The organism is Geodermatophilus sp. SYSU D00079, assembly GCF_054050635.1.
Window position 1 is genome coordinate 1 of the sequence record NZ_JBJGZS010000025.1, and the last position, 56,286, is coordinate 56,286.

Here is a 56,286-nt window from a genome sequence, read left to right on the forward strand (position 1 = left end):
GGTAAAAAATTTACCCAACCACCCCCATGGTCGGAGGGGGGGCCCCCGTTGGGCCCCCCCGCCGTCCGCCGTGCAGATCCGGTCAGCCGGTGAAGAGCGTGAGCGCCGTCTTCACCGTCTGGAAGAGCCCGTAGGCCAGCGGGACGCCGACCAGCGTCCAGGCGAAGGCGATGAACCCCACCGGGGTGTGGGTCTGCTGCTGCTCTCGGGCGGGCGAGCTCATCGGGTGGCGCTCCGTTCGGGGGTCGGGGTGGTGGCGGCCCGGCCGTCGCGGTGCGGCTCGTGCCACTTGCTGGCGACCGGGCGGACCAGCAGGTTGGCGACGAACCCGACCGCGAGCAGGCCGACCATGATGAACAGGGCCGGCCGGTAGTTGGCCGCGACCAGCGAGCCGGGCTCGCCCTGGGTGTCGAGCACGCTGTTGACGATCAGCGGCCCGGCGACGCCGGCGGCCGACCACGCGGTGAGCAGTCGGCCGTGGATGGCCCCGACCTGGTAGGTGCCGAAGAGGTCACGCAGGTAGGCCGGGACGGTGGCGAACCCGCCGCCGTAGAAGGAGATGATCACCGCGGCCAGCAGGACGAAGAGCCAGGTGGCGCTGCTGCCGACGGTGGCCAGCAGGACGTAGAGCACCAGGCCGACGCCGAGGTAGACCATGTAGATCGGCTTGCGGCCGATGAAGTCCGACGTCGAGGACCACACGAACCGGCCGGCCATGTTGAACAGCGACAGGACGCCGACGAAGCCGGCGGCCGCGGTGGCGGCGACAGCCGAGGTCTCCCCGTTGCGGAAGAAGTCCTGGATCATCGGGCTGGCCTGCTCGAGGATGCCGATCCCCGCGGTGACGTTGCAGAACAGGACCACCCACAGCAGCCAGAACTGCGGGGTCTTGACGGCGTTGTTGGCCGACACGCTCTCGGTGGTGACCAGCGCCTTCTGCTTGACCGTCGAGGGGTCGAAGCCGGCGGGCTTCCAGCCGTCGGCCGGCACCCGGACGATGAACGCGCCGAACATCATGAAGACCAGGTAGACCGCGGCGAAGGTGAAGAACAGCGCCGCGACGGCGCCGCCGTTGGGCACCGAGCCCGCGGTGCCGGGGTCGTAGGACGGGTCGTACCAGCTCATCAGCTGCCGGGAGAGCGGCGAGGCGATCAGCGCACCGCCGCCGAAGCCCATGATCGCCATGCCGGTGGCCAGGCCCGGCCGGTCGGGGAACCACTTGATCAGCGTGGAGACCGGCGAGATGTAGCCGATGCCCAGGCCGATGCCGCCGATCACGCCGTAGCCCAGGTACAGCAGCCACAGCTGTCGGGTCTCGATGCCGAGACCGCCCACGAGGAAGCCGGTCACCCAGAAGCAGGCCGACACGAACATCGCCGCGCGCGGGCCGTTCCGGTCGACCCAGGTGCCGAAGAGGGCGGCGGACAGGCCGAGCATCACGATGGCGATGGAGAAGACGATGCCGATCGCGGTCTGCGTGGTGCCGAAGTCCTCGACCAGGGCGGTCTTGTAGACGCTGGTCGCGTAGGCCTGGCCGATGCACAGGTGCACCGCGAGGGCGGCGGGCGGGATCAGCCACCGGTTGAACCCCGGTCGGGCCACGATGCGCTCGCGCGCCAGGAAACTGGGTACTGCCACGGACGGACCTCCGGTCGAGGGGTGCCCCGGGACGCCCCGGGTGCCTCGTGTGCACGGGCTCACGAAACCCTGGGAACGGTACGTCCGGCCCGGACGTACCGCAGTGCGACCGTGACCGTTCCGTTGCGAACTCAACCACCTGAGGGTGACTTCCGCATGCCGGGAGCGGCCGTGGAGGCATCCGCGGCCCGTTCTAGGCTGCCCGCATGGCCTATGAGGTGAAGGGCGTCGTCGCCCGCAGCAAGGGTGCTCCGGTCACCGTCGAGACGATCATCGTCCCCGACCCCGGTCCGGGTGAGGCGGTGGTCGACATCCAGGCGTGCGGCGTCTGCCACACCGACCTGCACTACCGCGAGGGCGGGATCAACGACGAGTTCCCGTTCCTGCTGGGCCACGAGGCCGCCGGTGTGGTCTCCGCCGTCGGTGAGGGCGTCACCAACGTCGCGGTCGGGGACTACGTGGTGCTCAACTGGCGCGCGGTGTGCGGGGAGTGCCGCGCCTGCCGCAAGGGCCAGCTGCAGTACTGCTTCAACACCCACAACGCCACGCAGAAGATGACGCTGGCCGACGGCACCGAGCTGTCCCCGGCGCTGGGCATCGGCGCGTTCGTGGAGAAGACGCTGGTCCACTCCGGCCAGTGCACCAAGGTCGACCCGGCCGCCCCGCCGACCGCCGCCGGCCTGCTCGGCTGCGGCGTGATGGCCGGCGTCGGTGCGGCGATCAACACCGGCGCGGTGCAGCGTGGCGAGTCGGTGGCGGTGTTCGGCTGCGGTGGCGTCGGTGACGCCGCGATCGCCGGGGCCAAGCTGGCCGGGGCGACGACGATCATCGCCGTCGACATCGACGACCGGAAGCTGGAGTGGGCCAAGAAGTTCGGCGCCACCCACACCGTCAACTCCAAGGACACCGACGCGGTCGAGGCCATCAAGGGCCACACCGGCGGGTTCGGCGTGGACGTCGCGATCGACGCGGTCGGCCACCCGGCGGTGTTCGAGCAGGCCTTCTACGCCCGCGACCTGGCCGGCCGCGTGGTGCTGGTCGGCGTCCCGACCCCCGACATGAAGATCGAGCTCCCGCTGATCGAGGTCTTCGGCCGGGGTGGCGCGACGAAGTCCTCCTGGTACGGCGACTGCCTGCCCAGCCGCGACTTCCCGATGCTGATCGACCTGTACCTGCAGGGCCGCTTCCCGCTGGACGACTTCGTGTCCGAGACCATCGGCATCGACGACGTCGACGCCGCCTTCGAGAAGATGCACCACGGCGAGGTGCTGCGTTCGGTGGTCGTCTTCAAGTGAGTGCCCGGATCGACAAGACCGTCGTCAGCGGGGTCTTCAGCCTCGACGGGCAGGACTTCGACGTCGACAACAACGTCTGGCTGGTGGGCGACGACAGCGAGGTGCTCGTCATCGACGCCCCGCACGACGCCGCACCGATCCTCGAGGCCGTCGGCGGCCGCACGGTGAAGGCGATCGTGCTCACCCACGGGCACAACGACCACATCACCGCCGCCGTGGCCCTGCGCGAGGCCACGGGGGCGCCGATCTGGTTCAACCCCGCCGACCGGATGCTGTGGGACGTCGTCCACCCCGACGCCGCCCCCGACGAGGAGCTGACCGAGGGGACGACGTTCACCGTCGCCGGGACGACGCTGACGGCGCTGCACACCCCCGGCCACTCGCCGGGCAGCACCTGCCTGCACGCCCCGGACCTGAACACGGTCTTCACCGGGGACACGCTGTTCTGCGGCGGGCCCGGCGCCACCGGGCGGTCCTACAGCGACAAGCCGACGATCCTGAACTCCATCCGGGCGCGGCTGCTGACCCTGCACGGCGACACGGTGGTCAAGACCGGCCACGGCGACGACACCACCGTCGCCGCCGAGACCGACAACATCCACTGAGCGCCCACTCCTCCCCGCCTCCCGCACGCGCGGGGCGGGGAGGAGGCGTCGGCTCAGGCGACCGGCACGCGCCGCCGGGCCGAGGCGAAGCCCAGCCACGTGTGCCGGTTGCCGGCCCAGCACCAGCCGACCTTCGGGGCGTGCCGCCGCTCGCGGCCGTCCCGGCCGGTCCCGTTGCTGATCCACAGCGCCGGGGTCCGCGCGTCGAGCCGCCCGTCGGCCCTCCGCCGCCGGGAGCCGATGGTCATGAAGCAGTGGTTGCGGTGGAGGACCTCCGGCACCTGCAGCACCCAGTGCAGGCCCTCGGTGAGGGTGAGCGGCGTCCGGCCGGCACCGGTGACCGCCGGCAGCGCCTCGTCGGGGCTCCAGTTGGCCATCGCGTCGCCCCGGTCGAGGTCCGCCACCAGGTAGACCGGCCCCGCGGGCACGTCGACCCCCTCGATCGGGCCGAACGCGTCCACGTCGGTCATGTCGGTCACCACGAACCCGCGCCTGCCCTGGAGCTCGAGCCGCGGGGCGAGGGCGGAGGCGGGGGCCAGGTCGGGGGAGAGGACGAGGAGTGCCGCCTCGTCCTGGACGCGGGCGGCACAGCCACGCAGCTCCCGGGCCGACAGCCCGGCCACCTCGTGCGCACCGAGGGCGATCAGCCGCTCGGCCTGGTCGACGGCGGACGGGAGAGCGTGCAGGACGGCGGTCACGGGCACCTCCGGGACGGGCGGACGCAGCCGGGGGTCAACGCCCCGGGCGCCGCCCCGGTTCCCGGGTCCGGGTGCCGGACGTGGGCACGGTCACCCCGTGGCTGGCGGGGAGCGGCGGCCACCCCGGTACCGTGGTCCCCGTGCCTCGCGGTGATGGACGGCTGACGCACGACCTCGACCCCCAGTCCCCCGGACCCCAGGACGCCTGTGGCGTCTTCGGTGTCTGGGCGCCGGGGGAGGAGGTCGCGAAGCTCACCTACTTCGGTCTCTACGCCCTCCAGCACCGCGGTCAGGAGGCGGCCGGGATCGCGGTCTCCGACGGCGCCTCGGTCGTCGTCTACAAGGACCTCGGGCTGGTCAGCCAGGTCTTCGACGAGGCCACCCTGGGCAGCCTGCACGGACACCTGGCCGTGGGGCACACCCGGTACTCCACGACCGGTGCGTCGACGTGGGAGAACGCGCAGCCCACCTTCCGCACCACCGACGCCGGCACCGGCCTGGCGCTGTGCCACAACGGCAACCTGGTCAACACCGCCGAGCTGGCCGCCAAGGCCGCCGACGCCGGGGTGCGGGGCGCGTTCAGCTCCACCACCGACTCCGACCTGGTGACGGCGCTCATCGCCGCCCGCCCCGACCTCTCGGTCGAGGCCGCCGCGATGGAGGTGCTGCCGCAGCTGCGTGGGGCCTTCAGCTTCACGTTCATGGACGAGAACACGCTGTACGCCGCCCGCGACCCGCAGGGCGTGCGGCCGCTGGTGCTCGGCCGGCTCGAGCGCGGCTGGGTGGTGGCCAGCGAGACCGCGGCCCTGGACATCGTGGGCGCCTCGATCGTGCGCGAGGTCGAGCCCGGTGAGCTGATCGCCATCGACGAGGACGGCCTGCGCAGCCAGCACTTCGCGGTCGCGGAGCCCAAGGGCTGCGTCTTCGAGTACGTCTACCTGGCCCGCCCCGACACGACGATCGGCGGCCGTGGGGTGCACGCCGCGCGCGTCGAGATCGGCCGCCGGCTGGCCAAGGAGCACCCGGTCGACGCCGACCTGGTCATCCCGGTCCCCGAGTCCGGCACGCCGGCCGCCGTCGGGTACGCCGAGGCCAGCGGCATCCCCTACGGCCTCGGCCTGGTCAAGAACTCCTACGTCGGGCGCACCTTCATCCAGCCGTCGCAGACGATCCGCCAGCTGGGCATCCGGCTCAAGCTCAACCCGCTGCGCGACGTCATCCGCGGCAAGCGACTGGTGGTCGTCGACGACTCGATCGTGCGCGGCAACACCCAGCGGGCGCTGATCCGCATGCTGCGCGAGGCCGGCGCGGTCGAGGTGCACGTGCGCATCTCCTCACCGCCGGTGAAGTGGCCGTGCTTCTACGGCATCGACTTCGCCAGCCGCGCCGAGCTGATCGCCAACGGTCTGGACGTCGACGGCGTGCGTGCCTCGATCAACGCCGACTCGCTGGCCTACGTCTCCGAGCAGGGTCTGATCTCCGCCACCGAGCAGCCGGCCACCCGGCTGTGCACGGCGTGCTTCACCGGCCAGTACCCGATCCCGCTGGGCGAGACCGAGGTCCTGGGCAAGCACCTCCTGGAGGGCATCGGCCGCCGGGTGGACGCCACCCGCGCGGTCAGCGGCTGGACCGGGCAGCAGGCCGGCAGCGCCACCGTGCCCGGTGGCGCCGACGACGCCCTCACCCGCCCGTGAGCGACGGGTTCACCTACGCCGCCTCCGGCGTCGACATCGACGCCGGGGAGCGCGCCGTCACGCTCATGCGGGCGGCGGTGGAGAGGACCAACCGGCCCGAGGTCGTGGGCGGCCTCGGCGGGTTCGCCGGCCTGTTCGCCCTCGACACGGCGAAGTACCGCCGGCCGCTGCTGGCGTCGTCCACCGACGGCGTGGGCACCAAGATCGCGCTGGCCCGTGCCCTGGACCGACACGACACGGTCGGGATCGACCTGGTGGCGATGGTCGTCGACGACCTGGTCGCCTGCGGTGCCGAGCCGCTGTTCCTGCAGGACTACGTCGCCTGCGGGCGGGTCGTGCCCGAGCGCATCGCCGCGATCGTGACCGGCATCGCCACCGGTGCCACGCTGGCCGGCGCCGCCCTGGTCGGCGGGGAGACCGCCGAGCACGGTGACCTCATGGGTGCCGACGACTACGACCTGGCCGCCACGGCCGTGGGTGTCGTGGAGGCCGACGCGGTGCTGGGCCCCGAGCGCGTCCGGGCCGGCGACGCCGTGGTCGCGATGGCGTCCTCCGGGTTCCACTCCAACGGCTACTCGCTGGTCCGACGCGTGGTCGCCGCCGCCGGGCTCGACCTGCACGCCACCCCTGCCGGCCTGGACCGGCCGCTGGGCGAGGAGCTGCTGGAGCCCACGCGCATCTACGCCCTGGACTGCCTGGCCCTCGTGGCGCGGTTCGGGGTCGACGGGGTGCACGCCTACGCGCACATCACCGGCGGCGGGCTCGCCGGCAACACCGCCCGCGTGGTCCCCGACGGCCTGGAGGCCGTCCTCGACCGGGGCACCTGGGCGCTGCCGGCGGCGGTGCGGCTGCTCGAGGAGCACGGGGTGCCGCGGACGGAGTCCGAACGGGCGTTCAACTGTGGCGTCGGCATGGTCGCCGCGGTGGCCCCGGACGTCGCCGGGGACGTGGTCGCGGAGCTGGCCGCGCGCGGGGTCCCGGCCTGGATCGCGGGCAGCGTGCAGGAGCGGACGGCCGAGACCGGCGCACGGCTGGTCGGCAGCTACCGCTGAGACCCGGCGCCGTCGGCCCCACGGGCCGGCGGCGACGGCGCGCAACGACACCGCCGCCCCCGAGGGAGCGGCGGTGTCGGTGCGGTCAGACCGAGGTGTGCGGGCGTGCCCGGGTCAACGGCTGGTGGCCCAGTCGTCGTCCGAGTCGTCGTCCGCCCAGCGGTCGGTGTACTCGTCGTCCTCGTCGTCGTCGGTCGCCCGGTGAGGAGCGCTGTACGACGACGACGGTGAACCGGCCAACTCGCGCTGGAGAGCGGAGAGGTCGGTGTTCGGTGAGCTGTACTTGAGCTCACGGGCCACGCGTGTCTGCTTGGCCTTCGCTCGGCCGCGCCCCATCGGCTCGACCCCCTCGTTACGGAGTACGGGAGCCCAGCTCCGGGCTGGACGGCCCGCGTGGCGACCCCGACTGAGTGACTGTGTCTCGCACGAGCTTACGACACGGATCCACGACGGGCACGGGTCTCCCCCCGCAGTCCCCCGGCCGGGGGCATGCGCAGCGGGGACCGGTCCGTCCGCGGCGCCTCAGCGCGGCAGGCGGATGGTGGCCAGCCGGCCGACGGCGGCCATGCGCTCCTCGGCCAGCCGGTCGGCCGCGACGGCGGGGGAGACCCCCTGCTCCTCGGCGCTGCGGAACACCCGCAGGGCGACGTCGAAGATGCCGGCGGCCTTGGCCTCGGCGCGGGCGAAGGAGAACCCGTGCCGCTCGTCCTCCACCTGGATCACCCCGCCGGCGTTGACCAGGTAGTCCGGCGCGTACAGGACGCCGCGGGCCAGCAGCTGCTCGGCGGTGCCGGCGTGGGCCAGCTGGTTGTTGGCCCCGCCGCAGACGATCTCGGCCTCCAGCACCGCGACCGTCTCGTCGTCCAGGGCGCCGCCGAGGGCGCAGGGGGCGTAGACGTCCGAGGGCGTGCGCACCAGCGTCGCGGTGTCGGCGACCGCGTCGACGGCGGGGTGGCGGGCCAGCACCCGCTCGACCGCGGCGGCGTCCACGTCGGTGACGACCACGTCGGCGCCGTCCTCCACCAGCCGGTCGACCAGCCAGCTGCCCACCTTGCCGACGCCGGCCACCGCGACCGTGCGCCCGGCGAGCGAGGGCTTGCCCCAGCGGTGCTGGGCGGCGGCCCGCATGCCCTGGAAGACGCCGTAGGCGGTGAGCACCGAGGAGTCGCCGCAGCCGCCGTAGGCCTCCGAGCGGCCGTGCGCGAAGCGGGTCTCCCGCGCGACGACGTCGAGGTCGGCGTTGTAGGTGCCGACGTCGCAGGCGGTCAGGTAGCGGCCGCCGAGGGACTCGACGAAGCGGCCGTAGGCGCGCAGCAGCGCCTCGGTCTTGTCGGTGGCCGGGTCCCCGATGATGACCGCCTTGCCGCCGCCGAGGTCCAGCCCGGCGAGGCTGTTCTTGTAGGCCATGGCCTTGGACAGGGCCAGGGCGTCGGCGACCGCGGCGTCCTCGCTGGGGTACGGGTAGAACCGCGTGCCGCCCAGCGCCGGGCCCAGCGCGGTGGAGTAGATGGCGATCACCGCGCGCAGCCCGGACCCCGGGTCGGAGCAGAAGACGACCTGTTCGTGCCCGGAGCCGAGAACGTCCACGCGGCGAGGGTAGAACGCGCCCGTCGCCCGACCGGGTGCCCGGGAGGCGGGTCTGCGCCGCGCCCGTGCCCGCGGACGGGCATGATCCTGGGTCGGACACCCCACCGACCCGGAGGACGACGGACCCATGGCTGCACCCAAGCGACTGCTCGCACTGGCCGTCGCGGCGCCGTTGCTGCTCGCCGCCTGCACCACCGAGGGCGGCAGCGGGGACGGCGGGGGTGGCGGTGGTGGTGGGGGCGCCGCCGACAGCGGTGGGGACCTCTCCTTCGCCGTCGTCACGCACGGCTCGGCCGGGGACGCCTTCTGGGACGTGGTGCAGAACGGCGCCGAGGCCGCGGGTGAGGACCTCGGCGTCTCCGTGGACTACCAGAGCGACGGTGACCCGCAGCGCCAGTCTCAGCTGATCGACGCCGCGGTCAACCAGGACGTCGACGGCCTCGTCGTCTCGATGGCCAACCCCGACGCCCTGCAGGACTCGATCGAGGCCGCCGTCGCCGCCGGGATCCCGGTCGTGACCATCAACTCCGGCGGGGAGCGCTCGGCGGAGTTCGGCGCCATCGGGCACGTCGGCCAGGACGAGGTGATCGCCGGTCGCGGCGCCGGCCAGCGCCTGGCCGCCGACGGCGCGCAGAACGTCCTGTGCGTCATCCACGAGGCCGGCAACATCGGCCACGAGCAGCGCTGCGCCGGCGCGGCGGAGGGCCTGGGGCGGCAGCTCACCCCGCTGCAGGTCGACATCAACGACCTGCAGGGCGCGCAGTCGACGATCACCTCGCAGCTGCAGAGCGACCCGAGCATCGACGGCGTCCTCACGCTGAACTCCGCGGTCGCCGCGGTGGCCGTCGCGGCGGTGTCCGACGCGGGCTCCGACGCCGGGATCGCCACCTTCGACCTCAACCAGGACGTGATCAGCGGCATCCAGGCCGGCGACATCTCCTTCGCCGTCGACCAGCAGCAGTACGAGCAGGGGTACCTGCCGATCGTGATGCTCAAGCTCTACGCGGAGAACCTGAACACCGTCGGCGGCGGGCAGCCGGTGCTCACCGGCCCCGGCATCGTCGACGCCGAGAACGTCGACGCGATCGCCGACCTGGCCACGGCCGGCACCCGCTGAGCGCCGCCACCGAGGCCGCCCCGCGGGCCGACGAGCGGATCGCCGCCGTCGGCCCGCTGCGGCGGTTGCTGGTCAAGCCCGAGCTCGGCGCCCTCATCGGCGCCGTGGTGATCTTCGCGTTCTTCGCGCTGCAGTCGTCGGTCTTCCGCTCGCTCAGCGGCGTGGCCAACTGGCTGGACCCGGCGTCCACGCTCGGGATCATGGCCGTCGCCGTCGCGCTGCTCATGATCGGCGGGCACTTCGACCTCTCCGCCGGGGTGATGACCGGGACGACGGCGCTGACCGTCGGGATCGTCGCGACGGAGCTCGGGCAGCACATCTGGGTGGCGATCGCCGTCGCGCTGGTCCTGGCGCTGGGGATCGGCTTCCTCAACGGCTGGCTGGTCACCCGCACGGGCCTGCCGAGCTTCATCATCACGCTGGGCACCTTCCTCATGCTGCAGGGGCTGAACCTGGGCCTGACCAAGCTGTTCACCGGCACGGTCAGCGCCGGCGGGATCGCCTCGGCCGGGGGCTACGGCAGCGCCGAGTGGGTGTTCGCCTCGCGGCTGGAGGTCGCCGGGGTGGAGTTCCGGGTGGCGATCCTGTGGTGGGTGCTGTTCACCGCGCTGGCCACCTGGGTCCTGCTGCGCACGCGCTTCGGCAACTGGGTGTTCGCCACGGGCGGGGACGAGGTCGCCGCGCGCAACGTGGGCGTGCCGGCCCGGCGCACCACCATCACGCTGTTCATGACCACGGCCGCCGCGGCGTGGTTCGTCGGCACCACCCTCGCGATCCGGCTGACCTCGGTGCAGGCCAACACCGGCATCGGCCAGGAGCTGATCTACATCGTGGCCGCGGTCATCGGGGGGTGCCTGCTCACCGGTGGCTTCGGCTCCGCGGTGGGTGCCTCGCTGGGGGCGCTCATCTTCGGCATGACCCAGCTGGGCATCGTCTACCTGCGCTGGGACGCCGACTGGTTCTACTTCTTCCTCGGCGTGATGCTGCTGCTCGCCGTCCTCGCCAACCGGCTGGTCCGCCGCTACGCCGAGGCGGCGCGGCGGTGACCGGGGCAGGTGGGGCGCCGGCCCTGCTGGAGCTGCGCGACGTCGGCAAGGACTTCGGCTCGGTCATCGCCCTCGACGGCATCAGCACCACGGTGCGGGCCGGTGAGGTCACCTGCGTGCTGGGCGACAACGGGGCGGGCAAGTCCACCCTCATCAAGGTCCTGGCCGGGGTGCACCGCCCCGACCGCGGCCAGGTGCTGCTCGACGGGGAGCCGGTGTCGTTCTCCGCACCGCGCGAGGCCCTCGACGCCGGGATCGCCACGGTCTACCAGGACCTCGCGATGATCCCGCTGATGGCGATCTGGCGGAACTTCTTCCTCGGCGCCGAGCCGACCCGCGGGCGCGGGCCGTTCCGCCGGTTCGACTCCGCCCGGGCCAAGGAGGTCACCCGCCGGGAGCTGCTCGCGATGGGCATCGACATCCGCGACCCGGACCAGCCGGTGGGCACGCTGTCCGGCGGCGAGCGGCAGTCGGTCGCCATCGCCCGCGCCGTCCACTTCGGGGCCCGGGTGCTGATCCTCGACGAGCCCACCTCCGCGCTCGGCGTCAAGCAGGCCGGCATCGTGCTGCGCTACATCGCCCAGGCGCGTGACCGTGGGGTCGGCGTGGTCTTCATCACCCACAACCCCCACCACGCGTACCCCGTGGGGGACCGTTTCCTCCTGCTCGGCCGGGGCCGCAGCCTCGGGGACTACGCGAAGGGCGAGGTCAGCGTCGAGGAGATCACCCGGCTCATGGCCGGCGGTGCCGAACTCGCGGAGCTGACGACGGAACTGGAACGGCCGCGGCCGGAGAAAGAGGGGAGCTAGGCCTCAAGGTCACCCCGACGGGTGACGAGAACAAGAGGGACCGGAGGGGAGCAGGCGCTCCGTGTGCACGGTGTGACGACTGAGCCGCGTGTTGGCTTCGTCACCTGTGGTGACGGTGCCACGCTGCGTCGGCCCCCCGCCCCTCTTCCCCAGGGAGCGTCATGCTGCACAGCCGTCCCCGTCGGCGCGCGTCCGTCCCCTCCGGGGCCGCGGCGCCCCGCTCGTGGACGCGTGCCGGGGCCGTGCGGGCCCTGCTCGCCGGCGCCGTGACCGGAGCGGTCCTGCTCGGCACCGCCGCGCCCGCCGGGGCCGTGCCCGCCCCGCCCCCCAACCCCACCGACACCGAGCTCGGCCAGGCGCAGTCGGCCCAGGACGCCGCCGCCGCCGAGGTGGGCCGGATCGCCGCCCTGGTCGCCGCGGCGGAGGGCGAGCTGGAGCGCTACGCCGTCCAGGCCGAGGCCGCCGGCGCCGCCTACCTCGCCGCCGAGGAGGCCCTCGCGCAGGCGCAGGCCGCCGCCGAGCGGACGGCGGCGGAGCTGCAGGCCGCCGCCGACGCCGTCGCCGCGGCCACCGCCCGCATCGCCGGCTTCTCCCGCGACAGCTACATGAACGGCAGCACCCTCTCCACCGCCTCGGTGCTGCTGGACGCCGAGGGGCCGGCCGAGCTGGTGCAGCGGGCCGCGATGATCGAGTACGTCTCCGACAACCAGCTCGACGTCCTCGGCCAGCTCGAGGTCGCCCGCGTCCAGCAGGCCAACGCCGACTCCGCCGCCCGGTCCGCGCGCGACCAGATGGCCGCCGCCGAGGCCGCGGCGGAGGAGGCCAAGGCCGCCGCCGACGGCCAGCTGGCCGCCCAGCAGGCCGCCTACCAGCAGGTGGCGGCGCAGAAGGCCGACTACGACCAGCAGCTGCAGGCCGCCCAGATCCGGCTGCTCGAGCTGCAGGGTGCCCGCGACGCCTACCAGCAGTGGCAGCAGCAGAAGGCCGCCGAGGAGGCCGCCGCCGCCGCGGCCGCCCGCCGCGCCGCCGAGGAGGCGGCCGCCGCCGCCGCGGCCGCCCGGTCCGCCGCGCCCTCCGGGGGGTCGGGCGGCTCCGGCCCGTACGTGAAGCCCACGGCCGGCCGCACCTCCAGCTGCTTCGGCTGGCGGTGGGGTGCCCTGCACGGCGGCGTGGACATCGCCGCGCCGATCGGCACGCCCATCTACGCGGCGCACTCCGGCGTGGTCCAGCGCGCGGGTACCGCGACCGGCTTCGGCTACGCGGTCTACATCCGCGGCGACGACGGCGCGGTCACCGTCTACGGCCACGTCAACCGCTACTTCGTCCAGGCCGGTGAGCGGGTGGTGGCCGGCGAGCAGATCGCCGAGGTCGGCAACCGCGGGCAGTCGACGGGGCCGCACCTGCACTTCGAGGTGCACCCGGGCGGGGCCATGTACGGCAGCCAGGTCGACCCCGTGCCGTGGATGCGCTCCCGCGGCGTGAGCATCAGCGGCTGCTGAGCGGCCCCTGCGGGGTTCTTCCACGGTGGGGGCAGGGGCCCTGCCTCAGCCGGTCGGGGCGGCGCTGCCGAGCCCGCAGTTGGCCGAGATGTAGCTCAGCAGGGTGGTCTGCGCCGGGCCCAGGCCCTCGGTGAGCTGCCGCTCGGCCTGCTCGAGCTGCTGCTGGCCCTCCGGCGTGCTGAGGTCCAGCGTCGCCGCGGTCGCCCCCAGCTGCCGCAGGCTGCCGACGAACGCCTCCCAGTCCCCGGCGATCTCCGCCGGCGGCTCCACCTGCTCCAGCGCGCCCACGATCTGCGGCAGGTTGGCGGCCAGCTCCGAGGGGGTGGCCGTCTGCAGGCCGCTGAAGGTCGCGAACGCCGTCGTCACCTGCGAGCAGAACTCCGCTGCCGCGGGGTCCGGGGCCGAGGTCGGCGCCGGCTCGCTGGGAGCCGGAGCCGAGGACGTCGCGGTGCTCGACGAGGCCGCCGGCTCGTCGTCCCCGCCCCCGCCGCAGGCGGTGAGCAGGACGACGGCCGCGGCACCGGCGACGGCCGATCGGAGGAGGGAGGCGGGCACGCGCATGGCCGAACGCTAACCGCTGCGCGCGCCCGCGGCGCCGGCCGCGGGCTACGGTGCCGGGCGTGCACACCCCGGCCGACCCGCGCACCAGCTGGGACCTCCCGGCGCCCGGCGAGCTGCCGCGCACGGCTGACCTCGAGCCCCTGGTCACCCGCGTGCTGGCGCCCAACCCCTCCCCGATGACCCTCGACGGCACCAACACCTACGTGGTGGGCGCCCCCGGCGCGGGCCAGGCCGTGCTCGTGGACCCCGGCCCCGACGACCCGGCCCACCTGGCGGCCGTGGAGGCGGCCCTGGTCGGCCGGGACGCCCGCTGCGTCGCCGTCCTGGTCACCCACCACCACGGCGACCACGCCGAGGCCGCGCTGCCCTGGGGCGCCCGGTTCGGCGTCCCGGTGGCCGCCGCCGACCCGCGCGTCGCCGGCCCGGACGGCCGGGTGCTGGCGCCGGGGGAGCGGCTGGCGCTGGCCGGCACGGCGCTGGACGTGGTGCCCACGCCCGGGCACACCGCCGACCACCTGGCCTTCCGGCTGGAGTCCGGGGCGGTGCTCGTCGGTGACCACGTCCTCGGCCGCGGGACGTCGGTCGTCACCCACCCCGAGGGCGACGTGCTCGCCTACCTGGAGTCGCTGCGCCGGGTGCACGACCTCGGTCCCAGCGCGCTGTACTGCGGGCACGGCCCGGAGCTGACGGAGGACCCGGGCGCGGTCCTGGACTTCTACCTGGCCCACCGGGCCTTCCGGGAGTCGCAGCTGCTGGCCGCCCTCGCCCGCGGCGCGGGGTCGGTCGACGAGTTGGTGGCCGACGTCTACGCCGAGGTGCCGCGGGCGGTGTGGCCGGCCGCGGCGCAGTCGACGCGGGCCACGCTGGCCAAGCTCGCCGCCGAGGGGCACGCGGTCGTCGACGGGGACCGGGTGCGCCTGCCGTGAGCGGAGCGTCGCGCGGGAGCCGACCGTGGCCACCGTGACCGGCGTCGCGGTGGTCCGGGCCGCGGACGCCGAGCGCGACCAGCGGCGCGCGGCGGCCGCGCTGCGGGCCGCCGGCCTGGCCGCGGGGGACCGGCTGCTGGTGTCGGCGTCCTCCTCGCCGGCGCTGCTGGCCGTGGTGCTCGGCGCGCTGCGCACCGGGGTGGTCCCGGTGGTGCTCGACCCCGCGCTGCCGGCCGCCGAGCGGGCCGAGCTGGCCGCCGACGCCGATCCGGGGCTGGACGTCGGCGGCGAGCCCGACCGCCTGCTCACCGGGACGGCGGAGGCCGGGCTGGCCGACGTCCCGCTGGCCCGGCCGATGCACTACACGTCGGGCACGACCGGCCGGCGCAAGGGCGTGTGGTCCGGCGTGCTGGCCGAGGACGACGCCCGCGCGCTGGCCGCCGAGGAGATCGACCTGTGGGGCTTCGGCCCCGGGGACCGGCACCTGGTCCTCTCCCCGCTGCACCACTCGGCGCCGCTGCGCTTCGCGGTGCACACCCTGCTCGCCGGTGGCGACGTGCTCCTGCCCGGCCCGTTCGACGCGGCCCGCGCGGCGGCGGCGATCGGCACGCTGCGGCCCACCACGGCCTTCTGCGTGCCCACGCACCTGCAGCGCCTGGCCGCCCGCGACGACGTCGACTGGTCCTCCTTCCGCCGGCTCGTGCACGCGGGCGCGCCCTGCCCCGAGCCGCTCAAGCGGGCGGTGCTGGCGGCCCTCCCCGAGGGCAGCGTGTGGGAGTTCTACGGCTCCACGGAGGCCCAGTTCACCGTCTGCTCCCCCGACGACTGGCTGGCGCACCCCGGCAGCGTGGGCCGGGCGCGTCCCGGGCGGCGGCTGGAGACCGACGAGCGCGGGCAGCTGTGGTGCGCGGTGCCGCCGTGGGCGCGGTTCGAGTACTGGCGGGCGCCGGAGAAGACGGCGGCGGCCTGGCGCGGCGACCGGGTGACCGTCGGCGACCTCGGCCGGGTGGACGACGACGGGGTGGTGTGGCTGGACGGCCGCCGGGAGGACCTGGTGATCTCCGGCGGGGTCAACGTCTACCCCGCCGAGGTGGAGGCGGTGCTCGACGCCCACCCCGGGGTCGTGGAGAGCGCGGTCGTGGGCGTGCCCGACGAGCAGTGGGGGCAGCGGGTGGTCGCCGCCTACGTCGGCCCCGTGGCGCCCGCCGAGCTGGCCGCCTGGGCGCGGGAGCGGCTGGGCCCGGCCAAACGCCCCAAGAGCCTGCACCCGGTGGCCGAGCTGCCCCGTACCTCGACCGGCAAGGTGCGCCGGCTGGACCTGCCGCGGGTCCTCGGCCTGTGACGACCCGCGAGTGGGACGTCGTGGTCGTGGGCGCGGGCACGTCCGGCGCGCCACTGGCCGCCCGGCTGGCCGACGCCGGCCGACGCGTGCTGGTGCTGGAGGCCGGCGCCGACCACGCCCGGCCCGCGGACTTCCCCGCCGTCCTGCGGCACGCCCCGACCATGGGCGCCGCCGTGCCCGGCCACCCGGCCAACTGGGACTACACGGGCGTGCTCACCGAGGAGGTCACCTTCCCGGTGCCGCGCGGGCGGGTGGTGGGCGGCTCGAGCGCGCTCAACGGCGGCTACTTCATCCGCGGCACCCGCGCGGACTTCGACGGCTGGGCGGCCGACGGCAACGACCTGTGGTCGGCCGACCGGGTGCTGCCGGCGTTCGTCCGCCTGGAGGCCGACCGGGAGTACGGCGACCGGCCGGGCCACGGCAGCGCGGGCCCGGTGCCGGTCCGGCGTCCGCGGGCCGGGCACCCCCTGGCCGACGCCTTCGCCGCCGCGGCGGCCGAGCTCGGCTTCCCGGCCGAGCCGGACAAGAACGCCGACGGCGCCCCCGGGTACGGGCCGGTGCCGCTGAACGTGGCCGACGGCGTGCGGACCAACACCGCGATGGCCTACCTCTCCCCGCGGCGGGGGCACCCGGGGCTGACGGTGCGGGGTGGGGTGCACGTGCGGCGGGTCGTCGTCGAGGGCGGCCGGGCCGTGGGGGTGGAGACCGACGAGGGCGTCGTGCGGGCCGGGGAGGTGGTGCTCAGCGCGGGGGCGGTCGGCTCGCCGCAGCTGCTCCTGCTCTCGGGCATCGGTCCGGCCGACGACCTGCGGGCGCTGGGCCTGGACGTGGTGGCCGACGTGCCCGGCGTGGGAGCCCGGTTCACCGACCACCCCGACCTCTACGTGACCTACCGGCCGGCCCGCCGGCTGCCGATGCCGCCGGGCCTCCACCCGCTGCACGGGGTCCTCCACACCACCTCCGACGGCGGCAGCACGCCCGGGGATCTCGAGGTGCTGCCCTGGCTCAAGCCGTTCAGCCGGGTGATGGTGGACCGGACCTCCGCGGGGGTCGCGGGCGCGCTGCGGCGTCCGCGGGCCACGCTGCGGGCGTTGCGCGGGGCCTCGCTGCACCGGCTGGTCGACACCGCCCGGCGCCGCGACGACCTGTTCGTCGGCGTCGCGCTGCAGGCCGAGGACAGCCGCGGGCGGCTGAGCCTGACCTCCCCCGATCCCCGCGTGCAGCCGCGGCTGGAGTACCGCTACCTCACCGAGGCGTCCGACCGGCGGCGGATGCGGGAGGTCGTCCGGTTGGCGGCCGAGCTGCTGCGGGCGCCGTCCCTGGCCCCGCTGGTGGCCGAGCGGACCGGGCTGCCCGACGACGTCCTGGCCGACGACCGCGAGCTGGACCGCTGGATCGGCCGGCACCTGGCCACCGCCGTCCACCTGGCCGGGACGGCGCGCATGGGCCCGGACGGCGACCCGGGTGCCGTGGTCGACCAGCACCTGCGCGTGCGCGGGGTCGAGGGGCTGCGGGTGGTCGACACCTCGGTCATGCCGCGGGTGACCTCGCGCGGGCCGGCCGCGACCGCGGTGATGATCGGCGAGCGGGCCGCGGAGCTGATGACCGGCGCGTGAGCGTCAGGGCGGCGGTGGCGGGGGCGGCGGCCCCAGCGGGAGGCCCGCCGGTGGGAAGAGGACGGGCGGGACGGCGGTGATGACCGGCCGCATCGCGTCGTGCCAGATCTGGGCACCCCGGCCGCCGCCGAAGCCGCCGACGTCCTGGTTCCGCTTGGGGTTGAGCACCATCACGCTGGCCGCGTGGGCCGGGGTGTAGCCGACGAAGGCCACCGAGAAGCGGTCCTGGCTGGTGCCGGTCTTGCCCGCGATCTGGTGGTCGGGGATGGCGGCGCGGGTGCCGGTGCCGATCGGCAGCGCGGTGTCGCCGACCAGGATCTGGTTCAGCGTGGTGGCGACCGCCGGCGGCACGGCCTCGGGGGTGCAGTCGTCCCCGGTGGGCACCGGCGACCCGTCGTCCCGGGTCAGGGGGCGGCCGTCCCGGTCCAGGATCTCGGTGACCGGGGTGGGCGCGCACCGGGTGCCGTTCGCGCCGAGGGTCGAGTAGGCGCTGGCCAGCGCCAGCGGGCTGGTGGCCTCGGCGCCGAGGGTGAACGACCCGCGGTTCTCGGCGACCACCTCGTCGGCCACCGGGTCGAGGGAGAACAGGCCCATCCGCTGCGCCATCCGCACCGGCCCCTCGACGCTGCCCAGCTGGTCCTCCAGGGCCACGAAGTAGGTGTTGGAGGAGCGCACCAGCGCCTCGGCCATGGTGAGGGTCGGCGGCATGTCCCCGACGTTCTCGACGGTGTAGGGGGCCGCGCCGTTGCGGTAGACGCTGGACACGTAGGGGCTCGAGGTCGTGATGACGTGGAAGGGTGCGAACCCGCGCTCCAGGGCCGCGGCGGCGACGAACACCTTGTAGGTGGAGCCGGCGCCCTGGCTGGCGACCACGTTGAGGTTCACCGACTCCTGCGCCGGGTCGTCGGCGTCGTAGCCGAAGACCCGGTTGACGCTCATGGCCTGCACGTGGCCGGTGCCCGGCTCGACGGCGGTGAAGATCGCGGCGAGCGGGTCGCCCATCGGCAGGCTGGCCAGCACCGCGGCGTCCCCGGAGCGCTGGAGGTCCGGCCGCAGGGTGGTGCGGATGGTCAGCCCGCCGTCCTCGAGCCGTTCCTGGGAGATGCCCAGGGTCCCGGTGAGGTGGCGCTGGAGGAAGTCGCAGAAGAAGCCGCCGAGGAACGCGCTGACGCAGCCGTTGGGCGGGGCCGGGGCGGGGGCGGTCTCCACGGGCCGGGCGGTGACGTCGGCCAGCTCCTGGTCGGTGATGTGGCCGAGTTCGTGCATGCGCTGGAGCACCTGGTCGCGCCGCTCGCGGCCACGCTCCGGATCGGCCAGCGGGCTGTCGTTCGCGGGGTTCTGCACCAGCCCGGCGAGCATGGCCGCCTGCGGGAGGGTGAGGTCGGCGGCGTCCACCCCGAAGTAGGCCTGGGCCGCGGCCTGCACCCCGTAGGCGCCCTCGCCGAAGTACACGATGTTCAGGTAGCGGGTGAGGATCTCCTCCTTGGAGTACGTCTCCTCCAGGGCCAGCGCCAGGCGGGCCTCCCGCAGCTTGCGGCCCAGCGTCTGCTCGATCGCGGCCTGCCGGTCCTCCGGGGTGACCGCGGTCTGCAGCAGGGTCTGCTTGACCAGCTGCTGGGTGATGGTCGACCCGCCCTCCTGCACCGACCCCGCGGTGGCGTTGCGGACCAGGGCGCGCAGCGTGCCCTCGACGTCGAGGCCCTTGTGCTCGTAGAAGCGCGAGTCCTCGATGTCGACCAGCGCCTGCTCCATGACGTCGGCGATCCGGTCGGCGGCCACGGGCGTCCGGTTGTTCCGGTAGAAGTACGTGACCACCGACCCGTCGGCGGCGAGGACGACGGTGTTGCCCGCCGGCGTGGCGTCGGTCAGCTCCACCGGGAGCGGCGCCAGGAGCTGGGCGGAGCTGCTGGCGAGCACGCCCGGGGCCACGATCCAGGGGGTCAGCAGGGCGGCGACGAGGGCCCCGGCCAGCGGGAGGGAGAGGAGCAGCAGACCGGCGGCGCGCAGCCGGCGGCGGGGGCGCCCCCGTGCCGCCTGAGCGGTGTGCGACCTGACCATGCGCGACCTCGCCGGCGCCGAGCCACCCGGAGTGAGCCTGTCGACGCCGTCCGATCATCGCGCACGGGGGCGTTCCGGGACAGTCGAACCGGAACGGCCGGAGCGTCCCGGCGGCGCGTTGCTCGCAGCCGCCGGGACGCCGGGTCAGGGGCCGGTCAGCGCGCCGCCGGGATCTCCGAGGTCGGCACGTGCTCGGACCACGCGTCGGGGTGGCGGCGGCCGGTGGCGGCGACCCAGCCGGGGCCCCCGGCGGACGGCGCGGAACCACGGCTGGCCGGGCGGGCGCTCAGGCTGACGATGAGCGCGAGGAGGACCACCAGTCCGACGAGGACCCCGCCGATCACCAAGAGCGTCGTGAACATGTCCCGAACGTAGGTGCCGGACCGCTCCGTGCCACAGGGCGAATGCCGACCGACGTGGGCCGACGGTTGCACAGGATCTGACGGACCACGACCCGTTCGTCACACCCGTCACTGGCGGACCACGACAGGTGCACGGGTGCCGGCCGGACGGGGTATGGGCCCAGGAGACGTCGTCGACAGGAGGACCCGTGCCCGACCTGCCCCGCACGGCCGGACGTGCCGTCGCCGTCCCCCTCGGCGCGCTGGCCCGCCGGCGCTCCGGCAAGCCGATGCACCCCCGCGGCGTCGTCGTCGACGCCGTCCTCGAGCGCACCGGCGGCGCGGAGGCCGACGCGGTGCCCTGGCTGGCCGGGCCGGGCAGCACGCCGGCCCTGGTGCGGCTGTCCCGGGGCGCGGGGCTGCCCGACCCGCTGCCGGACCTGCTGGGCCTGGCGGTGCGCGTCCCCGGCGACCCACCGGTCGACCTGCTGCTGTCCAGCACGGGGCGGGGCCGCCTGACCCGCTTCGTGCCGGCGTTCCGCCGGGACGCCGCGTCGAGCTACTCCTCGATCATGGGGTACCGGTCCGACGCGGGGACCGTGCACCTGGCGGCGTGGCCGGAGTCCCCGGCGTCCCTGCCGAGCGAGCCGGAGCCGCTGGCTGCCGCGATCGCCGCGCGCCGGCCGGTGTTCACCCTCGCGGCCGCCCGGGGGATCGGCGACTGGCACCCGTTCGGCCGGTTGCGGCTGCTCGCACCGGTGGCGGAGCTGGACCCCGACCTGCGCTTCGACGCCGTCCGCAACCCACCGCCCGGGATGGTGCCCGACGGTCCGATGGCCCGTTTCCGCGCTCCTGCCTACGCCGCCGCGCGAGCCGGCCGCGACTGACCCGCCGCGGGCCGGGCGCGACCGACCCGCCGCGTCAGCCGGTGGTCGCGAGGCCCTCGTCGAGCGCGGCCCACGGGTCCAGGCGGGCTCCCGCGGCCCGCTGCCGGCGGTCCTCGTCGGGGCCGAGGGCGGCGGTCACGGCGTCGTCGAGCTGCCGGGCGAGCGGCTGCATGGGCGGCCAGACGGCGATGCCGGTGCGGGCGCGGGTGGCCGCGGCGGCGCCGGTGAGCCGGGCGGCCAGCGGCGCGTCCCCCGAGGCCAGGGCCAGCCCGGCCAGGCCGTCGAGGCAGTAGGCCAGCCCCTCCAGGTCGTGGTCGCGCCGGTGCAGGGCCGCGGCCTCGCCGAGGGCCTCCCGCGCACCGGCCAGGTCGCCGGCCACCAGGGCGTCGAGGGCCAGCTGGTCGTCGAGCCAGGCCGCGAGGTGGTCGTCGCCGACGGCGCGGGCCACCTCCAGCGCCTCCCGGTGCACCCGCGCCGCCTCCGCGGCGTCCCCCGCGAGGACGGCCACCGCGCCGCGGAACAGCTGCGCGAAGGCCACCGACCAGGTGTCGCCGCTGTCCCGCAGCGCCGCCACCGCCGCGTCCAGGGTGGGGGCCAGCCGGGGGTCGTCCGGTGGCAGGGTCATCGCGAGGCTGTTGAGCCCGTGGCCGAGCTGCCAGGTGTCGCCGCGCTCCCGGGCGTCGGCGACCAGGCGGTCCACCAGGGGCCGGGCCTCCCGGACGCGGCCGAGCGCGATGCGGGTGGCCGCCCGCGCCCAGAGCAGCCGGCCGGCCGGCTCCGGGGGCAGGCGCCCGGCCGACGGCAGGGCCGCGGTGCGCTCGGCGAGCTCGGCCATGTCGGCGAGCAGCCCGCGCGCCCACCACCACCGGGCCAGGGGCGCGGTCAGCCGGACGGCGAGCTCGGCGTGGTCGCCGTCCACCGCCCAGCGCAGGGCGGCCTGCAGGTCGGCCGCCTCGGCCTCCAGCCGGGCCAGCCACAGCCGGTGCTCGGGGCCGGACAGCGCCGCGCCGGCCTCCCGGGCGAACTCCGCGAGGTGGACGGCCAGCCGGCCGCGGGTGGCCTCGGCCTCGCCCCGCTCGTGCAGGCGCTCGGCGGCGAAGGCCCGGACCAGGGCGAGCATCCGGAACCGCGGCTCGGCGCCGCCGGCGTCGGCGGGGGTGACCAGGCTGTGGCCCACCAGGGAGGACAGCGCGTCCAGGACGTCGAGGTCGTCGTCCACCGCCCCGACCGCCTCGGCGGTGTCCAGCGTGAAACCGCCGGCGCAGACCGAGAGCCGGGCGAGCAGCGTCCGTTCCGGCTCGGCGAGCAGGTCGTGGCTCCACGCGATCGTCTGCCGCAGCGTGCGGTGCCGGTCGGGTGCGTCGACGTCGGGCCCGCGGAGGTCGAGGGCGCGGTCCAGCCGCCGCAGCAGCGCCGCCGGCGGCAGGGTGCGCACCCGCGCGGCGGCCAGCTCCACCGCCAGCGGCAGCCCGTCGAGCCGGCGGACGACCTCGGCGACGGTGGCGGCGGTCGCGTCGGTGACGGCGAAGGACGGGTCGGCGCGCTGCGCCCGGGCGGCGAACAGCGCCACGGCGGGCGCGTCCCGCACCCGGTCGGGCCGCTCCTCCTCGGGCGGGGGGACGGCGAGCGGGCCGAGGGGAACGTCGTGCTCGCCGCGCAGGCCGAGCACCGCCCGGCTGGTCACGAGCAGCTGCGTGCGGGGGCAGCGGGCCAGCAGGGGCGCGGCCGCGGGGGCGGCGTCGAGGACCTGCTCGGCGTTGTCCACCACCAGCAGGGCGCGCAGTCCCCCCAGCCGCTCGCCGACCAGGTCCAGCAGCGGACGACGGCCCTCGGCGGTGACGCCCAGGGCGGCGGCGACCGCCACCGGCACCTCGTCGGGGTCCCGCAGCGGAGCGAGGTCGATCCACCAGACGGCGTCCCGGTCCGGCACCAGCCGCTCGGCGGCGGCCAGCGCCAGGCGGGTCTTGCCGGTGCCGCCCGGGCCGGTGAGGGTCACCAGCCGCACCGCGGGGTCGGCGAGCAGCCCGGTCACCAGCGCCAGCTCGGCCGACCGGTCGACCATCGGCGTGGGCGGGGTGGGCAGCCACCCGGCGGACAGCCCGGGCGGCCGCGGGCGGGGCGCGGCGAACCGCTCGGTGAGCAGCACCGCCAGGTCGTCGGCGACCAGCTCGCCCAGCTGCTCCGGATCGTCGTAGGGCGTGGTCGAGGCCCCGCTCTCGGCCTGGATGCGGGTGATGAGCCGGGTCAGCCGGGGATCGCGGGCGGGGGCGGTGCGGCGGACGTAGAGCAGCCGCGGCTTGCCCGCGGACAGGTCGTACTCGTCCTCCAGCCCGGAGACCGTCATCCCGGGGGCCACCCACCCGTAGCGCTCCCCGTAGACGCCGACGAAGACGTCGCTCTGGGTGAGGTAGGCGCGGTACAGGTCGCGCGGGGGGTGCGGCCGGGCGCCCAGCTCGAACAGCACGGGGGTCAGCCGCATCCGGGTCACCGCCGCGCGCACGGCGCGCCGCTCGGCGGCCAGCTCCTCCATCGTGGAGGAGACGAAGACGCGCAGCCGCTGGTCGGGGGTGGCGATCGGCGTCGGGGCGTCGTCGGTCGCCGGTACCGGTCCGGCCACGGACACCTCCCGCCGGGGGCCGACGGCGGCGCCGGGAGCCGGCGCTGTCCCCGCGAGTCTAGGGACGCCGGGTGCGGGCGGAAATGCCGTGACAGCGTCCCGGGGCGGTGGTGTGATGCCCCTGTCCGAGAGTGGGACACGGGGGCCGACAGTGCACGGGAGACCCAGTGGACTCGACTGCCACGCGCCCCGAGTCGCCGGCGGTCCCGGTCCGCCGGCTCCTGCCCGCCATGCGGGGCTTGCTCGTGGTGTTCGCGGTGCTCACCGCGCTGGCCGTGGGCGCGCTGTTCGTGCTCTCCGAGCAGACCGACGAGACCTTCGCCTGGACCATCCAGCCGCCGCTCACCGCGGCGTTCCTCGGCGCGGGGTACGCCGCCGGCTGCGTGCTGGTCGTGCTCTCGCTCCGGGACGGCGTCTGGGCGCGCACGCGGGTGCCGCTGCTGACGATCCTCGTCTTCGTCGTCCTGACCCTCGTGGCCACGCTCGTGCACGTGAACCGCATGCACTTCGACGACGACTTCGGTGGGCTGCCGCTGGTGCCGAAGATCGCCGCCTGGTTCTGGCTGGCCGTCTACGTCGTCGTCCCGGTGGGCATGGTGGCGCTGATCTGGTGGCAGGAGCGGGCACCCGGTCAGGACCCGCCGCCCCGCCACCCGGTGCCCGGCGTGCTGCGCGCCGCGCTGGCCGCCGAGTCGGCCGTCCTGCTCGTCGTCGGCGCCGCGCTGTCGGTGGTCCCGGCGACGGCCACGACGCTGTGGCCGTGGTCTCTGACCCCGTTCACCGCACGGGTCGTCGGCGCCTGGCTGCTCGCGTTCGGGGTGGCGACGGCGCTGGCGGCGGTCGCGGGGGACCTGCAGCGGCTGCGGACGGCGGCGATCGCCTACACCGTCTTCGGCGTCCTGGTCGTCGTCGCGGTGGCCCGCTACGCCGGCACGGTGGCGTGGTCGGACCCCGCCGCGTGGGTGTTCGCCGCCACCACGGCTGCCGTGGTGGCCACGGGCGCCGCCGGCTGGCGGCTCGCGGCGGCCGAGCCCGGGGCGCGGCGTGGTTGACGGCCACCCCCGGGGCGCGCTCGTCGTCGTGTGCCGGGACGAGACGCCGCGGCTGGAGACCGTCCGCGAGCTCAAGCGGCGCTACGGGGGCGACTACGTGGTGATCGCCTGCATCGAGCCCTCCGACGTGCCGCCCGCGCTGGCCGCCTGGGGGAACCCGCCGGTGACCGCCCTCCTCGGCGGGCTCGGCGCGGCCGACCCCGACGGGCTGGCGATCCTGCGCGGGCTGCACACCGAACACCCCGGCGCGCTGGCCGTCGCGCTGATCCGCTGGGGCGCCTGGGAGACCGCGCGCCCCATCTTCGAGGCGCTCGCCCTCGGCCAGCTCGACCGCTGGGTCTACGCGCCCGAGGAGCAGGCCGACGCGGAGTTCCACCGGGCGGTCAGCGAGATCATCGAGGAGTGGTCGGCCCGGCAGGGCGGCGGCTTCGAGGCGGTGCGGATGATCGGCGACCGCTGGGCGCCGCGGTCCCAGCACCTGCGCGACCAGATGACCCGCAACCGCATCCCGCTCGGCTTCTACGAGGCCGGGACGCCGGAGGGCCGCGCGCTCCTGGACGGCCTGGGCCTCGACGAGCCGCGGCTGCCGGTGCTCGTCCTGCGCTTCCACCCCGAGCACACCGTGCTGCAGGACCCCAGCGACCTGGAGCTGGCCGAGGCCTTCGGCCTGTTCGAGCCCCTGGACCCGGCGACGGTCTACGACGTGGTCGTGGTCGGCGGCGGGCCCGCGGGGCTGGGGGCCAGCGTCTACGGCGCCTCCGAGGGCCTGGCCACGCTGGTGCTGGAGTCCGAGGCGGTGGGCGGGCAGGCGGGCACCAGCTCGCTGATCCGCAACTACCCCGGCTTCCCGACCGGCATCAGCGGCAACCGGCTGGCGTTCAGCTCCTACCAACAGGCCTGGGCGTTCGGCAGCACGTTCCACTTCATGCGCTACGCGACCGGGCTGCACACCGAGGACGGCCTGCACTCCGTCGCGCTCAGCGACGGGACGACGGTGCGTGGGCGGACCGTCGTCCTCGCCGTGGGCGCGCGCTGGCGGCGGATCGGCGTCCCGTCGCTGGAGGCGCTCACCGGCCGGGGCGTCTTCTACGGGGCCGCGGTGAGCGAGGCCCCGGCGATGCGGGGCCGGCACGTCTTCGTCGTCGGGGGCGGCAACTCCGCGGGGCAGGCCGCGGTGCACCTGGCCCGCTACGCCGAGCGGGTGACCGTGCTCGTGCGGCGCGAGGGGCTGGCCGACACCATGTCGGACTACCTGGTCCGCGAGCTCGCGGCGCTGCCGAACGTGGAGGTCCGCACGCGGGTGCAGGTCGTGGGCGGGTGCGGCTCGGAGTTCCTGGAGTCCTTCGTGGTGCGCCACCTCGACAGCGGCGAGGAGACCCAGGAGACCGGCGTGCTGTTCCTGCTGATCGGCAGCGAGCCGCCCACCGACTGGCTGGCCGGCACGCTGGCCCGTGACCGGTGGGGGTTCGTGCTCACCGGACCCGCGCTCGCCTCCTCCGACGCCGATCCCGCCTGGCCCCTGGAACGGCCCCCCGCGCTGCTGGAGACGAGCACGCCGGGCGTCTTCGCCGCGGGCGACGTGCGAGCCGGCTCGGTGAAGCGGGTCGCCTCGGCCGTGGGGGAGGGCGCGCTGGCCATCACGCTGGTGCACGCCCACCTGGCGGCCGCGCGGGTGGCCGCGTCCCGCTGAGCACCCCGCCGGGGGCGGTAGGTGACCCCTTCGGGTGGTCACGCGCACCCAGGGTCACGTCACAGGTTCGCCGTCCGGATCATGGGTAGGCCTGTCCGAGCAGTTCGTCGAGGAGTACCGCCACCTGCCGTCGCAGTGCGCGGCCGCAGGAGGAGCACGACCGCGTGAGCACTGTCGAGGGCCGGGGGATCCGGGTGGTGACCGTCCCCCACACCGATCCCTACGTCGACGCCGTGCTGCCCGCCGGCGTGGTCCGGGTCGGCCCGGCGCACGCGCCGAGCCCCTGGCTGGACCCCGCCTATCTCGCCGCGCACGCCGACGGGGTCGACGTCGTCCACGTGCACTCCGGCTACGGGCACCTGCCCGAGGACGAGATGGTCAGCTGGACCGAGACGGTGCGCCGCACCGGCGTGCCGCTCGTCACCACCGTGCACCAGCTGCGCGACCCCGCGCAGCCCTCGCCGCGGCGCCACGACGCCCACCTGGCGGCGTTGCTGGCGACGGCGGAGGTGGTGCTCACCCTCACCCCCGGCGCGGCCGACGAGATCGCCGAGCGCCACGGGCGGACGGCGATCGTCGTCGCGCACCCCTCGGTGGCCTGCCCGGTGCCCGAGCTGGGGGCCGAGCGCGGCCTCGTCGGCCTGGCCCTGCGCGCCCCCGGGCCCGCGGTGCCCGACCCGGCCGGCCTGGTCCGGGCGGCGCTGTCGGGGGCGGTGAACGGCGGCGGACGGCTGCGGGTGTTCCTGGACGACGGCGTCGAGCCGCCGCCGGTGCCCGCGGCCGGTGACACCCTGGAGTACCTGCCGCGCAAGGCCGACGGCTGGGTCCAGCAGCTGCAGGAGCTGCACGTCGCCGTCCTGCCGGAGAGCTGCGGCACGCACTCGTCGGACCTGGAGATCTGCCGGGACGTCGGCACCCGCGTGGTCGCGCCCAGCTGCGGCTGGTTCGCCGACCAGTGGTCCGACGTCGTCACCTACGGCAACGACGAGGAACGCGGGTTCGACCCGGTGTCGCTGGACGCCGCGGTCGCCGCCGCCCTGACCCGCCCGGCGCCCCGGCCCGCGGACCGCACGTGGCGCGAGGAGCAGCGGGCCGCCGTCCGGGCGGTGCACGAGCAGGTCTATGCGCAGGTGGTCGCCGACCGGACGGGCACCTGACCGGTCCCTACAGTGGCAGCTTGAGGCCCACGTGGGAGGCGACGAAGCCCAGCCGCTCGTAGAAGCGCAGGGCGTCCGGACGGCGGGTGTCGGTGGTGAGCTGCACCAGCGCGCAGCCCCGTTGCCGCCCCTCCGCGACGGCCCACTCGGCCATCGCCGTCCCCAGGCCGGAACCGCGGTGGTCGGCCCGCACGCGGACCGCCTCGACCTGCAGCCGCGGGGCGCCGCCGCGGGAGAGCCCGGGCAGCACGGTCAGCTGCAGGGTGCCGACGACGGCGTCGTCTGGGTGGTCGGTGACGACGAGCAGGAGGTGCGCGGGGTCGGCGTCCACCGCGGCGAAGGCCCGGCGTAGGGCTCGAGGTCGGCGCCTTCCCGCTCCCGTCCCAGGGGGTCGTCGGTGAGCAGTGTCACGATCGCCGGGACGTCGTCAGGGACGGCGCGGCGCAGCCCGAACCGGGCGGCGCCCGCGCGGAGCGTGGTGGGGAGGGAGTGCACCGCGACAGTCTGCTGCCCCCTGGAGGGACCGACCGTGCGGGGGAGGTGTGTGTGGGCAGGGGCGGGGTCGAACCGCCGACCTCTCGCTTTTCAGGCGAGCGCTCGTACCGACTGAGCTACCTGCCCCTCCCGGTGTGGAACACCGGAGAGCGACCCTGACGGGACTCGAACCCGCGACCTCCGCCGTGACAGGGCGGCGCGCTAACCAACTGCGCTACAGGGCCTTGCTGGTGGTGCTGTGCCCCCAACGGGGTTCGAACCCGTGCTACCGCCTTGAAAGGGCGGCGTCCTGGACCGCTAGACGATGGGGGCTCGTGTTCGCCGGGGGCAGCGAGAACGATACATGCTCTCCGGAGGGGCTCCGACAGGGGGTCCCCCTGGGGGTGTCGGGGGCCCGGTCCGCGCCCCTCGGGGCACGGCGAGCGGGCGGCGGGCCGGCCCGCGCGGCGTGACGGCGGTCATGGCGACACGTCCACCTGCTCCCCGGCGCGGAACGCCGCCGCTGACACCATGGGCGGGTGACCCGCCGTCGCGCTGCCCTCATCTGTCCCTCGGCCCTGGTCGCCGTCACGCTCCTCGTCGGCTGTGGCGGCGGTGACCCCGATCCCGCCGCCTCGGCGTCCACCGCCACCGCGGCCGCGTCGTCGACGACGTCGTCGTCGGGCGGTGCGGCGCCGTCAGCGGGTGAGGACCCGGGCGAGGAGTCCGGTGCGGGCGCCGGGAGGTCGGCCTTCCCGGCCGACACGCAGCCGGACACCGCCGACGCGTCGGCCGACTCCCGGGTCACCGTGACCGAGATCCGCACCGGCCGGCAGGACGGCTTCGACCGCGTGGTCCTCGAGGTCGGCGGGACCGGGACCCCGGGCTGGGACGTGCGCTACGTCGACCAGGCCAGCTCGCAGGGCAGCGGCGAGACGGTGCCGGTGGCCGGCGACGCCGTCCTGCAGGTCACGCTCACCGGCGTCGGCTACCCCTACGACACGGGGGTCGAGGAGTGGGCCGGCCCGGACCCGCTGCCCGGCAACGGCACGCAGACCGTGACCGAGGTCGTCTGGGACGCGACGTTCGAGGGCACGTCGGTCGCCTTCATCGGGACGCGCGCCGAGGTCCCGTTCCGGGTCTACGCCCTCGAGGACCCCACGCGCATCGTCGTGGAGGTCGCCGACCAGGGCTGAGCCACGTCCGCGAGGTGCGCCCCGGGCGAGCGGGTCAGCCGAGGGAGGCGGTGACCTCCACGGAGTCGTCCTGGACCGAGGTGCACTCCAGCGTCAGCGGGCCGGCGCTCACCGTCTCCCCCTGGGCGCAGGAGACGCTCGCGTTCCCGACCCGGAGCTCCGCGCGCCCGTCCTGGACCCCGCCGAAGGCCAGGGACGTGCCCAGGACGTCCACCTCGGAGCCGGCGCCGCTCAGCGTCACCGAGCACGAGCTGCCGCTGCACGAGAAGTTGTTCGAGGTGAACGAGCAGGCGGACAGCGGCAGCAGGGCCAGCCCGCCGGCGAGGGCGGCGGCGGCCAGGCGGGGGGCACGGGTCGACGTCGTCGAGGACATGCCGCGAGCCTAGGCGCGGCCGGTCACCCGGTCGGGGAGGCGGGCGGGACCGGCCCGCCCGGGCCGCCGTCGGTCCCGGAGCCGCTGTCGCCGGAGCCGCCGTCCGTGCCCGGGGTCCCGTCCGTGCCGGAGCCGCCGTCCACCGGCGGGGGGACGACGACGCGCTCGATGGTCACCTCGGTCTCCCCGAGCCCGCCGAGGGTGATCTCGTCGTAGGCGGTGAGCGCGCCGGTGGCCGGGTCCAGGTACAGCACCGTGCACGTCAACGGCTCGGGGTACTCGCCCTGGAGGCCACGCAGGCCGGCGCCGCCGGTCGAGCCCTGCACCATGAGCAGCGTCCCCTCGTCGAGCTCGGAGACCTCCCGCTCGTGGGTGTGGCCGGCCAGCACCAGGGGGACGACGCCGTCCAGGGGCGTCGCCTGCTCGGGGTCGTGGACCATCGCGACGGCCGGCGGGGACGCCAGGGTCTCGACGAACTCCGCGAGCGCCTCCCCGCTCTCCTCCAGCGACTCGGTGGCGGGGGCCGCGTCCTGGTCGGGGGTGAACCGCGGGTCCGGCGCCCCGACGACCTCGATGCCGGCCACGGTGACCGCCGAGTCGTCCAGCACCGTCGCGTTGGGCTGGGCGGCGACCAGCCCCGCGGTGACGGCGGAGTCGTGGTTGCCGCGGATGAAGACGTAGGGCACGTCCAGGGTGCCGATGCCGGCGATCAGCTGGTTCTCCGGCTCGCTGCCCCAGTCGGTGATGTCCCCGGTGTCCAGGACGCCGTCGACGTCGAGCTGGGTCACCACCTGGCGGACCAGGTCGAACCCGGCGGGGTTGAGGTGCAGGTCGGAGACGTGCAGCAGGGCCACGGTGTCGCCGGCGCCACCGGGGGCGGGCAGCGCCGACAACGTGGAGTACAGGGTGCTCACGTTGGTGACGAGGTCCTCCAGCGACGCGCGGTAGGCGTCGAAGCGGGCCACGATGTCCTGCGCGCTGCCGATCAGGCTGTTGGCGTTGACCAGCAGGCCGGTGTACCTCGGCTGCAGGAGCGCCTCGGGGCGCCAGGTGGCCGCGGCCAGCCCGCCGGTGCCCGCCACCAGCGCGGTGGACAGCCCGAGGGCGAGGAACACCTCGCGGCGCCGGCGGAGCAGCAGCAGCGCCGCCACGGTCGCGCCGAGGACCGCCGCGACGGCCGTCAGGAGGGTCACCCGCACGACGGCGTCCTGGAGGTCGGCGCTGACCCGGTCCACCACGCCGTCCAGCAGGACCGGGTTGGTGGCCAGCGCCTGGGCGCGGATCTCGTCGACCCGGCTGAGCTGGATCTCCAGCCGCAGCGGACCGTCGTAGGCGTCGACCTGCAGGGCGCCCAGCGGGGGGACGTCGAGGTCGGCACCGCCGCCCAGCGGCCGGAAGGCGACCGTCGCGTCGAACGGACCGATCGCGGCGTCGACCCGCCCGAGCAGCAGGATCCCGAGGAAGGCGCCGGCGAGGACGACGACCAGGCGCAGGGCCCAGCGGCCGGCGCGGTGCAGGAGCCTGAGCCCCCGCGAGGGGCCGGGGGCGCTCGGCTCGGTCACCCGGTCCAGGCTAGCGAGCCCCCTGAGTGGGCCGGGACCGCGACGCCGCGGGGGATCAGGCGGCGTCGGTGGCCGGCGTGCGGAAGATCCAGCGCAGCGCGATGAAGCGCATCAGGCCGATCAGGGCCGTCACGGTCACGACGCAGGCGACCTGCACGTACACGCTGACCGAGCCCACGGTGGAGTCGAGGACGCCGAGCGCCGCGCTGGTGGCGAACAGGCCGATCACGGTGATCCCGCCGGCCTCCCACTGCGCGGTGAACCAGTGCACCCGCTCGTCGGCCCGGAAGGTGAGTCGGCGGTGGAGCTCGTTGGCGAGCACGGTCGAGGCGGCCGTGGCCACCAGGTGGGCCGGCAGGTAGCCCAGCCCCTCGAGGGCCACGAACAGCGCCGCGTAGACCAGCGTCGTCGCGCCGCCGACCAGGACGAAGCGGACGAACTGGGCGAACGTGTCCTCCGCGCGGACCCTCCCGCTGATGCTGCTGACCACGTTGCCGACCGCGGGGCGGCGCGAGCGCAACGACGGGCAGGTCACGGGCATCCTCTCGACGGGCACGGGTCCTTTGTGCAGGCTCTCCCAGGCAATCGGCTGTACGCCAGCCGTTATTCCCCTGAGCTGTGACGATTTCGTTGTGTCCCCACTCACGAGGGGGACGGTGCGGGTGTGGCAGCTGCGCCCCGTGCCGACCCGGCCACGCGCCGTCCTCGTAGCCCGGCAGCGGGACGGCGGCATCGGGACGGGGCCCCGCGGGTAGGGGCAGGCCATGAGCCTGATGGGGATCCTGGACCGGGTCGCAGACGTCGCGACCTTCGACAAGGCGATCGAACCCGCCCGCAAGGCCGTGCAGGCCCTGCCCGACGTGCTCAAGGACGCCCTGCACGGCACCTGGCTGGGCCACCCCCTGCACCCGGTCCTCGTGCAGGTGCCCGTGGGCAGCTGGGTGTCGGCCGGCCTGCTCGACGCCGTGCCGCCGCTGCGCCCGGCGGCCACGGTCCTCATCGGCACGGGCGTCGCCGCCGCCGTCCCCGCGGCGCTGTCCGGGGCCGCCGACTGGTCGGAGCAGGGCTCGGGGGTCCGCCGCCTCGGCGCGCTGCACGCGCTGGCCAACACCGCCGCGCTCGGGCTGTACGTCGGGTCCCTGGCCGCGCGCCGCCGCGGCCGGGGCACGCTGGGCCGGGTGCTGTCCTACGCCGGGCTCGGCATCGCCACCGGGTCGGCGGCCATCGGCGGGCACATGTCCTACGCGCAGTCCTCCGGGGCCTCGCATGCCGCCACCGCGGCCCGCGCGCTGTCCACCGACTGGATCGACCTCGGCCCCCTCGACGACCTGCCCGACGGGCGGCCGGCGCTGCGCACGGGCCCGGGCACCGGCGTGGAGGTGCCGCTGGTCGCCGTCCGCCGGGGTGCGCGGGTGGACGCGTTCATCGGGGCCTGCTCGCACCTGTCCGGACCGCTGTACGACGGCTCGGTGGAGGAGGTCCGCGGCCACGAGTGCCTGGTGTGCCCGTGGCACGGGTCGGCGTTCGACCTGGACGACGGCGAACCGCGCCGCGGCCCCGCCGCCAACCCCCAGGAGAAGCTGGAGGTCCGGATGGAGGCCGGCCGTGTCATGGCCCGCCTCCCCGGCCACCAGCGGTAGCCGCCCGCGGGCGGCGCGCCGGTCCTACGCTGCGACGCCATGAGGCGCGCGGCCGTCGGGGTGGCCGCCCTGCTGTGCGCGGCGTGCGGCCCGGCGGGGGACGGCGCGCCGCCGCCCGCCGAGCCCCCGCCGGCGGCCCCGACGCCGTCGGCGGTGCCGGCCGTGCCCGGCATCGCGGCCGAGGTGGTGCGCCTGCGCACGGACGTCGTGGTGGGCGGCCGGGTGCAGGTGCGGGTGACCGACACCGGCACCGAGCCGTTCACCGTCACCGCCGTCGCGCTCGACTCGCCGGGGTTCGCGCCCCTGCCGCCCACCCCGCTGACCGCGGAGTTCGCGCCCGGGCGGGTGATCGACCTGCCCACGCCGTACGGGGAGCCCGACTGCGCGGCCGGCCCCGACCCCGTCGCGGCCCGCCTCACGGTGAGCCGCCCCGGTGGGACGGTCGAGGAGGTGCGCGTGCCGCTGACCGGGGACGACCTGGCCGTCGTCCACCGCGAGGAGTGCGCCGTGGCCGGGGTGCTCGCGGTGGCCGCGGTCGGGCTCACCGGTCTCACCTCCGACGGCGGAACGGCCACCGGCCGCGTCGTCCTGACCCGGCGTGGGGACGACGACCGCGCGGTCACCGTCACCGTCACCGACGTCCGCGGCAGCGTCCTCGTCGACGTGACCCTCGACGGCCTGCCGCTGCGGCTCGGGGCCGGGCAGGACGAGGCGTCGGCGCCGGTGGCGTTCACCGTCGCGACCTGCGAGCCGCACGTGCTCGCCGAGACCAAGCAGCCGTTCCTCTTCCCGCTGCAGGTGGCGGTGGGGGACGGCGGGGCCGTGCCGGTGCCGCTGCCGGTCGACGAGTCCCAGGAGCAGCTGCTCTGGACGCTGGTGGACGGCGTGTGTGCGGACCGGTCGAGCTGAGTGGGATCCGGCCCGGCCGCCCCGGGGGGAACGGGACGACCGGGCCGGGGCCTGGGGGCCGCCCGCGGGCGGCCGGCCCGGTCGGCGGCGGGTCCGGCACCGCTCGGCCGCTCGGGCAGGAGTGACGCTAAGTGACCGGAGTCGGGTGGGAGCATCCCCCGAGCGGGTGATGCGGCGTGATGAACGACACGGACCGTGACCTTCCGAGTCGAGGAGGTCTCGATGGGGTAGGCGGACCCGGTGTTCCTCTTCTTCTCCAGCCGCCTGGGCTGCCTCGGCTCGCTGGTCCTGTCGGCCGCGCTGACCCTCCTCGTGCTGCTGCTGCTCGACGTGCTCTGAGAGCCGGCGCGGGAGGGCGGGGCACGCCGTCCACGGGGTGGTCAGTGACCCTGGCGGAGCGTCTGCGACGGCGACCGGCCGTACGTGCGGCGGTACTCCTGCGCGAACCGGCCGGTGTGCGTGACGCCCCAGCGCAGGGCGACACCGGTGACGCTGGTGCCCTCGCCGCCGGCCTCGAGCTCGGCGTGGATCCGGGCCAGGCGCGCGGCACGGAGCCGGGCCATCGGGGTCGTGCCGAGGTGGTCCCGGAACGCCTCCTGCAGCGACCGCACGCTCACGCTGACCGCCTCGGCCACGTCAGCGGTCGTCAGTGGCTCGGCGCAGTGGTCCTCGATCAGGGCCAACGCCTTCTGCAGCGAGCGGGGACGCGTCGGTGCCCCGGCGGCGTGGATGCGCTCGGAGAGCGAGCTCGCGTGGACCGAGAGGAGACCGTCGACCAGCGCGCGCTCCAGCGATGCCGCGGCCAGCGGTGACCGGCTGATGGACCGCCGCTGTCGACGTCGGCGACGATCGTGTCGACCAGCCGGCGCCAGGACCGCCCCCCGGGAGAGGTGAGGTCCAGCGACGGGTCGAACCGCACCGGTCGTCGGGGCCGATCGCCCAGGGCCAGCGCGAGCCGGGACTCCAGGAGCGCCGCGTCGATGCGGATCATGAGCCGGGGGTTCGGTGCGTGGTACTCGAAGGAGGGCGCGTCCACCACCCCGCTGACGGCGGCCACCTCGGGCGTGGCCACGACCTCGTCCCGCCCGGCGCGCACGACCGCCCTGCCGGCCAGCGGGATCTGCACCAGGACGAAGCCCAGCTCCTCCGCCGAGACCTGCACGTCCGCGTCGTGGTCGACGTAGTGGAACGCCGTGCTGCCCAGTTCGGCCAGGTGGTGGACGACGCGCAGCTCCGGCCCCCCGCGGACGACCCGGAGCCGGTGCGGACGCAGCACCTGGCCCAGCCGCTCGCGGACCTCGTCGAGGTCCGCGGTCTGCAGCCACAGGTGCGAGGCGAGGGGGACGGTCGGGTCGGACAACGGGACGGCCTCCCGCGTTCGCTCGCCGCGACCTCGGTACCGCAGCGTCTCGTCGATTCTGCCGCCGCGCTCCGCGGATGACGACCGCGCTGAGCGGATCGCCCCGGGGCCGGGGGCTCCCTACGGTGACCAGTCATGTCATCAGCGACGTGGTCGCGGACCCGACGGGACGAGATGGGCACCAGCGAGCGGGTCTCCTGGGAGGACTGCCCCGTCTGCCACGGGTCCGCGGCGGTCGGCTGGCGAGCCACCCGACCGGTCGAGTTCGACTGCCCGCGCGGCTGCCGGCTGGACGGTGAGCAGTTGCGCGCGCTCGCGGCCTCGTTGCCGGGCCCACGGCCGGGCGGGGGGCGCACCGGCGTGTGACGCCCACGCCGGTGCGCGACGACGGCCCACGCGTGTCCTCAGGACCGACCGTTCCGCCGGGGGAGTGCTCCGCGCTCGCTCCGGAGCGCCACACCCGTGGCGGTAGCCTCGCAGCGGGCGACGGACCGCGGACGTCTCACGCATGGTCTCGTGAGTCGTGTGGAAGGCCCGCCGACCTGCACCGGGCCTCTAGCTCAACTGGCAGAGCAGCGGACTTTTAATCCGCGGGTTGTGGGTTCGATCCCCACGGGGCCCACCGGGGCTGACCTGCGGCTCTCCCTACTCGATCGATCTCCGGGCGCTCTCGGCGCCCGCTGTGGTCGTGGCAGTGATCAATCGGGGGACGGTGCGGCCCGGTAGGCGCCGGCCACGCCGCGCTCGCCCGCCGGGCGGTGCGCACGGGCCTGCTCGAGCTTCTCCTGACGACGGGCGAACAACACGGTCCCGACGAGGAAGAGCCCGGAGAGGATGAGGACGACGGCGGTGAACGCGTTGACGAACGGCAGGTCCACCCCGGCCAGCGCGAGCACGCCGAGAGCAACCAGCACCAGGGCGGCCAGCACCGCTCCGGCGGCGCGCAGCGGGCTCTTGGCGACCTCCTCGACGCCCTGCTGCGCCTTGTCCGTGGCGTAGTCGAGTGGCTTCTTCGCCCAGGTGAACCGCGTGGCCAGCACAGCCAGACCGGCGGCGACCAGCACGAACCCCGGACCGGGCAGGACGAGCAGCGCGATGCCGGCCAGGGTCAGCAGGCCGCCGAGGACGGCGATCACCGTGGTCTTCACCACTGGGTTGTGCCCGATCCGTCACGTCGCCATGCGGCTCTGCCCCGACCCGCCTGGATCCCCACCGGCGTCCAGCGGCCCGGCTACCTGTCCGGGGGCGGGGAGCTGCCGGATGTCGACGACGGCGACGTCGACCTCGGTGGTGATCAGCCCGGTCTGCTCGGCGAGGTGGCTGACGACGTGCCGGCGCACCGCGTCCGCGACCGCATGGAGCGGGACGCCGTGGTCAAGGGCGATCTGGACGTCGACCACGACGCGCGAGCCGGCCGTCCTCCCGGACGTGGCCACCTCGCTCGCCGCCACTCGCTGGGTTCGATCCCCACGGGGCCCACCGGGAAGCGCCTGCGCGGTCGGGCCGAGGTGAGCGGGGCGGTGTCACCGGTCCGGGTGAGCTCCCCGCGGGGAGACCCTGGTAGTCCCGTAGGGAGGGCAGGATGCCCGGGTGCTGCTCGTGCGGAAGGTCCTGTCGTCGTTGGGGGTCGTGGCGGCGGCAGCCGGCCTGGTCACGTTTCCGCACCTCGGGGCGTTCGACGCGACGGACGACCCGTTCCCGTACTCGGTGAGCGGCACCCCGGCGCGGTGAGCGCGGACTAGCGGGTCGGCAGGGCCAGCCGGATCCCGAAACCGATCAGGGCCAGGCCCGTCGTGCCCTCGACGGTGCGGCTGACCCGCGGCCGCTGCAGCCAGCGCCGCATGGCCGCGGCGCCGAGGACGAGCAGGCTGAACCAGGCCAGGCTGAGGGCCGCGTGGACGCCCGCCAGCACCAGGCCCATGCTCAGCGCCGGGGCGTCCGGCGGGAGGAACTGCGGCAGCGCCGCGACGTAGAAGGCCCCCACCTTGGGGTTGAGCAGGTTGGTCAGCAGCCCGGCACGGGCGGACCGCCAGGCGCCCACGGTCCCCGCCGGGCCGGCGGCGTCCGGGAGGCCGGCGTCCCGGCGCAGGCGCCAGAGGACCCTGCCGCCGAGCCACAGCATGTAGGCCGCCCCGGCGAGCCGCAGGACGTCGTAGGCGACGCTGGAGGCGGTCACGAGGGCCGAGACCCCGACCGCGGCGGCGGCGCCCCAGGCGACCACGCCGCCGATGACCCCCAGCGCCGTCGCGAACGCGTCGCGCCGGCTCCGGGTGATGGCGGCACGGAGGACGAGCGCGGTGTCGAGTCCGGGCGTGATCGTCAGCAGCAGTGCGACGAGACCGAAGCCGACCACGGCCCCCGACACGGTCACCGGCGCGCGACGGGGATCGAGACCACCCGCCGAGGCTAGCCCCGTCCGGCTGTGCCCGGTCCGGGACACCGGCACGACTCCGGGCCGCTGCGCCCGCTGCCGGTGCGACATGCCGGGGGACACGGGCGCCCCGGGACGACCACGGGCCGGTGACCGACTCCGCACGCTCCCGGCCCGGAGTGAAGTCGACAAGGCACCGGTGGCAACGGTGGGTCACCGACCGCCGAGGCCGCTCCGGGCAACGATTCAGTGACGGGGCGTCCCCGGCCCCGGTCGAAGTGCCAGGTCACAGCGGCGCCGACCGTAGTTTTCCGCGTGTCCACGGCGCTTCCCCAGCCGCGGACAGGACGTACCGAGGAGACCCTGCGTGAGCGCGCCCGCTGTACTGGTTCCCCACTTCCCGAGCACCGCCGAGCGGTCCACTGCCGACGACGGGCTCAGCCTGCTGATGGACATGTTCGCGTCCGAACCGCCCGCCGGTGCGGAGCCGTCCGCGCCGCACGAGCGGGGTGCGCGTCGCGCCGCCCTGCGCGCGCAGGTGCAGGACCTCGTGCGACGCGCGGCCGACTGGGGCGCCGGACCGCAGGGGGCCTGGCGTGCCTGGTGAGCGCACCACCCCCGACGGGCACGCCGTGCCCCCGCGGACGGCGGACGACGCCGTCCGGCAGCAGCGAACGACGACCTGGTCCACCGCTCGTCCGGCGGCCCCCGTGCAGTGCAGAGAGGCGGAGTGATGATCCTGTGGCCGGCAGTGACCCTGCTGGGTTTCCTCGTGCTGGCGGGTCTGGTCATCGCGCTGGGCACCAGGTCGACGGCCCGCTACGAGTTCGAGCGGAACCGGGTGCAGAAGCAGGCCCGGTCGGCGGCGGTGGCCGGCGGCGCGGCGCAGGTGGCCGGCGGCGCGGCGCACGCGGCCGGCGGTGACCGGACCGCGACCCGACCGGCCGGGCAGCCGGTCGGCACCGCGGGCCGCACCGGCGCGACCCCGGTCCGTCAGCGGCGCCGGGAGCGCATCGGGGCGAGCCACCCCGCGGGCAAGGGCCTCGACCGCCCGTCCGGCTGGTGGCTGGTCGACGTGTCCGGGGACCAGCCTGGCCTGCAGATCCTGGCCGGCCCGTTCCCGGACCGGATCGAGGCGGACTGGGCCGCGCTGTCCGGCGGGCTGTCGGACACCGCCCGGGCGGTCTACGGCGTGCCGCGCGCCGACGGCGCGGTCGTGCGGCGCCAGTCGCCGCAGGAGCGGGCCTGGCTGACCCAGCTCAGCACCCAGCTGGACCGGCTGCCCGAGGACTGGGACGACCTGCTGTCGGACACCGACGCCCTGACCACGCTCCTCGTGGAGGTGGCCGCCGCCGTCGTCGAGGCCGGGCTGGCGCTGCACGACTGCGCGGGCCGTGGCCCGGCCGGGAGCGGTGCGGCCGGTGGGGTCTGCCTGACGCCCGACCCGGCCCGCCTGGGCGTCCTGGTCAGCTGGCGGCAGCACGACCGGATGAGCCTGCAGCAGGTCCGCGGCGCCGAGGCGGACGCGGCGGTGCAGCGCACGATGAACGCCGCGGTCGCCGGGGTGCTGGCGGAGATGGGGTTCCGGGTCATGCCGTTCGGGTCGACCGGCTGCCACCTCGTGACCGCCGTGGACCGGTCGCCGCTGATGCCCTGACCGACGGCCGGCTCCCGGCGACCGCCGGGAGCCGGCTGCCCGGGCTCAGTCCAGGAAGCGCTCCACGACCGGCGCCAGCTCCCGGGCCTCGGTGATCAGCGCCAGGTGGCCCCCGCCGTAGACGTGCAGCTGCGCGTCCGGGATCAGCCGCGCCATGATCCGCGCGTTGACCACCGGCACGATGGGGTCGTCGTCCCCGGCGATCACGAGCGTGGGCTGCCGGATCAGCCGCAGGAACGGCAGGCTGCTCCAGCCGGCGCTCGCGGCCAGCTGGTAGTAGTAGCCGCGCCGCGGACCCAGCCGGCTCGCCGCGTGCAGCACCCGGGCGGCCATGGCGGGGTCGTCGCGCACGGTGCCGCCGTAGATCGTGCCGGCCACCGCGCGGGTGTAGGCGGGGTCCCGGTGCCGGCGCGGGGTGACCATCCGGGCCAGCACCCGCGGGTGCCCGGGCACCATGAGCGTGCCGGTGCCGGTGGCGGCCAGCACCAGGCGCCGGACGCGGCGGCGGTGCTGGACGGCGAAGTGCTGGGCCAGCGCGCCGCCCCAGGACAGCCCCAGGACGTCGACCGGGTCCTCGTGGCCCAGCCGGTTGAGCAGGGCCGCGACCACCGGGGTGAACGTGGCCAGCACGTAGGGCACCACCGGCCGCGGGGAACCGCCGACCCCGGGGACGTCGAAGCGGATGACCGTCCGCCGCGGGTCGAGGACGTCGACGAACGGCTGCAGCACCTCCAGGCTCGCGCCGATCCCGTTCATCAGCAGCAGGGGTGGCACCGACTCGTCCTGCCCGGCGCGGACCGACACCCGCAGGGTGCGCCCGGCGACGGTCAGGTTCCGGACGGTCTCGCCCGGACGGAACCCGCCGGGGCGGGAGGCACCCGGGCGGCTACTTGTCGAAGACATACGTGCCGGGCGCCTCCGCCAGCGGGGGCAGGTCGTCGGTGCCCAGCGACGACGGCGCGGGGACCTCGTCGCCGGTCCGCTCGGCCAGCCAGGACACGAAGTCCGGCCACCAGGAGCCCTTCTGCTTCTCCGCCAGCTCCAGCCACCGCTCGGCGTCGGCGGGGGTCTCGGGGGCGACCTGGAAGGAGGCCTTCGGGTTGGTCGGCGGGTTGACCAGCGAGGCGATGTGCCCGCTGGTGGACAGGATGAAGCGGGTGCGCCCACCCAGCAGCTGGGTGGTCCGGTAGCAGGACTGCCAGGGGCAGATGTGGTCGGCGATGCCGGCGGTGACGTAGGCGTCGACCTCCACCTTGGACAGGTCCACCGGGGAGCCCAGCATCGTCGCGGCGCCCGGCTGGGCGAGCTTGTTGCCCAGGGCGACGTCGATGAAGTCCCGGTGCAGCGCGGCGCTCATCCGGGTGGTGTCGGCGTTCCAGTACAGGATGTCGAAGGCCGGCGGGGGGTTGCCCTGCAGGTAGTTGTTGACCCAGTAGTTCCAGACCAGGTCGTTGGGCCGCATCCAGGCGAAGACCTCGGCCAGCGAGGCGCCGTCCAGGTAGCCCTTCTTCCGCGACTTCTCCGTCGCCTCCCGCGCCCCCTCCTCGTCCATGAGCGCGCCGATCGTGCCGGCCCGGGACCAGTCGAGGACGGCGACGGCGTAGCTCGAGGCGGCCACGCGGTGCTGGGCCCCGGTCGCGGCCAGGTGGGCCAGCACCATCGCCAGGATGATGCCGCCGGAGCAGAAGCCCTGCAGCGCCGTCCGGTCGCTGCCGGTGATCTTCTCCGCGGCGTCCATCGCGTCGAGGACGGCCTGCCCGTAGGTGTCCAGGCCCCAGTCGGCGTGCCGCTCGTCGGGGTTGCGCCAGGACATCATGAAGACCTGCTGGCCCGAGGCGACGTAGTGCTCGACGATGCTGCGGTTCGGGGCGAGGTCGGTGATGTAGTACTTGTTGATCGTCGGCGGGACGATCACCAGTGGCACCTCGCGCACCGTCTCGGTGGTGGGCCGGTACTGGATCAGCTCGAACACCGGGGTGCGCAGCACCACCGCGCCGGGCGTGACCGCGAGGTCCTCGCCGACGGTGAACGCGTCCTCCTCCACCATCGTGGGCACCCGCGGCGGCGACAGCAGGTCGTTGACCATCCGGCGCAGCCCGGTCACCGCGCTGCGGCCGCCGGTGTCGATGACCGCCTTCCACAGCAGCGGGTTCAGCGGGGTGTTGCTGGGGGCGAGGGCGTCGACGACGTTGGTCAGGGTGAAGCGGAGGCGCTCGTCGTCACGCCAGTCGAGGTCGGCGTCCTCCAGCAGCTCCATGGCGGTGCGGGCCGCGGCGATGTGCGCCTGCATCGCCCGGCGCATGAGCCCGTTGCCCTGCCACGCCGGGTCGGCGAAGCGCTTGTCCTTGGGCGAGGGCGCGATGTCGGAGCGGCCGACGACGACCCTGCCGAGGTCCTTGGCCAGGTCGCCGGCGCGGCGGGCGACGGTCCGGGGCTGCCCGGCCAGGGCACGGCCGAAGCGCAGCGTCGTGCGGGCCGGGGGGATCATCCGGCGCAGCGGACCGCGGGCGCCGTCGACCAGCACCATGTCCAGGCCGATCGCGGCCTCTCCGGCGTCCTGGTTGGGCCCGTCGGTGGTGCGCTCCTCGGGCCGTCGTGCGCTGGTGGCGTCGGTCATGGCCGGCCTCCTCGGTGCCTGGATCGCGGTGTGACCGCAGCCACTCAACCACGGCTGCGGACCGCTCGCCTGCTCAGACGGTCTCCGGGACCAGCGCCGTCCGCGGGGCCGTGTTGGGCGGCCGGCGCCACGACCGGTTCCGCCGCCAGAACAGGTAGGTGAGCAGCCCCAGCGGGATCGGCAGCACGTAGGTCAGCACCCGGTAGACCAGGACGGCGGCGGCCACCAGGGCGCGGTCCCCGCCCGCCGCGGCCAGGCCGGCGATCAGCGCGACCTCCACCACGCCGAGCCCGCCGGGGGTGAAGGGGATCGCGGTCAGCAGCCGGGCGAAGGCGAACACCGCCAGCGCCTCCACCACGCCCACCTGCCCTGCGTCCACCCCCACCGCGCGCAGGGCGATCACGAGCACGAGGAACAGCGAGAGGTGGCTGAGCAGCGTCGCCGCGGTCAGCCAGTGCCAGCGGGCCCGCAGCAGCAGCGCCGTCCGGTCGCGGAACTTGGTGGTCGCGACGTCCCAGCCCTGCACGGGCGGGCGGCCGAACGGGCGGAGCACCGCCGAGGCCACCCGCCCGGCGCCCCGGCCGATCCGGGCCGCGCCCGCCCGGCTGCGCAGCAGCAGCCCCAGCAGGACGACGGCGAGCACCAGGCCGGCCAGCCCCGCCGCCCCGGCCAGCACCCGCCCGGAGCTCGGCTGGCCACCCAGCGCCAGCAGGCTCAGCGCGAGCACCGGCAGCGCCAGCTTGGCGAAGTTGTTCCACAGCCCGGACACCAGCAGCGACACCGAGGTGCGGGAGCGGGAGAAGCCCCACGAGGAGTTCATCCCGTAGGTCAGGCCCATCGCGATCGCGCCGCCGGCGACCACCGTGTTGGCCACCGCCGTCGTCGAGAGGGTCGCGACCGTCGCCTGCCGCAGGGTCAGCCCGGGCATGCTGGCGACGACGACGAACTGATAGGTCGCGAGGTTCCAGACGGTGGCCGCCGCGAGCAGGGCGATCTCGGCCCCCGTCATCGCGCGCACCGACGTCCACACCGCCGACGCGCTGGTGAACTGCGGCAGGAACCAGGCCAGGACGGCGGCGGCGAGGGCCAGGGAGAGGACCGGCGCGGCCGCGCGCCGCCAGGCGGGCCGGCTCACGGCGGTTCCCCGTCCGCGGGCGGGTCCAGGCCGAGCCGGCCGCCGGTCTCGGCCCGCACCTGGGCGTCGAGCTGGGCCCGGCGCAGGACGCCGATGCCCTGGGTGGCCAGCGCCAGCGGCTCCCCGCGGTTGTCGCCGGACAGCGTGAAGACCAGCGTCAGGCAGCCGCCGGTGAACAGGTAGAAGCGCGAACCCCGGTACTCCGGGGTGACCGCGGTGACCCGTTCCAGGCGGCGCATGCCGTCGCGGTCGCTGGGGATCTCGGTCGCGCCCTCGGTGTCGCACCCCGGGGTCAGCCGCACCTCGATGGCCCGCACCCCGTCACGGTCGGAGTCCAGCCAGAAGGCGGCCTCGCCGTCCCGGGCCTCCAGGCCCGCGAAGTGCCAGCCCAGGGGCAGACCCTGGACGCAGGGCACCCTCGACGCGGTCGGCACGGCCTGGGCCATGAGCAGGACGCCGTTGGCCGCCTTGGCGTCGTCCCCGATCGAGCAGGCGGGCGCGGCGCCGAAGGAGCTGCTGACCGGGGCCACGCACCCGGTCAGCGACAGCGCGAGCGCGGCGACCAGCGCCGCCGACGACCCGGCCCGGCTCACAGCGGCGAGTCCAGCAGGCCGGCGGCGACCAGGGCGGCGAGCACCAGCCCGGCCAGGGCCAGCAGGGACAGGGCCACCCGCCGCCAGGACCACCGCTGCATGCGCACCGGTGGCAGCCGGTAGGGGAGCAGCCGGAGGAAGTCCGCGTGCAGGTCCCGGCTGTCGGCGCGCAGGCAGCGGCGCAGCTGGCTGGGCATGGTCAGCCCGCGGGTGGCGGCGAAGGCCTCGGCGATCTCCTCGTCGGAGAAGCGGATCCGGGCCCGGGCGTGCACCCGCTCGGCGTCGGTGCGCAGCGCCAGGACCAGCATCATGTTCGCCAGGTCCACCGCCTGCCGCCACGGGCTGGGCCGCACCTCGGCGAAGGCCGAGTCGATGAGGTAGAGGGTGCCCTCCCGCACCAGCACGTTGGCCGGCTTCACGTCGCGGTGGGCCACGCCGATGTCCCACATCCGCCGCACCACGGCCAGCCCCTGGTCGATGACCCCCTCGTCGACCTCGGCGTCCCCGATCTCCTGCGCGCCCAGCAGGAACTCGGTCACCAGCAGGTACTCCCGCTCCGGGGTGATCTCCACGATCCCCATCGGCTGCGGCACCGGCAGCCCCGCGTCGGTGAACAGCCGCAGCACGTAGTCCTCGTACTGCACCAGCCGGCGGACGGAGTGGAACGGCTTCTCGTCCTCCAGCCCGCCGTACAGCAGCGTGCGGACCAGCTTGAACCAGCGGTCGGAGCGGACGTGGGTGGCGGCGTAGAGCTTCCCGAACACGAAGCCCTCGCCGTCCTCGGCCTTGACGGTGATCCGCAGCGGGGTGGAGCCGCCGGAGCCCTCCAGGTGGAACGGCTGGACGTCGGTGGCCAGCAGGCCCAGCTGGTCCTGCAGCGCGCGGACGATCGCCGCACCGCGCGCGCCGGTGACGTCCAGGTGCGCCGGGCGGCCGCGGCGGTACCGCACCGGGTGGACGTCGTTCGGCGTCATCAGGCGGAACGCGGCCAGCGGCGTGGCCACACCGAGGACCACGCCGGCCACGATGCCGCTGGGGTGGTCCTGGGCGAGGTAGAGCCGGGAGGCGACGGTGACCGCCAGCAGCCCCACGACCACCCACTTGCCGATCGTGCGGTACCGGCCGGCCGGCACCAGCGCGTAGACGGTGCTCACCAGGAAGGCGGCCAGCACGGTCACCGGCAGCGAGGGCATCGCGTAGCCCGACCACGAGCCGAGCAGCTCCACCTCGAACGGGCGGGGACGTCGCAGCAGCAGCGTGGCCAGGGAGCCGAGGTCGACCACGACGAGGGCCACGCCGACCCAGGTGAACAGGTGGTGCCAGCGGCGGAACACCAGCAGGACGGCCAGGTTGGTCAGCCACAGCGCGTGCACCACCGGCGGGGTGGCCAGCACGCCGGCGACCTCGGCGACGTCGGTGAGCGCGGGGGAGCGCAGGGTCGCGACCGCCTGCAGCACCCGCGTGTCCACGAGGTCGACCAGCGGCACGCTGTCGGTGAGCACGACGGCCGTCCACCCGACGAAGACCGCGGCGGACAGGCCCAGCCACCAGCGGCCGGAGGCGTTGAGGTGGCGGGGCAGCGGCGGCGGTTCACCGGAGGGACGGCGGCGCCGGCGGACGCGCTGGATCCCCGGCGGGCCGGGACGCTGGACCGGGTCGGCCTCCGGGACGGCGTGCGGAGGCGACGCCATGCCGCCCGATGCTGCCCTGCACCGGGCCGGAGGTCCATTGGGTTCGGCGTCGTCCGCCGCTAGCGTGGCCGGCGCGTCAGCGGGAGGAGCCCCCGATGCGGTGTCGCCGAGCGGTCCCCGCCGTGGTGGTCCTGCTGGTCGCGCTGCTGGCCGGCTGCGGGTCGGCACCGGCCACCCCGGCGCCGGCCGCGGAGGAGACGGTCCGCTTCGCCTCCTACGACTTCACCGAGAACCAGATCCTCGCCGAGGTCTACGCCGAGGCGGTCCGCCGTGCCGGGCTGCCGGTGTCCGTGCAGCACGGCACCGGCACCCGCGAGGTGGTGCTGCCGGCGCTGGAGCAGGGCGTGGTGGACGTCGTCGTGGACTACCTGGGCACCGCGCTGGAGTTCGTCGACCCCGGTGGGCCGGCGGTGCCGCGGGAGCCCGAGCACCTGCGGGCGGCGCTGGCCCGCGTCATGGGGCAGCGCGGGGCCACGGTGCTGGCCGCCGCCGACGCCGAGGACCAGAACGGCTTCGTCGTCCCCGCCGCCCTGGCCGAGGAGCACGGCCTCGCCCGGATCTCCGACCTGCTGCCGCTCGCCCCCGGGCTGGTGTTCGGGGGCCCGCCCGAGTGCCCGGAGCGCCGCTACTGCCTGCCCGGGCTGCGCGAGGTCTACGGCCTGCAGTTCGGTCAGGTGCGGCCCATGCCCAGCCGCTCGGCGACGGCGGAGGCGCTGCTGGCCGGGGCGATCGACGTCGGCATGCTGGAGACGACCGACGCGCGGCTGGCCGGCACCTCGCTGGTCCTGCTCGAGGACGACCGCGGCCTGCAGCCGCACGAGAACGTCGTCCCGATCGTGCGCACCGCGGTGGTCGACCGGGTGGGGACGGACCTGACGGCGGCGCTGGACTCGGTGAGTGCTCGGCTGGACCGCGCCGACCTGGTGCGGCTGAACCGGCTGGTCGTGCTGGACGGGAAGACCCCCGCCGAGGCCGCCGCGCTGTGGTGGGGCGGCCGCTGAGCGTGCATCGAACCGCTCCGGCGCGGGCAGGTAGAGGGGGCACCGATCCCGCACGACACCCGAGGAGCTGCTGTGGCCCGATCGATCGCCGACCAGACGGTGGACGAGCTCGGGGGGCCGGGCAGCGTCCTGGCCCGCCAGCGCCGAGACCACATCGACCTCGACCGGCTGCTGCAGCAGCTGGACGGCACCACCGGCCGCCAGCAGGAGGAGGTGCTGACCCGCATCGACCGGCTGGTGTTCAGCCACGCCTTCGCCGAGGAGAGCGTGCTGTGGCCGGTGGTCCGCCGGGTCCTGCCCGACGGGGAGGCGCTCACCCTGCGCATCGAGGAGGAGCACCAGGAGGTCAACGAGCTGGTGACCCAGCTGGAGACGATGGGGCACGACGACCCCCGCCGTGCCCCGACGGTCGCCCGTCTCGTGGAGGTGCTGCGGGAGGACGTCCGTGACGAGGAGGACGTCCTGCTGCCCCGCCTCCAGGAGAAGCTCGACCCCCACGAGCTGCGGCGGCTGGGCCGGCAGTGGGAGCTGGTCCGGCGGATCTCGCCGACCCGGGCGCACCCCACGGTCTCCCGCCGGCCCCCGGGCAACGCACTGTCGGCGCTGCCGCTGTCGGTGCTCGACCGCAGCCGGGACGCCGTCGACGCCGTCGTCCGCCGGGTGCCCGAGCGGTTCGCGCCGGCCGGGGAGGCGGTCAGCCGCGGGCTGGCCGGGCTCGCCGGTCTGGTGGAGCGGGTGCCGCTGGCCCGTCGCGGGGACCGGCCGCCGACGTCCCGCTGACGACGCGACGAGGGCCCCTCCCGCACCGGGAGGGGCCCTCGTCGTCCGGCCCCTGCGGGTCGGCCGCCAGCGTGCCGGCGGTGGGCAGGGGTCCTGCTAGTTGGTCTGGCGGGGCTTGGGCTCGGCGCGGGCGTCGAGCTGGATCTCCTTGTGGGCCTCCGGCACGCCCTCCTTGAGCTCCTTGGTCCGCTCCATCTCGGCGTCGAGCTCGATGCCGAACAGCAGCGCGACGTTGATCAGCCAGAACCAGATGAGGAAGACCACGACACCGGCCAGCGTCCCGTAGGTCTTGTTGTAGCTGCCGAAGTTGGCCACGTAGAAGGCGAAGGCCGCCGAGGCGACGATCGCCACGAGGATGGCCACGCCGGCCCCGGGGCTGACCCACTTGAAGCCGCGCAGCTTGGCGTTCGGCGTCGAGTAGTAGAGGACGGCGATCATCAGCGCCAGGACGACGAGCATCACCGGCCACTTGACGACGTTCCACACGGTCAGCACGGTGTCGCCCAGCCCGATGGCCGAGCCGATGGCCTCCACGACCGGGCCGCTGAGCACCAGCATCGCCACGATCACCGCGGCGAACAGGATGCCGATCAGGGTGACCAGCAGCTGCAGCGGCTTGAGCTTCCAGATCTTGCGGCCCTCGGGCGTCTCGTACACGACGTTGGCCGCCCGGGTGAAGGCGCCGACGTAGCCCGACGCCGACCAGACGGCGCCGGCGATACCGATGATGAGCGCGAAGCCGGCGGTGCCGGTGTTGCCGGCGATCTGCTGGATGACCGGGTTCAGCGTGCTGGCGGCCTGCTGCGGCACGACCGCGGTCAGCGCGGTGGTGAGCTGCTGCGGGTTGGTCAGCAGGCCCACGATGGACAGCAGGGCGATCAGCGCGGGGAACAGCGCCAGGACGCCGTAGTAGGTGAGCGCGGCGGCCCAGTCGGTGAGGTTGTCCTCGCTGAACTCCTTGAGCGTGCGCTTGAGCGTGCCCCCGGTCGTGGGCTTCGGGTCCGCCCCGCGGGGGGCGTTGTCGAAGCGGGTGTCGTTCACCTTGGGGTCGTCGGGTGCGGGGTCACCGGCGACGTTGCCGGAGAACCGGGTGTCCTTCGCGGCGGTCTCGCCGCGGGAGCCGGTGGAGCGGGCCATTCGTTCGTCCTCCGGTCGGGTGGGAACTCGTCGGTGCCCCGGTTCCCCGGACGGTCCCGTTCCATGCCCGTCGGTGGCGTGTCGCGACCGCTCCGTGACCTCAGCGCAGGCCGCTCACGGGCGTCCACTCGCCGGCTGCCGCCGTCCTCCGCTCGACGTCGGCCAGCGGGTCCGGGCCGCCGCCGCGACGCCGCCCCCTCAGGCCGGCGACGGTCAGCAGCACCACCGCCGCGGCACCACCGGCGCCGACGAGGGCCACCGCGGTGAACGACCCGGCCGAGGGGAAGCCGGTGGCCGGGTCCAGGCCCGCGGCCAGCACGGCGACGGTCACCGTGCTCCCCACGGCCTGGCCGACCGAGCGGGCGATCGAGTTCACCGCGTTGGCCACCCCGGTCTCCTCCGGCCGGACCGCCGACACCACCAGCGCGGGCAGCGCGGCGTACGCCACGGTCGCCCAGAGCTGGGTCAGCAGGCCGGCCACGACCACCTGCCACGCGGCGTCCCGGAGCAGCGCCAGCAGCAGGAACCCGGCCAGACCGGAGGCCGCCCCGGTCAGCAGGGTGGGCAGCGCGCCGACCCGGGCGACCACCCGTCCCGCGACCGGCGCCAGCAGCACGCCGGCCAGGCCCCCCGGCAGCAGGTAGACCACGGCCGCCTCGACCACGGAGGCACCGAAGCCGTAGCCGGCGACCTCCGGCGGCGTCTGCACGAACTGCAGGACGGCGAGGAAGGAGGCGAACAGGCCGATGCCGGTCATGACCCCGGCGAGGTTGGGCACCAGCGTGCGCGGGTCGGCCAGCATCGCGGGGCGGACGAGCGGGTCCTCCCGCCGCCGCTGCAGCAGCACCCACGCGGTGAGGACGACGACGGCGCCGGCCGCGCAGCCCAGGGTCGCGGGGGAGTCCCAGCCCCACGTGTTGCCCTGCGAGACCGGCAGCAGGAGGAGGACAAGGCCCCCGGCCAGCACGACCGCCCCCCACCAGTCGACCCGTCCGGAGCCGGTCGGCGGGCGCCGGGGGAGGACGAGCACGACGAGGGCCAGCGAGGCCGCGGAGGCGGCCAGGCCGATCCAGAACGGCCGGTGGTAGTCCCCGCCGTCCTCGGTGAGCAGCGCCGCGGCGACCAGGCCGACGACGCCGCCGACGGCCAGGGTGCTGCTGACGACGGACATGCCCACGCTCAGGCGGGCGGGGGGCAGCTCACGGCGCAGCACGCTGATCGACAGCGGGAAGAGCCCGTAGGAGGCGCCCTGCAGCACGCGGGCGGCGATGAGCACCGGCAGCGAGGAGGTCAGCAGGGCCAGCAGCGTGCCCGCCGTCATCGCGACCAGGATGCCGATCATCACCGGTCGCTCGCCCAGGGTGTCGCCGAGGCGGCCCAGGACGGGCGTGGAGACCGCGGCCGCGAGCAGGTTGGCGGTCAGCACCCAGCCGGCGGCCGCCGGCGAGACGCCCAGCTGGTCGCCGATGGCGTCCAGGACGGGCACGACGAGGCTCTGCAGCAGCGACAGGGCGGTCGTGCCGAGGGCCAGCGCGCCCACCAGGAGCCCGGCCCCCGCGCCCCGCCCGCGGTGCGGCGCGGCTGCGGCGTCGGCGGGCACGCGGCGATGAGACCACGGCCCGGGGTGGCTCGCGCGGCCTCCCCCGATCGGGTGGGGTCCGTGCCGGAGTGTCAGCAAGACCTCACGGTGTGACGATTGAGATGGCGGTCGACGGGCAATGACAGGCACCGACGACGTGCCGCGTTGCTCCGCCCGGCGGCGGAGCCGAGAGAACAGCAGGGGGATGTACTGATGGTGTTGTGGCCGGCCGTGACCCTGATCGGGTTCGTGGTCCTGACCGCACTGGTGATCGTCATGGGCACCTCGTCCACGGCGCGGTACGAGCGGGAGAAGCGCGCCGCGGGCGCGGCCGTCACCCGCCCGGCCACCCGCTCCACGGCGGCCGAGCCGGTGGGTGTGGCCCAGGCCGCCTGATCGGCGACCTATGCTCCGACCCGCGCGCCCCGCACTCCGCTCCGGAGTCGCGGGGCGCGGGCACGTCCGGCCCTCCTAGAGCCAGGCCTCCGGGGTGTCGAGGACGGTGCGGTCCAGCGACTCCAGCAGGTCCAGCTGGACGGCGACCTTCGGCAGCTCGTGGCGGTGGAAGTACCGGGCCGCGGCGCGCTTGCCCTGGTGGAAGTCGCTGGTCGCCGTGCCGGTGGCCAGCGCCTGCTCCAGCCACAGCCAGGCCACGACGACGTGGCCGGCGGCCTCCAGGTAGGCGGTCGCGTTGGCCAGCGTGACGGCCGGGTCCCCCGCGCCCCACAGGGTCGCGGTGACCGTGCCGATGCGGGACACCGCGGCGTCGAGGTCGTCGGCGAACGACGCCCACTCGGTGCCGGCGGCCCGCGCCGTCGTCCGCCCTATGGTCCCGGCCAGCAGCGCGAGTCCGGCGCCGCCCTGCATGACGACCTTGCGGCCGAGCAGGTCCAGCCCCTGGATGCCGTTGGTGCCCTCGTGGATCGGGTTGAGCCGGTTGTCCCGGTAGAACTGCTCCACCGGGTAGTCGCGGGTGTAGCCGTACCCACCGTGCACCTGGATCGCGAGGTCGTCGGCGACCGGCCCCCACTGCGAGGGCCAGGCCTTCGCGATCGGCGTGAGGACCTCCAGCAGCAGGTGCGCCCGCTCGCGCTCCTCCGCCGACTCCGCGGTCTGCTCCTCGTCGACCAGCCGGGCGCAGTAGAGCCCCAGCGCCAGCCCGCCCTCGGCGTAGGACTTCGCCGCCAGCAGCATCCGCCGGACGTCGGTGTGCTCGACGATCCGCACCGGCGGCTGCGTCGCGTCCCGGTTGGTCGGCGGCCGACCCTGGGTGCGGGTGCGCGCGTACTCCAGCGCGTGCAGGTAGCCGGTGTAGCCGAGCGCGGTCGCGCCCATGCCGACGCCGATCCGCGCCTCGTTCATCATCGTGAACATGTAGGTGAGGCCGCGGTGCTCCTCGCCCACGAGGTACCCGACCGCGCCGGCCCGCCCGCCGGGGGTGTGCACGCCCTCCCCGAAGTTGAGCAGCGTGTTCGTCGTCCCCCGGTAGCCCATCTTGTGGTTGAGCCCGGCCAGGACGACGTCGTTGCGCTCGCCCAGCGAGCCGTCGGGCGCCACCAGGTACTTGGGGACGACGAACAGCGAGATGCCCTTCACGCCGGGCGGGCCGCCGGGCACCTTGGCCAGCACCAGGTGGACGATGTTCTCGCTCAGCTCGTGGTCGCCGGCGGAGATCCACATCTTGTTGCCGGTGAGCCGGTAGGTGCCGTCGTCCTGCCGCTCGGCGCGGGTGGTGATGTCGGCGAGCGAGGAGCCGGCCTGCGGCTCGGACAGGGCCATCGTCCCGAACCAGCGGCCCTCGACCATGGGGCCGACGTAGGTGTCGACCTGCTCCTGGCTGCCGTGGGCGATGAGCAGCCGGGCGTTGGCCATCGTGAGGAACGGGTAGGCCGAGGTGCCCACGTTGGCCGCCTTGAACCAGGCGAACACCGCCTGCCCGACGGTGTGCGGCAGCTGCATCCCGCCGAAGCGCTCGTCGAACTCGCTCGCCATGAGCCCGGCCTCGGCGAAGACCTCGAGGGCCCGCCCGACCTCGGGGACCATCTCCACCCGGCCGTCGACGAACCGGGGCTCGTGCTCGTCGGCCGTGCGGTTGTGCGGGGCGAAGTGGTCGGTGGCGATCTGCTCGGCCAGCTCCAGGACGGCGTCGAACGTCTCCCGCGAGTGCTCGGCGAACCGCGGCCGCTTGGTCAGGCTCTCGACGTCGAGCCACTCGTGCAGGAGGAAGTCCAGGTCGCGGCGGGACAGGATCAGCGACGAGCGCACGGGGTGCCTCCAGGAGCGCGGAGCGGGGACCGCCGCCACAGTAGGCGCCCCCGGCGCCCCGGGACCGACGCGGCGAGGCCCCTCCCCGCGGGTGCAGGGAGGGGCCTCACCGGGCCGGGGGCGGTCAGCCGCGGTGGCGGCCGCCGGTGGTGCCGGCGTCCCCCGGCCGGCCGGCCGGCGGCGGGGTGGACGTCGGGGCCGCGGCGCCGACCGCCTGGACGGCCTGCCCGAGATCGGCGTCCGCCGCCGGCTCGCCCGCGGTCTGCTCGGCGGCCTGGCGGGCCTGGATGCCCGACTTGTTCGACAGCGCCAGCTGCGGCAGGAACAGGAACACGAAGAACCCGAGGGCCACGACGCAGGCAGCGATCAGGAACACCAGGTCGATGGTGTTCGAGAAGCCGGTCTTGAACGGCAGCGCGAGGAACGACGGCAGCTCCTGGATGAAGGAGGTGTCCGACAGGTCGCCGCCCCCCTGGAGCTGACCGCTCTGCAGGGCCTGCGCCACCCGCGGGTCGGTGGAGGAGGCGAGGGCGTCGTCGATGTCCGTGGGCAGCCGGGTGAACAGCACCGACAGGAACGCGGCGGTGCCGATCGTGCCGCCCATCTGGCGGAAGAAGGTGACCGACGACGTCGCCACGCCCATCTCCCGCGGCGAGACGGCGTTCTGCACGGCCAGGATGACCGGCTGGAAGTTGAACCCGAGGCCCAGGCCCATGAGGACCATGAAGGGCACCAGCGTCCACACCGAGGTGTCGGCGTCCACGACCAGCGACATGGCCACCAGGGCGACGGTCATCAGCGCGATGCCCACCAGCGGGAAGACCTTGTACTTGCCCGTCCTGCTGATCGCGATGCCGGAGCTCATCGCGCCGACCATGATCCCGGCGACCAGGGGGATCATCTGCAGGCCGGCCACCGTCGCGCTGGAGCCGTGCACGATCTGCAGGTACTGCGGGAGCAGCAGGAGCCCGCCGAACATGCCGGCGCCCATCACCACGCTGCCGATGCCGCTGACGGTGAAGCTGCGGTTGCGGAACAGCCGCAGCGGCAGCAGCGCCTCGTCGCCGTAGGCCCGCTCGGCCAGCACGAAGAGCGCGAAGCCGACGGCGCCGATGGCGTAGCACAGCAGCGACCGGCCCGAGTCCCAGCCCCAGATCCGGCCCTGCTCGGCCACGATCAGCAGCGGGACGAGGAAGGTGATCAGCGCGAGCGCGCCGGGCCAGTCGATGCGGTGGTCACGGCGCTCGTGCGGCAGGTGCAGGACGCGGTAGACCGCGACGAAGGCCAGCAGGCCCAGCGGCACGTTGATGAAGAAGATCCAGCGCCAGCCGGTGAGGGCCAGCAGCGAGGACTGCCCGGCGAAGAACCCGCCGATGACCGGGCCGAGCACGCTGGAGGTGCCGAAGACGGCCATGAAGTAGCCCTGGTACCGGGAGCGCTCCCGGGGCGGCACGATGTCGCCGATGATCGCCAGGGCCAGCGACATGAGGCCGCCGGCGCCGATGCCCTGCAGCGCCCGGAACGCGGCCAGCTGGTACATCGAGTCGGCGATGCCGCAGAGCACCGAGCCGACGACGAAGACCCCGATGGCGAACAGGTAGAAGGGCCGCCGTCCGTAGATGTCGGAGAGCTTCCCGTACAGCGGGGTGGCGATCGTCGAGGTGATGAGGAAGGCCGTGGTGGCCCACGCCTGCAGGTCGTAGCCCTGCAGGTCGTCGGCGATGGTGCGGATGGCGGTGGAGACGACGGTCTGGTCGAGGGCGGCCAGGAACATCGCGACCATCAGCCCGACCAGGATCGTGACGATCTGCCGGTGGCTGAAGGCGCCGTCCTGGTCCGGGGCGGCGGAGGCCGCGCGGGCGCTCCGGCGCTCGGCTGCCCCGGCTCGGGTGCTGTGGGTCATGACTTCTCTCTCGGGGACGGCGCGGGCGTGGACTCGGCGGGCAGGGACGAGGCGAGGTCGTCCAGCAGGCGGCCGAGGAGCGTGGTGAACGTGGTCAGGTCCGCGGTGGGCCAGTCGGCGGTGACGCGGGCGAGGACGGCCTCGCGTTCGCTGCGCAGGCGCTCCAGCGCCGCCCGCCCGGCGTCGGTGACGACCAGCCGGTTGGCCCGGCCGTCGGTCTCGTCGGCGACCCGCTGCACCAGGCCCTGCTCGATGAGCGTGGCCACGTGCCGGCTGACCGTCGACGGGTCGGCGTGCACGAGGTCGGCGAGCGCGCCCTGACGCAGCGGGCCGAGCCGGACCAGCGGGAACAGGAGCACCAGGGCGGCCCGGTCGCGGCCCTCGCCGACGTGCGCGCTCTTCAGCGCGTGGACCAGGCGCAGGAACCGCGGCAGCTGCTCGCCGAGGGTGCGGACCTCGGCCGCGCGGTCGGGAGGCGCGGCGGGCTCGGTGGACGTGGGGGGCACGGGGACTCCGGGGCCGGACGACGGAACACGTGCACGCTACAACCGGTTGTTAGGAGCAAGCAAACACTTGTGACGCGCATGCAAGTGAGACGGGCCACGCCCCGGCGACCCGGCTCGGTGGGATCCTGGTGGGGATACCCGTCGACCGGCGCACCACCCGCGCCGTCGTCCGTCCGCGCCGGGGCCGTCGTCCCGACCGCGTGCCGCCCCATCCCGAGGAGGACCTGTGGCCACCCCGCCCGACGACCTGCGGACGCGGCTGGCCGGCCTCACCCTCGAGGACGAGCACCGGCTGGGCCGGCGCCTGGAGGGCACCCGCCGCACCCGGGACGCCGGGGCCCGCGCCCGCCAGCGGGCCGCCATCGCCTCCGACGTCACCGCCGCCGAGGAGCGGATCGCCCGCCGACGGGCCGCCGTCCCGGCGGTGACCTACCCGGCCGAGCTGCCCGTCAGCGCCCGCCGCGACGACATCGCCGCCGCCCTGCGCGACCACCAGGTCGTCGTGGTCGCGGGCGAGACCGGGTCGGGGAAGACCACCCAGCTGCCCAAGATCGCCCTCGAGCTGGGCCGGGGCGTCCGCGGGCGGATCGGCCACACCCAGCCCCGGCGGATCGCCGCGCGCACCGTTGCCGAGCGGATCGCCGAGGAGCTGGACCGCCCGCTGGGCGACGTCGTCGGGTGGAAGGTGCGCTTCACCGACCAGGTCGGCGACACGACGCTGGTCAAGGTCATGACCGACGGCGTGCTGCTCGCCGAGATCGGCCGCGACCGCCTGCTGCGCCAGTACGACACGCTGATCATCGACGAGGCGCACGAGCGCAGCCTCAACATCGACTTCCTGCTCGGCTACCTGGCCCGCCTGCTGCCGCAGCGGCCGGACCTCAAGCTGGTCATCACCTCGGCGACGATCGACGTCGAGCGGATCGCCAAGCACTTCAGCGCGGACGGCGCCGAGGTGCCGGTGGTCGAGGTGAGCGGGCGCACCTACCCGGTGGAGGTCCGCTACCGGCCGGTGGTCGACCCCGACGCGCCCGAGGGCGACCCCGCCGCGGACCCCGACCGCGACCAGGTCACCGCGATCGCCGACGCCGTCGACGAGCTGGTGGCCGAGGGGCCCGGCGACGTCCTGGTGTTCCTCGCCGGTGAGCGGGAGATCCGCGACACCGCCGACGTCCTCACCGAGCGCTTCCCGGCCGCGGAGGTCGTGCCCCTCTACTCCCGGCTGTCGGCGGCCGACCAGCACCGGGTGTTCGCGCCGCACACCGGCCGGCGGATCGTGCTGGCCACCAACGTGGCGGAGACCTCGCTGACGGTGCCCGGCATCCGCTACGTCGTCGACACCGGCGTGGCGCGGATCTCCCGGTACAGCTCACGGCTCAAGGTGCAGCGGCTGCCGATCGAGCCGATCAGCCAGGCGTCGGCGCGGCAGCGGTCGGGCCGCTGCGGGCGCACCTCGGAGGGCATCGCCATCCGGCTCTACACGGAGGAGGACTTCGAGAGCCGGCCGGAGTACACCGACCCGGAGATCCTGCGCACCAGCCTCGCCTCGGTGCTGCTGCAGATGGCGGCCATGGAGCTCGGGGACGTCGCCGACTTCCCGTTCATCGACCCGCCGGACCGCCGGGCGGTCGCCGACGGGCTGGCGCTGCTGGAGGAGCTCGGCGCCCTGGACGGGGACGGCGGGCTGACCCCGACCGGCCGGTCGCTGGCCGCCCTGCCGCTGGACCCCCGGATGGCGCGCATGGTGGTCGAGGCCGACCGGCGCGGCGTGCTCGAGGAGGTCCTGGTCATCGCCGCGGGCCTGACCATCCAGGACCCCCGCGAGCGGCCCACCGAGCACCAGCAGGCCGCCGACCAGATGCACGCCCGGTTCGCCGACGAGAACTCCGACTTCCTGGCCCTGCTCAACCTGTGGCGCCACCTCGGCGAGCAGCAGGAGGCGCTGTCGGGCAGCCAGTTCCGGCGCACCATCAAGCGGGAGTTCCTCCACTACCTGCGCATCCGCGAGTGGCAGGACCTCTACGGCCAGTTGCGCAGCACCGCCCGCCGGCTGGGCATGTCCGTCGGCGAGCTCGCGACCGAGCCCGACGAGCGCGGCATCCACACCGCGCTGCTGTCCGGCCTGCTCTCGCACGTCGGCGTCCAGCTCGAGACCGGCCAGAGTGGCCACAACGGCCGGGACGGCGACCGGCGGCGCGGCGGCCGGGAGTACCTCGGCGCCCGCAACGCCCGGTTCGTCATCGCCCCCGG

The 56,286-nt window shown here is 75.1% G+C and carries 54 protein-coding genes and 4 tRNA genes (1 of these 58 only partly in view); 27 read left to right on the top strand and 31 right to left on the bottom strand.

Annotated features, from left to right (window positions below; translation table 11 throughout):
* Positions 1-82: 82 nt before the first annotated feature.
* Both ACI79E_RS17765 and ACI79E_RS17770 read right to left on the bottom strand, forming a co-directional pair.
* Positions 83-223, bottom strand: coding sequence for an MFS transporter small subunit (locus tag ACI79E_RS17765; RefSeq protein WP_456933888.1), 141 nt, complete (start codon positions 221-223; stop codon positions 83-85).
* On the bottom strand, positions 220-1,638 hold the full coding sequence (locus ACI79E_RS17770) for an OFA family MFS transporter (RefSeq protein ID WP_456933889.1): 1,419 nt from the start codon (positions 1,636-1,638) through the stop codon (positions 220-222). The genes ACI79E_RS17765 and ACI79E_RS17770 overlap by 4 nt, the downstream gene beginning before the upstream one ends.
* A gap of 206 nt (positions 1,639-1,844) precedes the next feature.
* Here ACI79E_RS17770 and ACI79E_RS17775 point away from each other — a divergent pair, with 206 nt between their 5' ends.
* Positions 1,845-2,933, top strand: a complete 1,089-nt coding sequence (locus ACI79E_RS17775) for an S-(hydroxymethyl)mycothiol dehydrogenase (protein ID WP_456933890.1) — start codon at positions 1,845-1,847, stop codon at positions 2,931-2,933.
* Positions 2,930-3,538, top strand: coding sequence for an MBL fold metallo-hydrolase (locus ACI79E_RS17780; protein WP_456933891.1), 609 nt, complete (start codon positions 2,930-2,932; stop codon positions 3,536-3,538). The genes ACI79E_RS17775 and ACI79E_RS17780 overlap by 4 nt, the downstream gene beginning before the upstream one ends.
* Before the next feature lie 53 nt (positions 3,539-3,591).
* On the opposite strand, the gene ACI79E_RS17785 is transcribed toward ACI79E_RS17780, so the two are convergent.
* On the bottom strand, positions 3,592-4,236 hold the full coding sequence (locus ACI79E_RS17785; RefSeq protein WP_456933892.1) for a DUF5701 family protein: 645 nt from the start codon (positions 4,234-4,236) through the stop codon (positions 3,592-3,594).
* A 140-nt stretch (positions 4,237-4,376) separates the two neighbouring features.
* Between ACI79E_RS17785 and purF the strand changes: the two genes are divergently transcribed.
* Positions 4,377-5,930 (top strand): amidophosphoribosyltransferase, encoded by a 1,554-nt coding sequence (gene purF / locus ACI79E_RS17790; protein ID WP_456933893.1) that lies wholly within the window; start codon positions 4,377-4,379, stop codon positions 5,928-5,930.
* Entirely contained in the window at positions 5,927-6,982 is a 1,056-nt protein-coding gene (purM, locus tag ACI79E_RS17795; RefSeq protein WP_456933894.1) for a phosphoribosylformylglycinamidine cyclo-ligase, read from the top strand. The genes purF and purM overlap by 4 nt, the downstream gene beginning before the upstream one ends.
* A gap of 114 nt (positions 6,983-7,096) precedes the next feature.
* On the opposite strand, the gene ACI79E_RS17800 is transcribed toward purM, so the two are convergent.
* Both ACI79E_RS17800 and ACI79E_RS17805 read right to left on the bottom strand, forming a co-directional pair.
* Positions 7,097-7,318, bottom strand: coding sequence for a DUF3073 domain-containing protein (locus ACI79E_RS17800; protein WP_456933895.1), 222 nt, complete (start codon positions 7,316-7,318; stop codon positions 7,097-7,099).
* 186 nt (positions 7,319-7,504) lie between these two features.
* On the bottom strand, positions 7,505-8,569 hold the full coding sequence (locus ACI79E_RS17805) for a Leu/Phe/Val dehydrogenase (protein ID WP_456933896.1): 1,065 nt from the start codon (positions 8,567-8,569) through the stop codon (positions 7,505-7,507).
* 127 nt (positions 8,570-8,696) lie between these two features.
* Between ACI79E_RS17805 and ACI79E_RS17810 the strand changes: the two genes are divergently transcribed.
* The 4 genes from ACI79E_RS17810 to ACI79E_RS17825 all read left to right on the top strand — a co-directional run bounded on the left by ACI79E_RS17810 (position 8,697) and on the right by ACI79E_RS17825 (position 13,040).
* On the top strand, positions 8,697-9,686 hold the full coding sequence (locus ACI79E_RS17810; RefSeq protein WP_456933897.1) for a sugar ABC transporter substrate-binding protein: 990 nt from the start codon (positions 8,697-8,699) through the stop codon (positions 9,684-9,686).
* 65 nt (positions 9,687-9,751) lie between these two features.
* Entirely contained in the window at positions 9,752-10,732 is a 981-nt protein-coding gene (locus tag ACI79E_RS17815) for an ABC transporter permease (RefSeq protein ID WP_456933898.1), read from the top strand.
* Positions 10,729-11,541 (top strand): ATP-binding cassette domain-containing protein, encoded by an 813-nt coding sequence (locus ACI79E_RS17820; protein ID WP_456933899.1) that lies wholly within the window; start codon positions 10,729-10,731, stop codon positions 11,539-11,541. The genes ACI79E_RS17815 and ACI79E_RS17820 overlap by 4 nt, the downstream gene beginning before the upstream one ends.
* A 266-nt stretch (positions 11,542-11,807) precedes the next feature.
* Positions 11,808-13,040 (top strand): M23 family metallopeptidase, encoded by a 1,233-nt coding sequence (locus ACI79E_RS17825; RefSeq protein ID WP_456933900.1) that lies wholly within the window; start codon positions 11,808-11,810, stop codon positions 13,038-13,040.
* Positions 13,041-13,085: 45 nt separating this feature from the next.
* On the opposite strand, the gene ACI79E_RS17830 is transcribed toward ACI79E_RS17825, so the two are convergent.
* Positions 13,086-13,601 (bottom strand): hypothetical protein, encoded by a 516-nt coding sequence (locus tag ACI79E_RS17830; protein ID WP_456933901.1) that lies wholly within the window; start codon positions 13,599-13,601, stop codon positions 13,086-13,088.
* Between the two features lie 59 nt (positions 13,602-13,660).
* Here ACI79E_RS17830 and ACI79E_RS17835 point away from each other — a divergent pair, with 59 nt between their 5' ends.
* Genes ACI79E_RS17835 through mftG form a run of 3 tightly spaced genes read left to right on the top strand, consistent with a single transcriptional unit; the run spans position 13,661 to position 17,485 of the window.
* Positions 13,661-14,527, top strand: a complete 867-nt coding sequence (locus tag ACI79E_RS17835; protein ID WP_456933902.1) for an MBL fold metallo-hydrolase — start codon at positions 13,661-13,663, stop codon at positions 14,525-14,527.
* 25 nt (positions 14,528-14,552) lie between these two features.
* Positions 14,553-15,869 carry a class I adenylate-forming enzyme family protein gene (locus tag ACI79E_RS17840; RefSeq protein ID WP_456933903.1) on the top strand — a complete coding sequence of 439 codons (1,317 nt, stop codon included), beginning with the start codon at positions 14,553-14,555 and terminating at the stop codon, positions 15,867-15,869.
* Positions 15,866-17,485, top strand: coding sequence for a mycofactocin dehydrogenase MftG (mftG, locus tag ACI79E_RS17845; protein ID WP_456933904.1), 1,620 nt, complete (start codon positions 15,866-15,868; stop codon positions 17,483-17,485). Before ACI79E_RS17840 ends, mftG begins: the two co-directional genes overlap by 4 nt.
* Positions 17,486-17,488: 3 nt before the next feature.
* Here the strand turns inward: mftG and ACI79E_RS17850 are convergent, their stop codons facing one another.
* Together ACI79E_RS17850 and ACI79E_RS17855 are read right to left on the bottom strand one after the other, a co-directional pair.
* Positions 17,489-19,543, bottom strand: a complete 2,055-nt coding sequence (locus ACI79E_RS17850) for a transglycosylase domain-containing protein (RefSeq protein WP_456933905.1) — start codon at positions 19,541-19,543, stop codon at positions 17,489-17,491.
* Positions 19,544-19,698: 155 nt separating this feature from the next.
* Entirely contained in the window at positions 19,699-19,905 is a 207-nt protein-coding gene (locus ACI79E_RS17855; protein ID WP_456933906.1) for a hypothetical protein, read from the bottom strand.
* 188 nt (positions 19,906-20,093) lie between these two features.
* Between ACI79E_RS17855 and ACI79E_RS17860 the strand changes: the two genes are divergently transcribed.
* Positions 20,094-20,771, top strand: coding sequence for a phosphodiesterase (locus ACI79E_RS17860; RefSeq protein ID WP_456933907.1), 678 nt, complete (start codon positions 20,094-20,096; stop codon positions 20,769-20,771).
* A 34-nt stretch (positions 20,772-20,805) separates the two neighbouring features.
* Here ACI79E_RS17860 and ACI79E_RS17865 read toward each other — a convergent pair whose 3' ends face one another.
* Positions 20,806-23,388 carry a DUF4062 domain-containing protein gene (locus ACI79E_RS17865; RefSeq protein ID WP_456933908.1) on the bottom strand — a complete coding sequence of 861 codons (2,583 nt, stop codon included), beginning with the start codon at positions 23,386-23,388 and terminating at the stop codon, positions 20,806-20,808.
* Between the two features lie 230 nt (positions 23,389-23,618).
* Between ACI79E_RS17865 and ACI79E_RS17870 the strand changes: the two genes are divergently transcribed.
* The 3 genes from ACI79E_RS17870 to ACI79E_RS17880 all read left to right on the top strand — a co-directional run bounded on the left by ACI79E_RS17870 (position 23,619) and on the right by ACI79E_RS17880 (position 27,287).
* Positions 23,619-24,440 (top strand): hypothetical protein, encoded by an 822-nt coding sequence (locus ACI79E_RS17870; protein WP_456933909.1) that lies wholly within the window; start codon positions 23,619-23,621, stop codon positions 24,438-24,440.
* Positions 24,433-26,130 (top strand): NAD(P)/FAD-dependent oxidoreductase, encoded by a 1,698-nt coding sequence (locus tag ACI79E_RS17875; protein WP_456933910.1) that lies wholly within the window; start codon positions 24,433-24,435, stop codon positions 26,128-26,130. The genes ACI79E_RS17870 and ACI79E_RS17875 overlap by 8 nt, the downstream gene beginning before the upstream one ends.
* A 164-nt stretch (positions 26,131-26,294) precedes the next feature.
* Positions 26,295-27,287 carry a hypothetical protein gene (locus tag ACI79E_RS17880; protein ID WP_456933911.1) on the top strand — a complete coding sequence of 331 codons (993 nt, stop codon included), beginning with the start codon at positions 26,295-26,297 and terminating at the stop codon, positions 27,285-27,287.
* Positions 27,288-27,294: 7 nt separating this feature from the next.
* Here ACI79E_RS17880 and ACI79E_RS17885 read toward each other — a convergent pair whose 3' ends face one another.
* From ACI79E_RS17885 to ACI79E_RS17900, 4 genes are all read right to left on the bottom strand, one after another.
* Positions 27,295-27,618 (bottom strand): GNAT family N-acetyltransferase, encoded by a 324-nt coding sequence (locus tag ACI79E_RS17885; protein ID WP_456933912.1) that lies wholly within the window; start codon positions 27,616-27,618, stop codon positions 27,295-27,297.
* Positions 27,619-27,834: 216 nt separating this feature from the next.
* A tRNA-Phe gene (locus ACI79E_RS17890) sits at positions 27,835-27,908 on the bottom strand.
* Positions 27,909-27,932: 24 nt separating this feature from the next.
* Positions 27,933-28,006, bottom strand: a tRNA-Asp gene (locus ACI79E_RS17895).
* Between the two features lie 15 nt (positions 28,007-28,021).
* Positions 28,022-28,094: transfer RNA gene (locus tag ACI79E_RS17900), tRNA-Glu, on the bottom strand.
* A 206-nt stretch (positions 28,095-28,300) separates the two neighbouring features.
* On the opposite strand from ACI79E_RS17900, the gene ACI79E_RS17905 reads away from it, so the two are divergent.
* The gene (locus ACI79E_RS17905; RefSeq protein ID WP_456933913.1) at positions 28,301-28,957 is read left to right on the top strand and encodes an AMIN-like domain-containing (lipo)protein; all 657 of its coding nucleotides are present in this window, start codon (positions 28,301-28,303) and stop codon (positions 28,955-28,957) included.
* Positions 28,958-28,991: 34 nt separating this feature from the next.
* Here the strand turns inward: ACI79E_RS17905 and ACI79E_RS17910 are convergent, their stop codons facing one another.
* From ACI79E_RS17910 to ACI79E_RS17920, 3 genes are read right to left on the bottom strand one after another with little or no spacing between them, the layout of a single operon-like run.
* Positions 28,992-29,330 carry a hypothetical protein gene (locus ACI79E_RS17910; RefSeq protein ID WP_456933914.1) on the bottom strand — a complete coding sequence of 113 codons (339 nt, stop codon included), beginning with the start codon at positions 29,328-29,330 and terminating at the stop codon, positions 28,992-28,994.
* A 23-nt stretch (positions 29,331-29,353) separates the two neighbouring features.
* Positions 29,354-30,892, bottom strand: a complete 1,539-nt coding sequence (locus ACI79E_RS17915; RefSeq protein ID WP_456933915.1) for a metallophosphoesterase — start codon at positions 30,890-30,892, stop codon at positions 29,354-29,356.
* Between the two features lie 55 nt (positions 30,893-30,947).
* A complete protein-coding gene (locus ACI79E_RS17920; RefSeq protein ID WP_456933916.1) occupies positions 30,948-31,448 on the bottom strand; it encodes a GtrA family protein in 501 nt (166 codons plus the stop codon).
* A gap of 208 nt (positions 31,449-31,656) precedes the next feature.
* On the opposite strand from ACI79E_RS17920, the gene ACI79E_RS17925 reads away from it, so the two are divergent.
* On the top strand, positions 31,657-32,532 hold the full coding sequence (locus tag ACI79E_RS17925; RefSeq protein WP_456933917.1) for a Rieske 2Fe-2S domain-containing protein: 876 nt from the start codon (positions 31,657-31,659) through the stop codon (positions 32,530-32,532).
* A 39-nt stretch (positions 32,533-32,571) separates the two neighbouring features.
* On the top strand, positions 32,572-33,441 hold the full coding sequence (locus ACI79E_RS17930; protein WP_456933918.1) for a hypothetical protein: 870 nt from the start codon (positions 32,572-32,574) through the stop codon (positions 33,439-33,441).
* 380 nt (positions 33,442-33,821) lie between these two features.
* Here ACI79E_RS17930 and ACI79E_RS17935 read toward each other — a convergent pair whose 3' ends face one another.
* On the bottom strand, positions 33,822-34,124 hold the full coding sequence (locus tag ACI79E_RS17935; RefSeq protein ID WP_456933919.1) for a helix-turn-helix transcriptional regulator: 303 nt from the start codon (positions 34,122-34,124) through the stop codon (positions 33,822-33,824).
* Positions 34,115-34,801, bottom strand: a complete 687-nt coding sequence (locus tag ACI79E_RS17940) for a cupin domain-containing protein (protein ID WP_456933920.1) — start codon at positions 34,799-34,801, stop codon at positions 34,115-34,117. The genes ACI79E_RS17935 and ACI79E_RS17940 overlap by 10 nt, the downstream gene beginning before the upstream one ends.
* A gap of 135 nt (positions 34,802-34,936) precedes the next feature.
* Between ACI79E_RS17940 and ACI79E_RS17945 the strand changes: the two genes are divergently transcribed.
* Complete coding sequence (locus tag ACI79E_RS17945; protein WP_456933921.1) at positions 34,937-35,167, top strand: hypothetical protein; 231 nt, start codon at positions 34,937-34,939, stop codon at positions 35,165-35,167.
* A 183-nt stretch (positions 35,168-35,350) separates the two neighbouring features.
* Positions 35,351-35,423, top strand: a tRNA-Lys gene (locus ACI79E_RS17950).
* 76 nt (positions 35,424-35,499) lie between these two features.
* Here the strand turns inward: ACI79E_RS17950 and ACI79E_RS17955 are convergent.
* Both ACI79E_RS17955 and ACI79E_RS17960 read right to left on the bottom strand, forming a co-directional pair.
* The gene (locus tag ACI79E_RS17955) at positions 35,500-35,949 is read right to left on the bottom strand and encodes a PGPGW domain-containing protein (RefSeq protein WP_456933922.1); all 450 of its coding nucleotides are present in this window, start codon (positions 35,947-35,949) and stop codon (positions 35,500-35,502) included.
* Positions 35,950-35,970: 21 nt separating this feature from the next.
* Complete coding sequence (locus ACI79E_RS17960) at positions 35,971-36,252, bottom strand: Asp23/Gls24 family envelope stress response protein (protein WP_456933923.1); 282 nt, start codon at positions 36,250-36,252, stop codon at positions 35,971-35,973.
* Between the two features lie 139 nt (positions 36,253-36,391).
* Here ACI79E_RS17960 and ACI79E_RS17965 point away from each other — a divergent pair, with 139 nt between their 5' ends.
* A complete protein-coding gene (locus ACI79E_RS17965) occupies positions 36,392-36,532 on the top strand; it encodes a hypothetical protein (RefSeq protein ID WP_456933924.1) in 141 nt (46 codons plus the stop codon).
* Between the two features lie 7 nt (positions 36,533-36,539).
* Here the strand turns inward: ACI79E_RS17965 and ACI79E_RS17970 are convergent, their stop codons facing one another.
* On the bottom strand, positions 36,540-37,172 hold the full coding sequence (locus ACI79E_RS17970) for a LysE family translocator (protein WP_456933925.1): 633 nt from the start codon (positions 37,170-37,172) through the stop codon (positions 36,540-36,542).
* A 367-nt stretch (positions 37,173-37,539) separates the two neighbouring features.
* On the opposite strand from ACI79E_RS17970, the gene ACI79E_RS17975 reads away from it, so the two are divergent.
* Positions 37,540-37,779 (top strand): hypothetical protein, encoded by a 240-nt coding sequence (locus ACI79E_RS17975; protein WP_456933926.1) that lies wholly within the window; start codon positions 37,540-37,542, stop codon positions 37,777-37,779.
* Between the two features lie 144 nt (positions 37,780-37,923).
* Complete coding sequence (locus tag ACI79E_RS17980; RefSeq protein WP_456933927.1) at positions 37,924-38,829, top strand: hypothetical protein; 906 nt, start codon at positions 37,924-37,926, stop codon at positions 38,827-38,829.
* A 45-nt stretch (positions 38,830-38,874) separates the two neighbouring features.
* On the opposite strand, the gene phaZ is transcribed toward ACI79E_RS17980, so the two are convergent.
* The 5 genes from phaZ to ACI79E_RS18005 all read right to left on the bottom strand — a co-directional run bounded on the left by phaZ (position 38,875) and on the right by ACI79E_RS18005 (position 44,865).
* A complete protein-coding gene (gene phaZ, locus ACI79E_RS17985) occupies positions 38,875-39,732 on the bottom strand; it encodes a poly(3-hydroxyalkanoate) depolymerase (protein ID WP_456933928.1) in 858 nt (285 codons plus the stop codon).
* The gene (locus ACI79E_RS17990) at positions 39,716-41,446 is read right to left on the bottom strand and encodes a PHA/PHB synthase family protein (protein ID WP_456933929.1); all 1,731 of its coding nucleotides are present in this window, start codon (positions 41,444-41,446) and stop codon (positions 39,716-39,718) included. The genes phaZ and ACI79E_RS17990 overlap by 17 nt, the downstream gene beginning before the upstream one ends.
* Before the next feature lie 73 nt (positions 41,447-41,519).
* Positions 41,520-42,581 (bottom strand): lysylphosphatidylglycerol synthase transmembrane domain-containing protein, encoded by a 1,062-nt coding sequence (locus tag ACI79E_RS17995; RefSeq protein ID WP_456933930.1) that lies wholly within the window; start codon positions 42,579-42,581, stop codon positions 41,520-41,522.
* Positions 42,578-43,174 (bottom strand): hypothetical protein, encoded by a 597-nt coding sequence (locus ACI79E_RS18000; protein WP_456933931.1) that lies wholly within the window; start codon positions 43,172-43,174, stop codon positions 42,578-42,580. Before ACI79E_RS18000 ends, ACI79E_RS17995 begins: the two co-directional genes overlap by 4 nt.
* Positions 43,171-44,865, bottom strand: coding sequence for a lipopolysaccharide kinase InaA family protein (locus ACI79E_RS18005; RefSeq protein ID WP_456933932.1), 1,695 nt, complete (start codon positions 44,863-44,865; stop codon positions 43,171-43,173). Before ACI79E_RS18005 ends, ACI79E_RS18000 begins: the two co-directional genes overlap by 4 nt.
* Positions 44,866-44,960: 95 nt before the next feature.
* On the opposite strand from ACI79E_RS18005, the gene ACI79E_RS18010 reads away from it, so the two are divergent.
* Positions 44,961-45,866: an ABC transporter substrate-binding protein gene (locus tag ACI79E_RS18010; RefSeq protein ID WP_456933933.1), complete on the top strand. Its 906-nt coding sequence runs from the start codon at positions 44,961-44,963 to the stop codon at positions 45,864-45,866.
* A 72-nt stretch (positions 45,867-45,938) separates the two neighbouring features.
* Complete coding sequence (locus tag ACI79E_RS18015) at positions 45,939-46,646, top strand: hemerythrin domain-containing protein (protein ID WP_456933934.1); 708 nt, start codon at positions 45,939-45,941, stop codon at positions 46,644-46,646.
* Positions 46,647-46,742: 96 nt separating this feature from the next.
* On the opposite strand, the gene ACI79E_RS18020 is transcribed toward ACI79E_RS18015, so the two are convergent.
* Together ACI79E_RS18020 and ACI79E_RS18025 are read right to left on the bottom strand one after the other, a co-directional pair.
* Positions 46,743-47,783, bottom strand: coding sequence for a YihY/virulence factor BrkB family protein (locus tag ACI79E_RS18020; RefSeq protein WP_456933935.1), 1,041 nt, complete (start codon positions 47,781-47,783; stop codon positions 46,743-46,745).
* Between the two features lie 100 nt (positions 47,784-47,883).
* Complete coding sequence (locus tag ACI79E_RS18025) at positions 47,884-49,383, bottom strand: MFS transporter (RefSeq protein ID WP_456933936.1); 1,500 nt, start codon at positions 49,381-49,383, stop codon at positions 47,884-47,886.
* Positions 49,384-49,575: 192 nt separating this feature from the next.
* On the opposite strand from ACI79E_RS18025, the gene ACI79E_RS18030 reads away from it, so the two are divergent.
* Entirely contained in the window at positions 49,576-49,758 is a 183-nt protein-coding gene (locus tag ACI79E_RS18030; RefSeq protein ID WP_456933937.1) for a hypothetical protein, read from the top strand.
* 75 nt (positions 49,759-49,833) lie between these two features.
* On the opposite strand, the gene ACI79E_RS18035 is transcribed toward ACI79E_RS18030, so the two are convergent.
* The 3 genes from ACI79E_RS18035 to ACI79E_RS18045 form a co-directional block, all read right to left on the bottom strand.
* Complete coding sequence (locus tag ACI79E_RS18035; RefSeq protein ID WP_456933938.1) at positions 49,834-51,627, bottom strand: acyl-CoA dehydrogenase; 1,794 nt, start codon at positions 51,625-51,627, stop codon at positions 49,834-49,836.
* 124 nt (positions 51,628-51,751) lie between these two features.
* Complete coding sequence (locus ACI79E_RS18040; protein ID WP_456933939.1) at positions 51,752-53,530, bottom strand: MDR family MFS transporter; 1,779 nt, start codon at positions 53,528-53,530, stop codon at positions 51,752-51,754.
* A complete protein-coding gene (locus tag ACI79E_RS18045; RefSeq protein ID WP_456933940.1) occupies positions 53,527-54,036 on the bottom strand; it encodes a MarR family winged helix-turn-helix transcriptional regulator in 510 nt (169 codons plus the stop codon). The genes ACI79E_RS18040 and ACI79E_RS18045 overlap by 4 nt, the downstream gene beginning before the upstream one ends.
* 226 nt (positions 54,037-54,262) lie before the next feature.
* Between ACI79E_RS18045 and hrpA the strand changes: the two genes are divergently transcribed.
* A protein-coding gene (hrpA, locus tag ACI79E_RS18050; protein WP_456933941.1) for an ATP-dependent RNA helicase HrpA crosses the window boundary here: on the top strand, positions 54,263-56,286 show its 5' portion. Its footprint extends 1,948 nt past the window's final position; only the first 2,024 of its 3,972 coding nucleotides appear in the window; it begins with the start codon at positions 54,263-54,265; its stop codon lies beyond the right edge, outside the window.

Excerpts from the sequence above, each read along its gene's own strand:
- ACI79E_RS17910 (WP_456933914.1), bottom strand. The coding sequence starts at position 29,330 with ATGTCCTCGACGACGTCGACCCGTGCCCCCCGCCTGGCCGCCGCCGCC.
- ACI79E_RS17850 (WP_456933905.1), bottom strand. The coding sequence starts at position 19,543 with ATGGTCAGGTCGCACACCGCTCAGGCGGCACGGGGGCGCCCCCGCCGC.
- ACI79E_RS18040 (WP_456933939.1), bottom strand. The coding sequence starts at position 53,530 with ATGACCCACAGCACCCGAGCCGGGGCAGCCGAGCGCCGGAGCGCCCGC.
- ACI79E_RS17810 (WP_456933897.1), top strand. The coding sequence starts at position 8,697 with ATGGCTGCACCCAAGCGACTGCTCGCACTGGCCGTCGCGGCGCCGTTG.
- ACI79E_RS17990 (WP_456933929.1), bottom strand. The coding sequence starts at position 41,446 with ATGACCGACGCCACCAGCGCACGACGGCCCGAGGAGCGCACCACCGAC.
- ACI79E_RS17765 (WP_456933888.1), bottom strand. The coding sequence starts at position 223 with ATGAGCTCGCCCGCCCGAGAGCAGCAGCAGACCCACACCCCGGTGGGG.
- ACI79E_RS17870 (WP_456933909.1), top strand. The coding sequence starts at position 23,619 with ATGCGGGGCTTGCTCGTGGTGTTCGCGGTGCTCACCGCGCTGGCCGTG.
- phaZ (WP_456933928.1), bottom strand. The coding sequence starts at position 39,732 with ATGTCTTCGACAAGTAGCCGCCCGGGTGCCTCCCGCCCCGGCGGGTTC.
- ACI79E_RS17800 (WP_456933895.1), bottom strand. The coding sequence starts at position 7,318 with ATGGGGCGCGGCCGAGCGAAGGCCAAGCAGACACGCGTGGCCCGTGAG.
- ACI79E_RS18030 (WP_456933937.1), top strand. The coding sequence starts at position 49,576 with ATGGTGTTGTGGCCGGCCGTGACCCTGATCGGGTTCGTGGTCCTGACC.
- ACI79E_RS17775 (WP_456933890.1), top strand. The coding sequence starts at position 1,845 with ATGGCCTATGAGGTGAAGGGCGTCGTCGCCCGCAGCAAGGGTGCTCCG.
- ACI79E_RS17830 (WP_456933901.1), bottom strand. The coding sequence starts at position 13,601 with ATGCGCGTGCCCGCCTCCCTCCTCCGATCGGCCGTCGCCGGTGCCGCG.
- ACI79E_RS17855 (WP_456933906.1), bottom strand. The coding sequence starts at position 19,905 with ATGTTCACGACGCTCTTGGTGATCGGCGGGGTCCTCGTCGGACTGGTG.
- ACI79E_RS18005 (WP_456933932.1), bottom strand. The coding sequence starts at position 44,865 with ATGGCGTCGCCTCCGCACGCCGTCCCGGAGGCCGACCCGGTCCAGCGT.
- ACI79E_RS17945 (WP_456933921.1), top strand. The coding sequence starts at position 34,937 with ATGTCATCAGCGACGTGGTCGCGGACCCGACGGGACGAGATGGGCACC.
- ACI79E_RS18010 (WP_456933933.1), top strand. The coding sequence starts at position 44,961 with ATGCGGTGTCGCCGAGCGGTCCCCGCCGTGGTGGTCCTGCTGGTCGCG.
- ACI79E_RS17925 (WP_456933917.1), top strand. The coding sequence starts at position 31,657 with ATGAGCCTGATGGGGATCCTGGACCGGGTCGCAGACGTCGCGACCTTC.
- ACI79E_RS17930 (WP_456933918.1), top strand. The coding sequence starts at position 32,572 with ATGAGGCGCGCGGCCGTCGGGGTGGCCGCCCTGCTGTGCGCGGCGTGC.
- ACI79E_RS18020 (WP_456933935.1), bottom strand. The coding sequence starts at position 47,783 with ATGGCCCGCTCCACCGGCTCCCGCGGCGAGACCGCCGCGAAGGACACC.